Below are 57,671 nucleotides of genomic sequence, written 5' to 3' on the forward strand. Positions count from 1 at the left end.
CGGTGGCGATGGTGTAGTTTTAGCTAGATACTTAAAACAAAACGATTATTCGGTTGATCTCGTATTCCCATTTGGCGAGCCTAAGACTACTGTAGCTTTCGAACATTACCGTTTTTATCAAAGTTGTCATGGCAATTGTAAGACGTTTGATTTTCAAAAGAAACAATATGATGTAATTGTTGATTCCGTACTAGGGGTAGGTACACGGTTACCACTGCGACATGAATATCGAACATTAATTGAATGGTGCAACAGTCAATCAGCATTAAAAATTGCTATTGATATGCCTACTGGAGTGTTGGCAGATAGCGGGGAAACAAACGTTGCGTTTCAAGCCAATTATACTTTTTGTTTGCATGGTTTTAAGCCATCCGCTTTTTTATTACCGTCAGCACATTATTATGGGAACCCAATATTAGTTGATATAGGTTTACCACAACATGGAAAATGGAAAATATGGAGTCAAGCTGATCTGCAACGAACATTATTACGAAGAAATAAATTCGCCCATAAAGGGACATTTGGTACTGGTTTATTGATCGCCGGTAGTGATGAAATGCCAGGGAGTGCTGCACTTAGTAGCCTCGGAGCTTTGAAAAGTGGCATTGGTAAGTTAATGATAGGAACAACAAAATTTGTATCTAGCATCATCTCTCCACAAGTACCTGAGGCAACATTTTGGTTTAATGGGTTAGAAAAGGTTGCAAACGGAGAATTGCTAACTACTATTGATGCAGTGGCTATCGGTCCTGGTATAGTCGATAAAGATTTGGTGGAAAAAGCATTAAAATATCTTTTGAATCAACATTTTCCTTTAATTGTTGACGCAGGAGCATTGATAGAAGGTATAAAAGGGAAGGGCAATGCACCTGTCATTATCACCCCCCATCCTGGAGAGTTCAGCCGCTTAATCGGAAAAACAGTTGAAGAAATCCAAGCAAATCGATTAAAATTTGCGAGTAATTATGCGAAAGAAAATAATATTATTGTAGTTTTAAAAGGTACTTATACGGTCATTGCCTTTCCGGATGGTACTTGTTTCGTTAATCCGACTGGAAATAGCGGATTAGCAAAGGGAGGTTCTGGAGATACGTTAACGGGAATTATTTTAGCCATGGTAGCAAAAGCTGTTGATATCCCTTCAGCCATTCTTAATGCAGTATATTTGCACGGTTTATGTGCAGAACAGTTAAGTATAACACAGGGAGAACAAACCATTGTCGCCAGTGAGTTAACAACTGTTTTAGGCTCAATTATTAAAAAAACTTCGAATCATGAATGTTTGCCGTAAAGTATGTCAAATTTCCAAAATATAGTCTAAGGTTATGCAAAATTGGGACTGTTAAAGAGTAACTCTCTTGGCCACCTAGACCGTCAGTGGGGTGAAAAACCGCCACTGACAGCGATTAACTTTTTAATACTATTTTTTTTAAGGCATTCATCCTTTGTCCACTATTTTCGCAAAACAGTACTCATTTAAACAATCTTTAAAAATGGCTGTGCCACACTTTCCTATAAAAGCTGTCATACTAATGACTAAACAAATTTAAGCGGATACTTTAAACATAGGTTGCAATAACTTTGCTTGGAGTAGTTGCTTTCTTACAGCTATACCAATAATAGATGCTAAATATGCTTTTATTAAACCTACTAAAATAAATGGAGTAAATGAAGTTGCAAAAGCTACTGACCAAGATGTTTCACTTACAATCTTAAACCATGTAGTTCCAAACGTTAACGTGATAAACATCCCAACGATATTAGCGATAAAAGCCACTCTAATTGTAAAAGATGTTTTCTCTAATATGTAACCAGTAACCCAAGCAGTTGGGATAAAACCGATAATAAATCCACCAGTATTTCCTAAAATAACATGAAATCCTCCATTTAACCCAGCAAAAACTGGAGCACCTACCGCGCCTAATAAACAATACAATACTACGGAATAAGTTCCATATTTAGCCCCAAGTATAGTTGCTGCTAACCCAATTGCTAAAGTTTGCATCGTGATTGGTATAACCGGAAGCGGAATAGTGAATTGTGCTAAAATACTAATCATGCTTGCAAATAATGCAACTATTGTCATCCTTTTTAAACGATTTTCATTCCCTTTCAAAGTAAACCCCCTTCGTAACTGGTTATTTGTTAACTTAAATTTTAATAAGTTAACATATTATCGAAATAATTATATTGGTTATATGGTCTTACTGTCAAATATTAATTATCTATTTTTCTTTAAAACTGTTCACATAAAAAGAGGGGGTGTCCATTTATGAACATCCCCAACAAATAACTACCATAAATATTCTAGTATTTCTTTTTTAAATAAATTTGTGTCAATATTACATGTTTCTCCATCTAACCCATATTGCCAACCGAGTATTTTTGCATCTTTTGGTCCAAAAGCTTGATAATTTGGTGCATTTTCCTTTTTCGACACACCTTCTTGAGGAAAAGCAGTCCAAAGAAGAACTTTCTCTTTTATTTTTTCGTCTTCCTCAGCCGCCTCATTAAATGCAGCATAAATTGCTTGTTCATCAGAGAATACACCATATATCCCTGGTACATATTTTGATTTTTCCATTTCTTCCATCCAACCTAACATGAAGTCTTTGTCTACTGGGTAATCGGGTTCAATATCAGCGAAAATTGCTACACCTTCTGGAACATTTAACTCTTCAGCAAGTTTTATTGCGTGTTTGGCACGATCAATTCCATTTTCTTTTCCTGTCGCATCTGTAAAGTGATTATAAATTAATAAGATTTTAATATCGTTATCATGGAAAAGTTTAATTTCTTCCTTTGTAATCCCACTGGAGACACCTTCTTTTTCTCCTAAATAGCGACCCCAAACTTCTGGGCTGCCGTAATTATCCTTTACACAAGCAAAAAACTCCTCTGTCGTATAACTTGCTGAGTCTACGCCCCAATGATGAGCACTTGTGTCTTTATCTTCACTTCCATTTCCATCGCCATTGTTTTGCGGCGGGGTATTATTTTGAAAGATTAATAGAACACTAAGTGGAATGAATAACAACAAAAAAATTAATAAACCTTCGAAAAATTGTTTTTGTTCACCATTTGCCATTTTCTTTTAACCTCCCTTCACTTAATCGTATTCAAACAGGAAGGGAAAGGTTTTAGGGAAGACGAACAAAAAAAAGAAGCGGAGACAAATTCCGCTTCTTCCTATACGTATTGCATGAATTATTTCTTTTTCATACCCGTATTTTTTAAATTAATTTGATTGCCAGTTGTTGCTTCATAGCCAACTAAATATTGACTATTGCTATTGTTTTTTACTGCATTAGGTAATTTGTACTGTTTTTCATCTCGTTGAAATTGTTTTTGATTTTCTCCCATTTCATCACCTCAATCTTTATTTATCATTATCTACGGCGTATAGAAGTATATTAGTTAAAAAAAATTCCATGATGGGGAAAATTTTCCTGTTTATCTTTCTAAATAGGTGAGAAAATAACCTGAAACTATTAAAGGAGGGAAAATAATGGTAAATGATGATGCAAAAAAAATAGCTGGACGCCATTTTAGCCATGAATTGAGAAATAATACAGATCAATTGTCACAAGGGTTAACTTTAACCCACGAACAAGTAAGTGATAACTATATGGAAGGTACAGTAGACGGAATGATAGAAAAACGGGAAGAAAATATTCCGTTACAAGATTTAGAAAAATAAAAAAATATCCGTTTGTTTAATATCTTTTTTTAAACCTCCTTATCATAAGAATATGATAAAGGTCGATATAATTAAAAATGATAGTTCAATCGGAGTTGCTTCATTAGGCGATGGCAGAACGAATACAGAAAAGCACTACTTTAACAGCGCTCTTGGCAAACGAAGGGTATTCGTTCTGCGGACTCCGATTGAAGGTAATATCGCTGTTGCGCGGAAAAAAATGAAAATGATTAATCAATTACGACAATATACGCAATCATCGGTCCATTATGTTCTGCATCAGGATGGGTAATACAAATAAGACGATATGTACCTGTTTTGTTAAACTGTAATGGGATAGTAGTCTCTTTTCCTTTCTGAACCGTTCCTTGAATATCCGTTCCTTCAATATAAAAAGGATGTTCTTGACCGTTAACACCAAATATTTTCAGGTGAACCTTTTCATCTTTTCTTAAGACGATTGTCCCTGGATCCCATCGATATGCCTCAATTTCTTTTCCTTCTGCCGTTTTTGTTGCAAATTCTCCAGTAACCATATGAATTTCTCGATAATTTGTTTTATCCGCTTGAAAAACGGTTAGCGCTTTTGCTTGAAATGAATACCAAATAATTGCAGAAGTGATAATGAAGATTACAACTACCCATTTAAAAACATTGTTCCTTTTAATTACAATAAAGTTCATCGCTAACTCAACCTCCCATATACTTGTCCTTTAAACTATATGCGTCAGGAAAGTCGATAATGTATAAAAAAGGCTGTCCTTATCAATAAAGTGTTAAGAAGCACTCTCGAATTCTAGCTATTTAACCTACTCTCTAATTGGCAGCAAACCTCGTCAGCAGTAAGTCCATTTGCTTTGATAACTGGGCCATTAGTAATCATTTCATGAATCCCCATTGTATTCGTATCTAAGCAGGTAATAACACATGCGTCACAATTTTGTTCATCGTTATTTTCCTTTAATTCAATCACATCATACGCTTTTTCTTGTAAAACATTCTTTATATTAGCTAAAGAAGGGGTACTACCAACAAAACGCGCAAAACATACGCTAAGCAAATTTCGACATGAAAAAAGCCGATTTCTCCTACTCGAGGTAGCGTCAGGAAAATGCGGATTTACAACGCTAAGCTGTTGTAACCGTCAAGTAGAAATGGTTACATATATTATCTTTTCGCCAAGTTTGCGTTATCATCACTCTATGTTAAAAACATAAGAGGAACTGTTGAATCTAGTGTACTGCTTACCGTTTGCATCGAACTAAATAAAAATAACCCTACAATCACTTTCACGGTGATTGTAGGGTTATAATCTTAGAACTGAAACATATAGCATTTTTAAATTATTGTAAGTAAGTGCTTAATCCCAAACTATAATTAATTTCTCCGATCTGAGAATATACTTGAGTATAACCCCCACCAGACCCCTTATTAATACCTAAATATTGAAAGCTATTATACATAGTTCCTCCACTATCGCCACCAGTAGAAGTTAGGTTAGTACCTCTCAATTCCGTAAAGGCAGCCCCGGCGATTGTATAACTTACATTTTTACTTTTAAGTGTTCCGCATTGGGATTTTCCGGTTGCGTATCCAAGTTTACATACAGCTTGTCCGACGGTATCACCATTTTTAGCCTGTGAAGAGGTCATTTTTCTTACTGCTCCATTAATATTAATATTACTATTTGCATTACCTGAACTTACGGAAATAGTAAGAGCATCTATTTTTCCGCCGTATCTAATTGAGTTTACCTTTCCTAAAGTGGTGGTTCCATATTTATAGGTATCGGAAGTGTGATTTGTTACTGCACCGGTACTAGCGTTATAACTTCTACTACAGTGACCTGCAGTAATTAAATAATGATTACTTCCACTTTTCGCATAATAACCAGAAGAACAAGCACCACTTCTACTATTTACAATTTTTTCACCACCATAGGAACCTCTATGATTATTTGGAGGATCTACTTGAACCACTTCTAAAGGGAAATCTCCAAAGACTAATTTTAGCTGTCTTTCTTTTTCTATTGTATAATCTATAATTCCCACTATTACCTTTTCATTAATCACATCTACGGAGGTCGAATCAAAGTCTAGGTTCTGTTGGCCTTTCTTTTCCCATATTTGTTCAGAAATTTTATTCAAATCCGATTCACTATAGTTCCCATCTTCAATTCTGTAGCTAAACATTGGACCTACACTTTTTAATTCATTTACCATAGTATCTTTTTGTACAGTTACTTTTTCATGTTCACTAGCCTGCTTTAATTTTATTACTATCTCACCTTTGTTTTCTTGGTTAATGTACAAAGTGAAATCTTCATTTTTGTATTTTTCATCCAGAAGTTTTTTTATTTTAGGAATATATTCATTCTGTATTTTGAATCTCTCTTCCAATTCTTCCTCTTCAGCTTTCGTCAAAGGAATTTCAAAATTACTATCTTCATGTAATTTTACATTTTGATTAAGTAATTTAATTTTGTCTATATTTGTTTCTAATCCGAACTCTTTTCTAAATTCAATTTGTTCCAAGAAGTCAGGTGTTATTTCCGTAGCATTTGATGTTAAACCACCTAAAAATAGAGTAGTAATTATTATTGACAAAGCAGATAAAACTTTAAAGTATTTGTACCTTTTCAATGTTAAACCTCCTCATATATTCAATTTAAAATTTCTACTTTACTACTAATTCCATAAGCGGGATTCGAAGTGTCTAAGCTTTCAATCCAAACTTTGACTTTGTTACCGATTTTCAGATTCTTGACTTCCTGTTTCAATTCAAAATAAGCTGCACTTTGTGCTTTCTTTATCATATCTTCTTCTGCTAACCCTTTAATTTCCTCATATGTCACTCCCTCCACTACTAATATCTGATTACCCTTTATTTTGGCAACAACTCCCTCCATAGTTGTTTTGTCTTCATTATTAGTTGTATCTTTTGAACAACCAACAATAAAGGAAGCTAGGACTGTAATTAAAATCACGGAAATAACTAATTTTTTTTTCATTTGCAGTCTAGTTTTCAAAAAAACAAGCTCCCTTCAGTTTTATTATAAGAATACATGAATAGTAGAAATACTCATTAAACTAATATTCTATATTACTTTCAGAAGTCCTTCTTCCATCGATATAGAAGTAAAATATGGATCAAAGGATATTGAAATGATGAAAGCCTTAATCGAAAGTGGCACTCCGATTAAAGATGTTGCGGAAAGATGGGGTGTGTCTCGCACGACGATTTATCGCTATTTAGAAAAGAAATAAATCTTCTTACGAAGGGATGGGGTAATATGGCATCAAGAGGAAAAGAATTGCTTACAACAGATCAAAGAGCCGAGTTTGTACGAATTCCTGCTGATATGACCGAACGTGAACTAGAAATCTACTATAACTTTTCGCAGTACGACCTTGAAATAATTAAACGTCATAGAAGAGATCATAATCGTTTGGGATTTGCTGTCCAATTATGTGTTTTACGGTATCCCGGATGGCCCCTTTCGGATGTTGAACCTATACCAGATTATGTGGTCCAATACATAGCAAAACAAATAAATGCTAATCCAGACTCTTTTTCCCTATATGCCCAACGTGACCCCACTAAGCATGAACATATGGAAGAAATTCGACAAGTGTATGGATATCAGAACTTCCCTACAAGTAAATATCGTGAGGCAGCACAGTTTTTATTGCAACATGCCCTGCAAAATGGGAATGCTATGTACTTGCTTCGTACCGTTCAAGAAAAACTACGAAATCAAAAAATAATACTCCCTGCCATGACTACTATAGAACGACTTGTTTGGGAAACCCGTCGGAGGGCAGAGGAAAAGATTTTTAAAGTTTTATCTGGTAACCTCTCAGAGTGGCAAAAACAGAAATTGGATACACTTATCGATCCCTTTGTGGAAAACAGGAAAACTCCATTAGCCTGGTTAAGAGAACTTCCCGGCCAGTCATCACCGGATGCCTTTCTAAAAGTAATAAAACGTTTGGAATATATTCGTGATTTGAAGCTTCCGACAAATATACATGAAGTGCATCCTAATCGATTGCTCCAATTATCACGTATCGGAGCACGTTATGAACCCCCATTCATTTCGCAGATTTAAAGAAAATAAGAAATATGCCATTCTTGTAGCATACTTAGTGACACTCAGTCAGGACTTAATTGATCAAGCAATTGAAATTCATGATCGGCAAATGATGATTTTACAATCGAAAGGTCGTAAAACACAAGAAGAAATGCAAAGGGAAAATGGAAAAGCAGTTAATGAAAAAGTCGTTCATTTTGCAGATATTGGGGCTGCACTTATTCAGGCACGGGAAGAAGGGCTTGATCCATTTAGCGCCATTGAAAAGGTGATGTCTTGGGATAAAATCGTTACTTCTGTTGAAGAAGCGAAAAAACTAGCTCGACCAATGGATTATGACTATCTGGATTTGCTGGGGAATCGATTCTCTTATCTAAGAAAATACACCCCTGCTCTCCTTAAATCATTAGAATTTCGTTCTACAAAAGCAACAGAACCGTTATTACGTGCCCTGAAGACATTGAATGAAATGAATGAATCCGGAAAAAGAAAAGTACCAGATGGATCCCCGTTAGATTTTGTTCCAAAAAGATGGCAAAAGCATGTGTACGATGAGGAGGGAACAATTAATCGACACTATTATGAAATGGCTGCTCTAACGGAATTAAAAAATCATATTCGTTCAGGTGACGTATATGTAGTCGGTAGTAGACTTCATAAAGACTTCGAGGAGTATCTTGTTCCCAAGGATGAATGGAAAACAACCAATCTCAAAGAAACTAGATTGGCAGTTCAATTATCAGCAGAGGAATACATTGAAGATAGAAGAAAAGCCCTAGCCCAACGCTTTACATGGGTTTCAAATAACCTTGATAGTCTTGAGGCGGTAAATATCGAAAAAGCCAAACTTAGGGTTGATCGTTTGGAAAAGGATACCCCAGAAGAAGCGCGAAACTTCAGTTTATCCCTATACAATATGTTGCCAAGAATAAAGCTCACTGATCTCTTAATGGAGGTAGCCCACTGGACAGGATTTGATGAAATGTTAATACATGCTTCAACGAATCGGCCTCCAAAGGGTGAGGAAAAGGTTATTCTAATGGCTGCACTCATGGCAATGGGAACTAATATTGGATTAACTAAAATGGCAGATGCGACACCTGGAATTACTTATCACCAGATGGCAAATGCCGCGCAATGGCGCTTGTATGATGATGCTATAAATCGAGCACAAGCCACTTTGGTAAATTTTCAGCATAAGCTTGCTCTAGCTTCTTATTGGGGAGATGGTACCACATCTTCATCTGACGGAATGCGGGTACAAGTTGGCGTTTCATCGTTACATGTTAAAGCAAATCCTCATTATGGTACAGGGAAAGGGGCAACTATTTATCGGTTTACGAGCGATCAGTTTTCGTCTTTCCATACGAAAGTAATTAATACAAATGCAAGGGACGCCGTACATGTTATCGACGGGTTGCTTCACCATGAAACGGAATTAAATATTGAGGAGCATTATACTGATACGGCTGGTTATACCGACCAAGTCTTCGGTTTAAGTCATTTGTTAGGATTCCGTTTCGCACCAAGGCTTCGGGATTTAGCTGATGCCAAACTATACACAATTCAAAATCCAAGTGATTTTCCTGAATTAGAAAGTTTACTTCGAGGACGAATTAACACAAAGATTGTTCATGAAAACTTTGATGACGTGTTGCGTTTAGCCCATTCTATTCGAGAAGGAAAAGTGTCTGGATCACTTATTATGGGGAAACTAGGGTCCTATGCACGGCAAAACAAGTTGGCTACCGCTTTGCGAGAAATGGGAAGAGTTGAAAAAACCATTTTTATCTTAGACTACATATCTAATGAAGCACTACGCAGACGTATTCAGCGGGGCTTAAATAAAGGTGAAGCTATGAATGGCTTGGCGAGAACGTTATTTTTTGGAAAAAGAGGTGAGTTGCGGGAAAGGGGGTTGCAGGATCAGCTTCAAAGCGCAAGTGCTTTAAACATTATAATTAACGCAATTAGCGTATGGAATACCGTATATCTAACCGAAGCAACAAAATTGTTGAAGGAAAAAGGAAGTTTACGAGAGGACTTATTAAAACATATTTCGCCACTAGGATGGGAACATATCAATTTTCTTGGTGAATACACCTTTGATACGAAGAAAATAGCAGACTTACATTCGTTGCGCCCTCTTATTCACTAAAAATAACAGCCGAAAATTTCCTTAACGTAGGAAATATCGGCTTTCTTTATATCGAATATTGCTTAGCGTATGTTTTCCGCGTTTTGTTGGTAGTACCCCAAGAAGCTTCTATACCAATTTTCGCCATATTAACACCTCTATAATTAAAATGACCAAAGAAGAAAACGATATAACTACAAGAGATTGGTCACTGAAATATTCATAATTAGTAAAGAAAGAGCAATACTAAGTGTGTAAATTACGATTAGGAGGATTATTATGGCGAAAAGAAAAGAAAACCCGTCCAAAACTGGTTTAAGTTCCCCACAAGTTCAAGGACAAGGAACGACTGATATAGAAACCGGTGTAAAAGAAGTTTCTTCTTCAAGAAAAAAGACAAAAAGATATTAAACTTATCAAAAATATCTGTTCAGAAAGAGCATTACACAATTGTGTACATGAAGCGATTTTCTGAACAGCTTTTTTATATTTATGGAAGAAGCCAATAATTAAATTCCGGATGCTACACTATTTAAAAGCAATAAATGATGGAACAAATTAACCGAATTAATGGAGCTGATGTAGCAAAAGTTATTCTGGAATTTTTGCGGATAGTTTTTCCTTATAGTGAAATAATATCGTTATATGAAAGTGACTAATGTATGACAAAAAGGGATGTGTTATTAATGGGAAAAATTCAATTACCATTACAAACAATGAGCTTAATTGCTGGATTTATGGTTTGGGTTATTCTTTCTTCCTTAATGCCTTATATAAAAGAAGATATTGCATTGACTGCAACACAAACAGCATGGGTTACAGCTGTCCCAGTCATTTTAGGCTCTTTGTTAAGGATTCCCATTGGTTTTTGGACAAATCGGTTTGGTGCAAGATGGGTATTCTTTATTAGTTTCGTCTTGTTACTATTTCCTGTTTTTTATATAAGTATTGCCGATACATTTTTTGACTTAATTATAGGGGGATTGTTTGTTGGAATTGGGGGAGCGATTTTTTCTGTTGGTGTCACTTCACTTCCTAAATACTATCCGAAAGAAAAACATGGGTTTATAAATGGAATTTATGGGGCAGGAAATATCGGAACTGCTTTTACATCTTTTCTCGCACCCGTTATTGCCAATAATGTTGGCTGGCAAAATACGGTAAGATTTTATTTAATTTTAATGGCAGCGTTTGCCGTAATTAACTTTCTATTTGGGGACCGAAATGAACAGAAAGTTATTACTTCTTTAACAGAACAAATAAAAAAGGTTTATAATAATACAACTTTATGGTTTTTATCCTTATTTTACTTTATTACTTTTGGATCGTTCGTTGCCTTCACAGTTTTTTTACCAAATTTTTTAGTGAATCAATTTGGACTGGAAAAGGTGGATGCTGGATTCCGTACGGCCGGTTTTATAGTGTTAGCAACATTATTACGACCGATCGGTGGATGGTTAGGCGATAAGTTTAACCCATATATTGTTCTAGTATTTGTATTCTTTGGTTTAACCTTTGGTGGTTTTTTATTATCCTTTCAATTAAATATTGCTTTATTTACTGTCGGATGTTTATTAGTTGCAGCATGTGCGGGCTTAGGAAATGGCACTATTTTTAAATTAGTCCCATTTTATTTTACGAAAGAAGCAGGTATTGTTAACGGTGTTGTAGCAGCAATGGGTGGTTTAGGTGGTTTTTTCCCACCATTAATTTTAACAACTTTATATAATTGGACTGGACATTATGCAATAGGTTTTATGTCTTTATCTGAGTTTTCACTTGCTAGTTTAATTATTGTTTTGGCAATGTATTATCAAGGGAAACAAAAAGAAGCAGCCCCATAACTAAGGGGCCTTACTCTTATATTTTAAAGCTCGAGAAGTATTTGATAGTTCAAAAGGTTAGTTAATGTTCATGAAACATATGTTTTTCCTCTTCCCGATTATGGATTTGAATCATACATAATAATGCTTTAAATCTATCCAGTACATATTCATTGATAACCTTTTCTTTCTGTAATTCCGTTTTTATTTCTTCTACTAAAATCCCCATAATTTGATGATCCCGTTTTAATTTGGCTACAATCTCTAGTAAATCTGGATTTTCAGCCAATCTTTCTTTAAATAGCCCTTCTTCTTCAGAATCAGCATGAGCAAGCATTCGTTGTTCCCAGTGTTCTATTAATGCGTTCGTTATTTCTTGAATATAGTTTTCCGCTTTTTTTTCTTCGATAGACTTTAATAATAAGGTGGTTAATTCTCGCGCTTCGACATAAACACCTTCATGAATAGAATGATGGGAATGATATTTTTTTAATGATGGACCTGACAAATGAATCTCCTCCATTTTATTTATTAAAATTGTTAGCCATTATCGGCTATCGTTTTCAGAATTATACATTATAAAGTTAGTGAATTTTTTGCATAATCCCGATTTTTTCGGTAAAAATAAAACCGTTTATGTATAAAACAACATTTAATGAGAAAGGAGAGTTACGATGGACCGAAAAGTAGCTCCTTTTTTGAAAAAGCTAAAATATTTCGGTAAGGCAACTGATGTGACAAACCATGGAGTGATGAGCCCTTATGGGAGGGAAGTGGAAAAAGTATATCGGAGGAGATGGCAACATGATAAAGTAGTAAGAACTACTCATGGTGTGAACTGTACAGGCTCATGCAGCTGGCGAGTTCATGTAAAAGACGGAATTATTACTTGGGAGACACAGGCTCTAGACTACCCGACAACTGGTCCTGATATGCCAGAATTTGAACCGCGGGGGTGTCAAAGAGGGGCAACATTTTCATGGTATATTTATAGTCCTGTCCGAGTTCGGTACCCTTATGTTCGTGCGCCATTACTATCATTATGGCGAGAAGCTATTAAATTAAAAGAGGACCCGTTAGAAGCTTGGAAATCTATAGTTGAAAATCCAGATAAAAAGAAACGTTATCACCAAGCAAGAGGGAAAGGCGGTTTTATTCGTGCTAGTTGGAACGAGGTGAATACACTCATTTCAGCTTCCTTAATTTATACGATTCAAAAATATGGTCCTGATCGTATTTTTGGTTTTTCCCCAATTCCAGCAATGTCTATGGTAAGTTATGCCAGTGGTGCCCGATTTTTAAACTTAATTGGTGGAGCACTAATTAGCTTTTACGATTGGTATGCGGACTTACCCCCGTCCAGTCCACAAGTTTGGGGAGAGCAAACAGATGTTCCCGAAAGTTCCGATTGGTTTAACTCTAGTTATATTATTATGTGGGGTTCTAATATTCCCCAAACTCGCACGCCTGATGCACATTTTATGGTGGAAGCACGTTATCGTGGCACAAAAGTAGTAGCGGTTGCTCCTGACTACGCAGAAAATGTGAAGTTTGCTGATAATTGGCTACCTGTTAGTCCTGGCATGGACAGTGCGCTAGCGATGGCGATGACACATGTCGTTTTAAAAGAGTTTTATATTGACAATAAAACCGGCTATTTTTATGACTATGCAAAGAAATTTACGGACTTACCATTTCTAGTAACCTTGAAGAAACGTGGGAACAATTTTATGGCAGGGCGATTTTTGCGGGCGAATGATATTGGAAGACAAACAGAAAATGCCGAATGGAAAACGGTAATCCTCGATGAAAAGACAAACCAATATGTCGTACCGAATGGAACAATTGGGCAAAGATGGTCTCCTAATGAGGAAGGGAATTGGAACTTACATTTAAAAGATAGTGAATTAAACTTAGAAGAGATAAGTCCTGCATTAACTTTACTTGGTCATGAAGATGAAATAGTTGCAGTCGATTTTGCTCATTTTGAATTAGAAAATAAAACAGTAATTACACGAGCTGTACCAGTTAAGAAAATTACTCAAGGGAAGGAAACCATTTATGTAACTACGGTTTTTGACTTATTAGTTGCAAAAGTCGGTATCGGACGTGGATTACAAGGTGACTATCCAGACAACTATGATGATCCGAAACCATATACACCAAGTTGGCAAGAAGCAATTACTGGCATTGATAGAAATTTATGTGCGCAAATAGCTCGAGAATTTGCACAAAATGCAATAGACTCCAAAGGTCGCTCCCTTATTATTATGGGTTCGGGAATTAACCATTGGTTCCATGCAGATTCTACTTATCGAGCGATATTAAATTTAGTTCTACTCACTGGTTCACAAGGAGTAAATGGTGGGGGTTGGGCACATTATGTCGGTCAAGAAAAAGTCAGGCCGATAGAAGGTTGGCAAACTGTAGCAATGGCTAGAGATTGGGGAGGACCGCCACGATTACAAAACGGAACATCCTTTTTCTATTTTTTATCTGAACAATGGAAATATGATGAACAATCGATGGCTGATTTAATTTCTCCATTAGTGGAGAAACCGAAATATGAACATAGTGCCGACTACAATCATCTTGCAGTGCGAATGGGATGGTTACCATCGTATCCAACTTTTAATGAAAATTCGATAAACCTCGTCGAACAAATGAATGGAAACAATAATGAGGAAGTGCTACAAAAAATAGTCGACAAAGTGAAAAAAGGTGAACTTTCGTTTGCGATAGAAAACCCTAATGATCCAAAAAACACCCCACGGATTTTATTTGTTTGGCGTGGGAACTTAATTGGTAGCTCAGCAAAAGGGCATGAGTATTTTCTTAAGCATATGCTCGGTACACACCACGGAAATTTAAGCGAGCAAAATGAAACGTTAACAACAAAGGAAATTAAGTGGGATGAGGCGTCATTAGAAGGGAAACTAGATTTACTCATTAATATTGATTTCCGCATGACGGGGACAAGCCTATACTCAGACATTCTTTTGCCTGCAGCCACTTGGTATGAAAAATATGATGTTAGTAGTACAGACATGCATCCATTTATTCATCCATTTAACCCAGCAATTGCACCACCGTGGCAATCAAGATCTGACTGGGATTTCTTTAAGAAGCTAGCAAAGAGATTTTCCGAGCTAGCGAAAAATTATTTTGAAAAACCAGTAAAAGATGTGATTGCGCAAGCATTGCTCCATGATAGTAGAGATGAGTTAGCACAGCCTTATGGTATTTCTCATGATTGGAAAGATGGGAAAAATGAACCAGTTCCTGGGGTTAACTTTCCAAGACTTCATATTGTCGAGCGTGATTATCGAAAAGTTTATGATAAGTATATTTCTTTAGGACCGATGGTGAAAGAGCAAATTGGGGCAAAAGGTTTAGGTTGGAATGCAGTAGACGAATATGAAGTTTTAAAGAAAATGTTAGGTAGAGCAGAGACAACAGAGGAATATAAAGATTTTCCTAGTTTAGAAACGGATCGGAATGCAGTAGAAACAATTTTAACGTTATCAAGTGCAACGAATGGTTCGATGGCGATGAAAGCGTGGGGTGTGCTAGAAAAAAAGACTGGGCAAACATTGAAAGACCTTGCGCAAGATCGGGCAGAGGAACATATGACCGTTGATGAAATTACAGCACAGCCAAGGCAAGTTATCTCCACACCGATGTTTAGTGGTACAGAAACCGGGAATCGCAGATATTCTCCTTTTACGACTAATATTGAACGTCTTATCCCTTTTCGAACGTTAACAGGTCGGCAACACTTTTATTTAGACCATGATTTAATGATCGAATTTGGTGACGAACTACCGACATTCCGTGCACCACTGAAAAAAGCAGCATTCATTAGTCAAGATAAACGTCCAGAAGTAAAAGGTAAAGAAATCATTCTTCGCTATTTAACACCACATTACAAATGGTCCTATCATAGTACGTACTATGAAGTGTTGCAAATGTTAACTTTATTCCGTGGCGGGCCACATATTTGGCTCAGTGTGGAAGATGCGGAACAAGCAGGAATTAACGATAATGATTGGTTAGAAATATTTAACCGCAATGGTGTAGTTGTAGCAAGAGCAGTTGTCAGTCATCGCATGCCAAAAGGAGTTACTTATATGTATCACGTTCAAGATCGCTTTATAAATGTTCCAGGTTCTCCAATTACAAAATTACGTGGCGGAACATTTAATAGTCCGAACCGAGTACATATGAAGCCTACTCATATGATTGGCGGTTACGCACAGTTAAGTTATGGATTTAACTACTACGGACCGTGTGGGACGAATCGCGATGAGAAAGTGGTGATTAGAAAGCTAGAAAATCAGGAGGTGGATTGGCTTGAAAGTTAGAGCACAATTTGGAATGGTGATGAACTTAGATAAATGTATTGGCTGTCATACATGTAGTGTCACTTGTAATAATGTATGGACTAATCGTCCTGGAGCCGAGTACATGTGGTGGAACAATGTTGAAACGAAGCCAGGTGTGGGGTATCCGAAAGAATGGGAAAATCAAGAGAAGCGGAAAGGCGGCTGGACGTTAAAGAATGGAAAATTAGAACTTCGTGCAGGCGGCAGACTGAATAAACTGTTGAATATCTTTTATAACCCAGACATGACAGAAATTGATGACTATTACGAGCCGTGGACATACGACTATGAAACATTGCTGAATAGTCCGGAAAGAGAACATCAACCTGTTGCTAGGCCAAAGTCACAATTAACTGGTGATTATATGAACCTTGGTTGGGGACCGAACTGGGAAGATGATCTGGCAGGGGTTTATAAAACCGGACTTGACGATCCTGTTAGGTTCGGCATAGAAGAAAGGGTTAAGTTTGAATATGAACAAACTTTTATGATGTATTTGCCTAGAATTTGCGAACATTGTATCAATCCACCTTGTGTTTCTTCTTGTCCATCAGGTGCAATTTATAAACGGGAAGAAGACGGAATTGTGTTAGTAGATGGGGATTCATGCCGCAGTTGGCGTTTCTGTATGACAGGATGTCCATATAAAAAAGTATATTTCAACTGGAGAACTCATAAAGCGGAAAAATGCACCTTCTGCTTCCCACGAATAGAGGACGGGTTACCAACTATTTGTTCAGAAACTTGTGTTGGCAGGCTCCGCTACATCGGAATTATTTTTTATGATTTAGATAAGGTAGAAGCGGCAGCAGCGGTTACAGACGAAAAAGATTTATATAAAGCTCATTTAAATATTTTTTTAGATCCAAATGACCCGGAAGTTATTAAAGCAGCAAGAGAAGCAGGGTATGAAGAAGATTGGATTGAAGCTGCGCAACGATCACCCATTTATAAATTAGCAGTAGAACAAAAAATCGCTTTACCCCTGCATCCTGAATATCGAACTCTACCGATGGTATGGTATATTCCGCCACTTAGTCCTGTAATGGGGGCTTTTGACGGTGCGCCAGATGGCATTGACCCAAATGTTGTGTTTCCGATGATAGATCAATTGCGAATTCCAATTGAGTATTTAGCTAATCTTTTTACTGCTGGAGATACAGAAGTTATCAAAAGTGTATTGAAAAAAATGGTGGCTATGAGAAGTTATATGCGCTCCATTAATTTAGGGAAAAAACCAGATCAAAACATTTTAGCAAAAGTAGGGATGGACGAGAAAACGATGCACGAAATGTACAATCTATCTGCAATTGCTAAATACTCAGATCGCTATGTAATTCCTAAATCTCATCGTGAAAAAGCTGATAATATGCACTTAGGTCAAGGTACCGCTGGATATGATTTTATGGAAGGGTGTTCTAGCTGTTCTTTAAATGGAAATATGGAAGAAGATTATAAATTTGGCGAGGATTATTGGAGTGAGTTAAATGGACGAACACCGTCAAAATATTTTTAGTCTTGCGTCTTACCTTTTGCATTATCCTGAAGAGGAGTTGCTAGAAGGGAAGGAAATTATGGAATATATCGAACAAGTTCCAAATCGAAAAATTCGTCGGTGTTTTTACGATTTTTTTCAGGAAATTAAAAAAATGAATTACCAAGAGTTAACAACTCATTACGTTACAACTTTTGATTTTAATGAAAAGACAACCCTTTATTTAACTTATCGTATTTTTGGCGATAACCGCGAAAGAGGAGCAGCGTTAATTAAACTAAAATTTGAATATGCGAAAGCGGATTTAGTTGTACTTGATGATGAGTTACCTGACTATTTGCCGCTAATTCTAGAATTTGCTTCCATTGCAGAAGAAGCTAGTGTAAAGAAAATTTTTGCCATTCATCGAAAAGCTATGGATGAACTGCATGAAGCATTGATTGAATTGAAAAGTCCGTATCGAAAAATATTAGAAGCATGTCAAATTGCCATTACACAAATTTTAGCTAACACAAAAGCATCATAAATGGACATAGAAAGGAGGTTGTGAGAATGACAATGTGGGATCAATTTTTCTGGTTAATTTTCCCTTATTTAATGTTAACTATTTTTGTTGTAGGACATGTATGGCGTTACAATACCGATCAATTTGGGTGGTCGGCAAAGTCAAGTGAATTTTTAGAAAAGCGTTACTTAAGATGGGGTAGTACTCTGTTCCACTGGGGGATTGTGTTCGTATTTTTCGGACATGTTGCAGGGGTATTAGTACCGAGACAGTTTTTTGATATGCTTGGAATTACCGATGAAATGTACCATTTTGGTGCTGTCTGGTTTGGTGGTGCAGCAGGTGTTGCAACAATTGTTGGCTTATTTTTACTCATGTGGCGCCGTTTCTCGGTAAAACGAATTTTAAGGAATAGTACGAAAGCAGATATCCTCGTTTTAATTTTGCTCACAATTGTAACGTTAACAGGCTTTACTAATACGGTAGCTTATACAGCTACTGGTGGTCATTTTGATTATCGAAGTACGATTGGCCCTTGGTTTCGCGGAATATTAACATTTCGACCAGATATTATGTTAGTTGTTCAATCACCGTTTGGCTTTCAATTGCATATCATCAGTGCATTCCTGTTGTTTGGAATTTTTCCATTTACAAGACTTGTTCATATGTGGAGTTTGCCTTTAGCCTATTTGCGGAGAAAGTATTTAGTATATCGTGCAGTAAATCCAAAAAAAGCATTGCAACTTGCCAAGCGTTCTGATTAAATAATAACTGACACATTAAGCAAACTGGAGGATATTCACTCCAGTTTTTTTCAATTACAAAACCATTAAGGAGTTTTCCGACCAATTTTTAGATGAACGGATGCTAAAAAATTGAACATTAAAAGATATTTAGAATAGAAAAGGTGACGTGACGTGTGGAAAGAATTTAAAGAGTTTGCGATGAAAGGAAATGTAGTTGACCTTGCTATCGGGGTAATGATAGGTACCGCTTTTAATAAAATTGTAACCTCGCTAGTAAATGATATGATTACCCCATTTTTTGGGGTCTTTCTCGGTGGCATTGATTTTTCAGATTTGAAAATACCTGGTACAGAAATTAAATACGGGAGTTTTATTCAATCAATTATTGACTTTCTTATTATTGGATTTTCTTTATTTATCATTATTCGAGTAATCAATCGGTTACGAGAACTAAGAGTGAAAAAGACGGAACAATTGGACGAAAAGGGAGCAAAGGAACGTTCACCATCAAAAGAAGAAATGTTATTAACGGAGATCCGTGATTTATTAAAAGAACAAAATGATGTAAAAAAACGATAGTCCTTCATTGCAAAAGAACGGCTGGCGTACTAGTGTGCTAGTTCCTTTATATTTAGAGAGCCTGCTCTTATAATTTTCATCAAAGGCTACCTTGAAAATACAGCTATTTTCATTCACCATGTGAAAAATTGGTTTCATCGGTGTCTATGTTAAAGATTGTTGTTGATTTCCGTTTCAGGCGGACGCTTTCCGCGGGCACGGCCTCAACCGCTTCGACGCTACGCGTCTGTAGGGTCTTCGGCTCGTGCTTTTCCCGCCGGAGTCGCCGCCTTACACTACAATCAACAACTGCCTAAAAATAAGAGATAAATAGTAACATAGACACACATGATAATAAATTCTCACCATATAGAATGGAAATTAGTCTTCCTACTATCCTTAGAAACAGAGCTTCAATAATAATTATTCTTTTTGAAAATCTATTGGTAGCTGGCAACTAACTCATCGACTAATGAGCCAACATAGGCCACTGCCTCTTTTATTGGTGTTTGCTGAGACATATCAATTCCTGCCATTTTAATTAAATCGAGTGGTTTTAACGTTCCACCAGCTTGTAAAACTTTTAACCAATTGTTCGCAACAGATTTTCCCTCTAATTGTATTTTCTTTGCTACAGCAGTTGCGACAGTTAATCCAGCAGAATAAGTATAAGGATATAGCCCCATATAGTAATGAGGTTGTCGCATCCAAGTTAATGCTGCACCTTCATCAATCTCTACTTCATTTCCCCAAAACTCTTTTAAAATATCTCCTTTAAACTTCGTAAGATTTATTTCAGTGAGCGGATTTCCTGCTTCGACCCACTCATATACTCTCCGTTGAAATTCACCCTCCAGTAAATGGGTAACAAAGTTATGATAATAAGTTCCTAACAATTGTAAAATTATCGTTCGTCGCATCCGTTTATCGGTCGTTTTAGCCAATAAATGATTGGCCAGTAATAATTCGTTTAATGTAGAAGGTGCTTCAATAAAGTAAGTAGATGGTCGTGTATTAATAAACCGTTGATTTTTCCCAGCTAAAAATAAGTGTCCAGCGTGACCTAGTTCATGTGCTAAAACGAATGCAGAGCGGAGTGAATCTGCCCATGTAATTAAAATGTACGGATGCTTACCATATGGACTAGAACAAAATGCACCTGTTGATTTACCGATATTATCAGCTAAATCAACCCAACGTTCTGTTAAACCTTTTTCCATTATTTCAACATATTCATCACCCATTACAGATAAAGCCGCTAAAATCATTTCACTAGCTTCTGCAAAGGATACTTTCGGTGTATATTCTGGGTCTAATGGAGCTTTTAAATCACAAAATTTTAAGCGATCTAAGCCTAAAACTTGTTTCTTCAAACGAGCAAATTTTTGCATATGTGGTGCTAATTCATTTTTTATTACATCTAACTGGTTATGATACATCTTTTCTGTCACTTGTTGCGGTTGTAATAACATTTTTGTAACAGAAGGATAGTTTCGCAAATTAGCTAACGTTACTTGTGTTTTAACTTCGGTTGCATAAACACTTGCGAAAGTATTTTTATAATGTTTTAACGTTGTAACGAATGAGTCATAGGCTTTTCTTCTGATCGTTGTATTCGGTTCTAATTCATATCGGTCTTCATAAAGAGCAAAAGACATCGGTAATAGTTGTCCATTTTCATCTTCAATACTTTGAAATTGCATGTCTACTAATTTACTACGATTATAAATCATGTAAGGAGCATTATGTGTTTCACTTAATGCAGCTAATACTTGTTCTGTCTCTGGTGAAAAAGTAAAAGGTTTCATTGCTAAAATTTCATTAAGAAAGTTTTGAAATGGTAATAGTTCTTGTTGTTCATTAAAAAACGATGCAATTAAGTTATCATCCATTTGCAATATTTCTGATTTTACAAAGGATAGCTCTGCACTAATTTTCGCCTGGAAAGAGGCAGTTTTTGCAGCATTTGCTTGGTTTATAGGGTCGGAACTATCGGCAGACTGTTTCAAACTAGCGTATGTACTAACAATCACCAATCTAGTTAGTAGTTTTTCATAGTTTGTTAAGCAAGCTAAAAAATTTACTGAGGACTCATGCATTTTTCCTTTATAAGTTGTTACTGTTGCGATATCTTTAACAATATTGTTAAGTTCTATCTCCCATGCCTCATCGTTTGGAAATAAATCCGTTAAATCCCATGTAAGTTCTTCTGGTACTTCTGAACGTTTCCAACGAATATTAGTAGAATTTGTCATTTATAACACCCCTAAAAAATTATTTCGTGTTGCTAATTATTTTTATTATACATAAGTTATTTAGAAAGTAAAGTTAATTTTTTATACTGAAATAATCTTTTTTTAAAACTGTAAATATGAATATTCATATTAATTTATAGTTTTATGTTAAAATAATGAATAGATGAAAATGGGAAAGAAAAGGGGAGTTTTATTATGATCCATACAGCTTTTGAACAAATAGTAGATTTAAGTAATATTGGTAAACATAACGAGAAAAATCTAAATGAGATTTTAGCACTAGCAAAACGGGAACAGATCAAGCCCTCTAATTTAGATGAAAAGAAAGTGTTATTTTTAGGCATTGATATTCAAAACGACTTTTTGGAAGGAGGAGCATTAGGAGTTCCAGGTTCTATTCGCGATGTCGAAAATATTACGCAATTTATTTATAAACATCTTGATAAAATTACTACTATAGCAGTTTCAATAGATACCCATAGACCGATGCAAGTTTTTCATGCGAATTGGTGGGTCGATCAAGATGGCAACCATCCAGAGCCAATGACAGTAATTGAAGCAAAAGATGTAGAAAACGGAAAGTGGAAAGCCATTCGCTACGAAAAGCAAAGTCTTGATTATGTTAAAAATTTAGAAAGACTTGGTAAAAAGCAGTTAATCATTTGGCCTTATCATTGTATTGAAGGTACACACGGTGTTAGTTTGGAAGGTCAATTTGCTAATCTAGCTTATTTTCATTCTGTGGCGCGAAATTCTCCATTAAAAACGATTGTGAAAGGGCTTGAACCAACGACAGAAATGTATGGTATTTTCCAACCTGAATATAGTCCTACAAACTCACGGAATAATGAATTATTAGAGGAAATCGCTAATTATGATTTAATCATTTTTGCAGGAGAAGCGAAATCCCATTGCGTATTAGAATCATTAATGCAATTAATAAACTATTGCAAAGAGAAGGAAATAAATACGAACAAAATCGTTGTTTTAGAGGATTGTATGAGTTCCATTACAGGATTTGAACAACAAACCGAAACAATTTTCAAACAGTTAGCGAATGATTATGGTGTCCAACTTACCCAATCAGTTGATTTTAAATGGTAAAAGTATAGAGAGACTTCTTGTAAATTATAGGCACTCCATTTATACTCATTCATTTGGACATAAAATGATTAAATTATACATAAAATGGACAAGTAGATAGTTTCAGTGGGGATTGGATGGTGTTTTACGGTAATGAAAAGAAAACTAGTTACATATATTTTGTTAATATTCGGTGCCATTATTCAAGGAATGGCTATGTCACTTTTTTTATTTCCCCATTCGATCCCTTCTGGTGGTGCAGCAGGGATGGCAATATTATTAAATCACTGGTTTGATTTAACATTAGGTTTTGCACTTTGGTTAGCAAATGCTGTATTTTTGCTATTTGCGCTAAAATATTTCGGTTATTCTTGGACTATGAAAACAATTATAGCCGTAGCGATCACTTCTACGACAGTCAGCTTTTTAGTTCCATTAGTGGATTTACCGCATATACATATTTTCTTTGATATTTTAGCAGGAAGTATCTTTTTTGGTATAGGAGTGGGAATACTAATTCGTGTCGGGTCTTCTAGTGGGGGGATGGTAATCCCAGCTTTAATGATTGCAAATTATAAAAACTGGAGCCCTGGAAAAGTTATGTTATGTATCAACTTATCTATATTTCTTTTAAATGCTTTCGTTATTGATTATAAAATTGTAATTTATGCAATTATATGCCAGTTTTTCTCCACAAACATAATCGATTTTATCTATGGGATTAAACTACAAAAACTATCCTTCGTAACCCCACAATGGCGGAAACGATAAAAGCGGAGGCGACTGTACAGCGGCGTACGAACTGGAGCCAAGCTGGCGGAATATAGGAAACACGATGACGAGATAAAGGAATCACAATAAGGTCTGACTAAGTTATTTACTACATTAGCCAGACCTTGTTTTCATATGCAAATGGTGTTAATAATTAATCAGAACTCCATTATCGACTAAATAGCAAATGATTTTGTCTACTGATTCTTGAATAGTAAGTTGATCGGTTTCAATAACAATCTCAGGGTTTAGTGGAATTTCATACGGAGACGAAATACCAGTAAAATTATTAATTTTCCCGCTTCTAGCCATTTTATATAGTCCCTTTGGATCTCTCGTTTCACAAACTGTAATCGGGCAATGTAAATAAATTTCAATGAATTCATCTGCTTGAAACATCTTTCTAACTAGATTGCGATCTTCATGAAAGGGAGAGATAAATGCAGAAAGTATAATTTGGCCACTATCAACAAATAACTTCGCCACTTCTCCAATCCGTCTAATGTTTTCTTTTCGATCATCGTCGCTAAAAGATAAATCTTTATTTAAACCATGACGAATATTGTCTCCATCTAAAACATAGCTGCGACAAGATCGTAAAAATAATTCTTTGTCCACTGCGTTAGCCAATGTTGATTTCCCTGATCCTGATAATCCAGTAAACCAGAGAACACAACTTTTATGACCGTTTAATAGCTGTCGATCAGTTTTTTTTATTGCACTATCATGCCAGACAATATGTCTATTCGTCATTACTTACCTCCTCAAATATCGCATTATTTTCTTTTAGGCCCTTTATGAGTACTTCGACAACTTCTGGACGACTAAATTCTTTCGGTGGATACTCACCATTCTTTAACATTTGTCTCACTTTAGTTCCCGATAAAATGACATGATCATTTTTATCATGTGGACATGTTTTGGCTGAAGCCATATTTTCGCACTTTTTACAGTAAAAGCTATGTTCAAAAAATAAAGGTGTTATCCCTAACTCATTTATTGAAAAATGCTGAAAAATCTTTTGCGCATCATACGTTCCATAGTAGTTGCCAACCCCTGCATGATCACGACCAACAATAAAATGGGTACAACCGTAATTTTTTCTAACAATAGCATGAAAGATTGCCTCTCTTGGTCCAGCATAACGCATACTAGCTGGGAATACGGATAACAATGTTCTATCTTTTGGATAATAATTATTCAGTAAAATTTCGTAACTTTCCATTCGTATATCACTTGGTATATCATCTGCTTTCGTCTCGCCTACGAGCGGATGTAAAAAAAGACCATCAACCATTTCTAATGCCGTTTTTTGAATATATTCATGGGCACGGTGAATCGGATTTCTCGTTTGAAAACCAACTACCGTTTTCCAACCAAGCTTTTTAAATGTTTCTCTCGTTTCTATCGGAGTTAAATAATAGGAAGGAAATGTTGTGTATTTAGGAAGATTAATTAGTGTAATTGGACCGGAAACATAAAAATTAGGACGTTCCATTAGTTTTTTTACTCCAGGATGTTTTATATCGGTCGTTTGATAAACTAATTTCGCTTCTAATTCTTTATTTGGTAAATACAATTCTTGAATTTCCATCGTTCCGTAAATGATACCGTCTTTAGCTAAATTTACTTTTTCACCAATTTTTATCTTTGCTGCAGTTATTTCATTTATTGCTAGTGTAATAGGTAAAGACCATGGCAGCCCTGATGAAAGTCTCATGTCAAAAAGAATAGAACGATAATCTTCCTTTCCGATAAAACCTGTTAATGGACTGTAGGCACCGGTTGCTATTAATAACAGATCATTCAATTCTAGTGTATCTAACTCAATTAGTAGTCGAGAAGAATCAATGGGTTCATCGCCATTGATTCGATTAATCAAATTACCGCCATGTGGAATACTATCTATCAAGTAAATTCACTCCTAACTAACTCATCGTAAAATATTCGCTTCATAAGAAGAGTTGTCTCCTTATACATGGATACCGCACTCGGTTTTTTGATGACCAACCCAACGCCCAGCACGTGAATCTTCATTTCCCTCAACTGGGTGAGTGCACGGAGCGCAGCCAATACTTGGATAGCCGCGGTCATGTAATGGGTTATATTCCAAATGATTTAATTTAATATAGTTCAAAATATCTTCCCATTTCCAATGAATAAGCGGGCAAATTTTTATCTTTTTAAACTTATTATCCTTATTAATATACTCCACATTTCTTCTAGCTAATGATTGTTCTCGTCGTAATCCTGTTATCCATGCATCGACATCTTTTATTGCCTCTTGTAATGGTTGCACTTTTCGTAAATGGCAGCAAAGGTTTGGATTTTCCTTCCATAGTTCATCACCGTACCATTTACTTTGTTCATTTAAAGAGATGTTTGGTTTTACCGATTCGATTGTTAACTGTGGATAACGTTCTTTCGTTTTTTTAATTAACTCATATGTCTCTGGAAAATGTAATCCAGTGTCTAAAAATTTTACCGTAGCTGTTTTTTTTACTTTGTAAATTAAATCAATTAATACCATTCCTTCAGCACCAAAACTACAGGCATAGACGATTTTATCGTCATATTCTTTAAAAGCCCATTTCAATATATCAAAATAATCAACTTGATTATTTAATATTTCTTTTACTAATTGGTCATCCCAACTTTCATACGTTAGTTCAGCCAATTTTAAACCTCCATTTCCGTTTGAACCCATTTTCGTTTTGTAAAATCGAGGGTAATACAATCATTATTATTGATGCGAAACTTATTCATGTTAGTAATGGAATTGTAGTGGTAAATAGAAAGCAGCCCTCTCATCCATGAACCGTGACCAAAAACTAAAAGGGGGGACTTTGTTTTGTATTTATTTAAAAAGGAAATGATTCTGTTTTCAAAGTCAATTAAAGGTTCACCTAAAACTAATTGACGAGGATCCTCTATCCACTTTGTCCCTAACTTTTTTATTAGTAATTGTTTCGTTTTTCCTTCAAACATGCCGAAATCTAATTCATCTAATAGAGGTTCACTTATTGGTTCATAACCATAAGCCTCTGCAGTTTGTTTCGTACGTTTCAATGTACTAGTAAGAATGAACGTATTTTCTGGTAGTCTTTTCAACATTTGTTGTTTTACTTTTTCCATTTCTAATTGAACATGTTGGGTGATTGGAGCAATTTCGATATCTTTCCGACCTTGTAGGAGCCCTTTTTTATTCCAACTTGTAGGCAGATGCCTTATAATGGTAATTTGCATGAACTATCCTCCAAAAAGAATGTTTCACTTCTCAATCCTGCACGTTCTGTTTCTAATAATAAACAATCATGGATTTTTACATTGCCCAAATTTACATTTGGTCCTATTTCATTAATAAAGTACATTTGTTGTTTTGGAGAAGGGGCTTCAAAAATGATTTTTTTGTAATCAATATCCGTAATGAGTTCACGAATTAAATTTGACTTGACATTCCCATCAGTTGTATAGATTCCTGATGTGCCAGAATCGCGACCTTCCGTAATGACATAATCACAGCCTGCATCTAATAATAATTGAACTTCTTTTTTCCATTCATAAATTGGCATCTCTTTTTTTGCGTCTTTTGAACCTACTTCTGCAATGACGTGAAAGTCTTTTTTCAATTGATTTATAATATGAAGGCGCTCTTCAAGTGAAATATTTAATGTTCCGTTTGATACTTCTACCCAATGAATGTCTAACTGTTTTAAGAATTGCTTGTATTTGATTAGCTTATTCTCGTAATAACATTTTTCAAATAAAGTTCCACCGCAATATGGAATAATATTATAGCTTTTATATAGAGAAATTTTTTCATTTAAGTTCGGTGTTAAATAAGCAGTACCTATGCCTAATTTGGCAATATCAATAAAATCACTATAGTCCTTTAATATATTCTTTAATTCTCCAACGGAAGTTCCGAAATCAACAATAGAAGTTAATCCGTATGTTCGCTTTTTTTTGGTTCTTTTAGGTAAATTCAAAAACTCCATATTTGCGCCTCCTCAATATTTCTAGGATAGATTATTCAAAAGTTAGGCGAATGTGTAACATTCCTCTCACTTTTTAGGAAATTAGGCATCTGCCCTAATCATTGTTAACAAGTAGCAGTGAATAAAGTTAACAATCCTTTCACACAATAGGATAAGATATACCCACGATGTTAGGAGCGATTAAATTTGCCGAAAAAGAAAGCAAAAGGTTTAACCATTTTAGCAATTGCATCAATACCGCTCATATTAGTTTTAGGAAACTCAATGTTAATTCCAGTTTTGCCTAAAATGAAGTCGGAACTTCATATTTCCCAATTTAAAGTAAGTCTCATTATTTCAGTATTTTCTATTGCTGCTGGCATTGCTATCCCGGTTTTAGGATATTTATCGGATCGTTTTTCGCGGAAAGCAGTTATTATCCCAGCTTTAACTTTATATGGTTTAGGGGGGCTATTAGCTGGAGCAGCCTCAGCTTGGTTTGCTAATGCATACACGTGGATATTAGCAGGAAGAATTATGCAAGGAATTGGTGCAGCTGGTACTGCTCCCATTGCTATGGCATTAACAGGGGACTTATTTAAAGGTGGAGAACAAAGTAAAGTATTAGGTTTAGTTGAGGCTTCTAATGGTTTTGGAAAAGTAATTAGTCCGATTATTGGTTCCTTGCTTGCATTATTGTTTTGGTATGCTGCCTTTTTTGCATTTCCATTATTTTGTTTAGCTTCGATATTGTTAACTATCTTTTTCGTTAAGGAGAAGAAAGCAAATAAAAATCCACCTCCAGTGAAACAATACGTAAAAGGACTATTGTCTGTTTTTAAAACAGAAGGTCGTTGGTTATTTGTTGCATACTTAACAGGTGCAACTTGTTTATTTACATTATTCGGGATTCTTTTTTACATTTCGGATATATTAGAAAAGGACTATAAAATTGATGGGGTATTAAAGGGTGGTATATTGGCCATACCGTTGCTATTTATGACAACAACATCATATATAACAGGAAGCAAAATTGGCAAACGAATGAAGGTTATGAAAACTTCGATTGTTGTAGGTTTATTGCTAATGACCATTTCATTTGCGTCACTAGTTTTTTTTGAAAGGCTTGTTCCTTTCTTTTCAGTTCTAGTTATAAGTAGTATCGGAACTGGCTTAGCACTCCCATGTATTAATAGTTTTATTACTGGATCGGTACCTACTGATCGCCGAGGTTTTGTAACCTCCCTTTACGGTTCGGTCCGTTTTTTTGGAGTAGCAATTGGCCCGCCTGTATATAGCAGTTTAATGGCGTGGTCACGGAGCGGAATGTTTTTAACAACCGCTGGATTAACTTTAATCGTCTGCTTATTATCGCTTTTCTTAATTCGTGTTGGTAAAAAAGAAAAGGGGAGAGAAGCGGATGAAAATAATGACACATTGTTTAGCAAATTACAATTAACATGAAATACTTATATGATATTGAAAAAAGGAGATAGAAAATATGGAAATTTATTTTTCTCCAGAAGTAATTACACCTCATTTTCAAATATTAAATGTTGTTAATTCAGCCGAGAAGGCAGTTGGAAATTTAGCACTAATGTTCGATGAGAAAAAAATCTTTGTTTATGGTATTTTAGAAGAAGGTGGAGTAGGTCACGATTTTAAAGATTTAGTTAAGCCGTATTTAAAAGGTTTAAATAAAGCGAAACCTGATTTAGATATATATTCTTGTCTGTATGTTGGCTGTGAAAAAGTCAACTTAAATGAAGATGAAAAAGAAAAATAAGTAACATTTTATGGAAAACGGCAGGTAATTCCCTGCCGTTACTTTTTTAGTTATGTTAAAGATTGTTGTTGATTTCCGTTACAGGCGACGCTTTCCGCGGGCACGGCCTCAGCCGCTTCGATGCTATGCGTCTGTAGGGTCTTCGGCTCGTACTGTCGCCGCCGGAATCAGCGCCTTACACTACAATCAACAACTGCCTAAAATTCAACAATAAACAATAACATAGCCTTTTTAAGACTACATGTTAACAAATTCATCTTTTACGAACTCAATAAAGGAGAGTAAATCGTGCCTATTTTGAAAAATAGCTTGTGCTTTATTGTTGCTTCCGCCGCCTTTACCAGAATATGGTTGTACGTGTTCTTGAATAAATTTCCCACAATGGAATGAATTGTTGCTATTATGAGTGAAAATAACTCTTAAATCAGAGACTGATCCTAATAAGATTGGCTTATCTGTCTTATTATTAATAATACTTGCTAAGTAATTTAAATCTTTTACGGGAAATTCGTCGACAAAAATAATAATCGGTCCTTGCTGTTGCATTAATTGTTCTGTTAACAAATGGGCATATTTTTCAAATAAAACTTGATATTTCTTGTTTCGTTCTTTCTGTTCGATTATCATCTTTTCAATGTTATACTCTAACTGTTGTTCTGATGTTGTTAGTTGTTTCACTATGTTTGTAAGGATATTTTGTTTTTCCCGATAATCCTTTAAAGCCCGGATTCCACAAGTAAAATGAACACGTATTAGTCCGCGTTGTTTTTCCGTCTTCATAATTTTTAGTAATCCAATTTGTCCTGTGGATTCAACATGTGTTCCAGCACATGCATTATACTCAATGCCTTCAATTTCAACAATTCTTAATGGGTCAATATTTTCTGGATATTTTCTTAATGGATAATCAGCTGCTTCAGATTTTGATATATAAAAAACGTTAATTTTTTTATTATTATAGATCTCCTGATTAACATAAGTTTCTACTTTTTTTATATCTCCGTTAGCTACAGACTCTATATCTAAATCAATAGTTGCACTATCATTGCTTAAATGAAATGAGACTGTATTTGCTCCTAGTAATTGTAAAAAGATTGCTGAAAGTAAATGTTGTCCACTGTGGTGTTGAGTATGTTCTATACGCCGATTTTTGTCTATTTCACAATAAGCTGACAAATTGACTGGTTTAGCGCTTAAAACATGGATTACTTCGCCATTTTCTATAAATACATCTAACACATCAATTCCATTAATTTTTCCTAAATCACAAGGCTGACCACCGCCTGTAGGATAAAAAGCTGACGCTGCTAAAGTTATGTGATAGTGGTTATTCTGTTGGCTGATACTAGTTATTTCCGTCTTCCATTCATAAGTTAATGGCGAAGTGTAGTACAGTAATTCTGTCAAAGGTTTGACTCCTTTCAGAGATTAATTAAAGTTATTTTACAAAATATTTTTCTATTTTGGTACGATATTTCTTTGGAGCGAGGATATAAAGTATATCACCACTCTTTAATCTAGTTTCACCTCGAGGTGTTACTAAATCATTCTCACGGACAATGGCAGAGATAACTAAGTCCGCAGGTAAAGAAAGTTCTGCAATCCGCTGATTAATTACATTTGATTCATCACCAATCATAATCTCTGATAAATCAAGATCAGAATCTCCGGCTGCCATCAATTCTAAGCGGAATGGGATTTTCTTTGTCTTGCCAACTGTTAAATTCAATTTTTCTGCTAAAAAAGTTAATGTTGTGCCTTGAATTAGTGCAGATAATAGAACAATGAAAAAGACGATATTAAAAATGGTTGCGCTATTTTCAATTCCTGCAAGAAGAGGATAGGTGGCTAGTATAATTGGTACAGCTCCTTTTAATCCAGCCCAAGATATAAAAATCTTTTCATTTAACGAAAATTTCATGCCAATCGTACATAAAAAGACGGAAACAGGTCTAGCGATTAAAATAATGGCAAGTGATAGTAGAATGCTTTGCCAAATAACTTCTAAAAGATGGGATGGAAATACTAGTAACCCCAATAAAATAAACATACAAATTTGACTCATACTAGCCAGTCCATCATTAAAATGTAAAATGGATTGTTTATAATGAATATCCGAATTGCCAATATATATTGCCATTAAATAGACGGCAAGTAACCCACTTCCATTTATTAAAGTAACAGAACTATACGTTAATACAGCGATAGATAAAGAAAAAATGGAATAAAGTCCAGCAGATTGAAAATTAATGTAGTTAATAAATTTAACTGTTAATTTACCAAAAATTAAAGAAAATATTATACCAATTCCCATTTGCCAAAAGAAGTTACCTAACAGAGAGAATATTGTTTTATCAGGTATTTGGATAAGTTCAATTATCGATAATGTTAAAAAAACCGCCATTGGATCGTTGGAACCTGATTCAAATTCTAATGTATGGGTTAATCGCTTCTTAATATTCGTATTTCCAAAGGCGGCAAATACCGCAGCAGCGTCTGTAGAACCAACAATTGCCCCGAGAAGCATACCCTCTAATATGCTAAAATTTAAAATCCAAACGGCGAATAATCCAGTGATAACCGATGTCAGTAACACTCCTACTGTTGCCAAAACGGATGATGGGACAATAACAGACCGGATATCTTTTGCATTTGTTTTAAGTCCACCATCAAATAAAATAATTACTAACGCCGCTATAGAGATTAATTGGGTAAGATTTGCGTTGTCAAAATAAATAAAGCGGTTTAATAACATACCGACAATAATAAAAATGAGAAGGGTTGGAATTCTTAATCTCGTTGAAAATCTCGTAGATATAACACCAATTAATAATAAAATACCGAATGTTAGTATAAAAATATCAACGCTTACATCCATAAATCACACTCCTAACGTATTGAAAATGTATATTTAATTTTGTAAATGTTAAAGTGGGAAAATATATATAGAAACAATGATATTATATCATAAAATTGGTTTTGTTTTTAATTTCATACTGTGTATAATAGTCGAAAAAATTATAGAAGGATAACCTTTTGGAATTGTCACTGTTTTGTAACAACTAACTAATTGTAAAAGTAATTATCGTGTTATAATAAGGTTGTAAGATAAATAATACGAATTAACATTTCAAGAGGCTCAACCATAGTGTTCGTTCCGTAATAACGGTAACGACAATATGATTTACACCGCAAAATTGGAAACGGTTGCAATGGAGAAGCTTACTGGCAGAGGGAAAATCAAAAAAGGATTAACTTCACAGCGTAATCGACAAGAGAAATGGATGAATGAAAAAAGTTGAGTCAGTGGAGAAAGAACAAAGCTATTACCTACTGAAATATTAATAAGTACGTAAAAGTAGCGTTCTCGATCAAAAGATTCATTAAAGAAATGGAATTTCTAATGAGTTGGATTCAACAAATTCACTCCAAATTAATTGTCATATTCTGTAAGCGAAAAATGAACCATCTCGAAATTGCTCACGGTTAAACAATTGTAAGTGTAATAAAACGAGCCACCAATCGAATCTATTGTTCGGTTCAATCTTTCATTAAGAGAGAACAATAGAGCGGGAATAAGACGGAACAAACACACATCAGCTTATTCTCAAATTTACCCATCTAGTTATAAATTTCCACCAATCAAGGAAATGAAGCTGATGATGGTTGAGTCTCTTGAGATGTTAATAAAGAAGGTTGCCCTTGTAGGCAACCTTCTTTTATTGGAATAAAATTATTCAATTACATTTTATTGTTGAGACTTACTGTTTTGCCTAATTTCTTAGCAGAAACTAGTAAAATTATACTTACAAAGGTTAAAAAGACGGATCCTGTTAGAAATGCTTCCTCAGAAGTCATATTAAACATCCCAGTAACGGTTGATCCAGCAACAACACCTAATGAAAAGAATCCGTAAAACAGACCATATGCTTTACCGCGTTCATGCTTTTGAGAGTTTTGCGATATTAAAGAACTGATGGATGGAAATAATAGGGCAAAACCAATTCCGTAAGTACTCATTATTAAATATAAAATTGGAAGTAATTCTACTTTACTCAAAAAAACGAGTGAAACCGCAATTAACAACATCCCGACAACGATGATGTACTCTTTACGAAATGCATCGTATAATTTATTCGTTGGAAGAACGAAAAATAATATTGCTACAACTCCAAAAACACTCATTAACATGCCACTAATTTGACTATCCAATCCTAAGTCAGCCACTTTTAATGGTAACATATAAGCTAAGATTCCTTGTGAAAACATAAGTGTGAATGCACCAGTATAGGCAAAATTTAAACGCAAGTTTTTAAAAAGATCGAAATAGCTGCTCCAATTAAATTGGTTTGTTTTATTGGATTTATTACTTGAATTATTTTTAATCAAAAATGGAGAAATAATACCACTTATAATCATTAGGCCGCCAACGATGTAAAATACCCATTCTATACCGTAATATTTCGTAACGATACCACTAAATGCGGGCCCAAATATAGCAGCAAATCCGACAGCTGCCCCAGACAATGCCATCGTTTTTCCACTTTTATTCGTTTTGTATAACGATAAACTAGTAAAAGCAGCTGGTACTAATAAACCAGCACTTATTCCGTGTAGAAGGCGGACAATAAATAATTGAAGAGGGGTCGTTACAAATGCATATAAAAATAAAATAAGTCCTGTTGCAAGAAGACCGATTATTAATATAATCCGTGAACCGAGGCGATCAACAAAATCACCAGAAAAGACATTACTTATCATATTAGAAAAAGAGTAAATGCCAATAATAAAACCGATAAACATAGTTGTTGCACCTAAATCTAATGCATAAGTACTCATTATCGGTAACTGGGAAAACATATCAATAAAGGAAAGGCCAATTAAAAAATAAATGAAATAAATCATCCCAACTCACCCACTTCTAGTTATTATTAATTATGTTAACATGGAAAACAGCTGTTTTTTAAATGGGTATTTGAAATCTTCATGAAAAATAAGCGTTAATTTAATTATATCACTAAACAAGATAATGAAAAGGAAAGCACCGGTGAGATGCTTTCCTTTTTAACTGACATTAACAAACAACTTCACACTACTAAACACAGACAAGTATTTTATTTCCAATGTTTTTTTATAAATTCGTCTCGGCCTGATTTTTGACGGTCTTCCAAATATTCATCCGGATTTTTTTTATAATAATCTTGATGGTAATCTTCCGCAGCATAAAAAGGAACTGCTCGTAATATTGGAGTGATAATCGGCTTTGAAAATGTACCATTATTTTGCAGCTCTAATTTAGATTCTTCGGCTAATGATTTTTGTAATTCAGAGTGATAAAATATCGCTGTTTTATAGGAAGAACCTCTATCGTGAAACTGCCCACCATCATCTGTAGGATCGATTTGTTGCCAATAAATATTTAAAAGTGTTCGATAAGAAATTATATCAGGATCAAATGTTATTTGTACGGCTTCCAAATGTCCAGTTTCACCTTCTTTTACTTGTTCATATGTAGGATTTTCTACAGTTCCACCTGTATAGCCAGAAACTACTTTATGGACACCATTCCATTGATCAAAAGGTTTAACCATACACCAGAAACATCCACCAGCAAAAGTTGCTAACTCTAAATTTTCCTCCATCTATCTCACTCCCTATTTTTGTGTCTATCTTCACCAAGTCTTGCTTTAAAGAAACTGTTTTGAAGCTAAAACATATTTAAGTTTATCACTATTCTTGAAATTTGTTAAGGTGAAAAATTTTCTAATATGAAAAAACAAATCACAATTTCCAATTACTATTCGTCAAGTTGAGAGTTTAAGTTAAATTCTATTTGCTTAAACCGTTACTATTAGGAATAGTATTGCAAAAACTTGGTCAAGATAAAATCGAATAAGTGAATATGCTTATTAAACAGCCAGCAAAAAAGGAGGCAAATGATGAAACATATACGATCACTTATTTATAAATTTTTATTGTTAACACTAGTACTATTATTTATTTTAGGATTTGTATACGGAGTATCCATTGGTGATATTCTTGCGATCAGTTTCATTCTAACTATAGCAGCATATGTGTTAGGAGATTTATCCATTTTGCCCCGTTTTGGCAATTTAGCTGCAACGGTCGCAGACTTTGGTTTAGCTCTTTTTGGTGTATGGGTGCTCGGTTACACTTTTATTGAGGAGCCAATTCGGCTCGGTGTAGCAAGTTTCTTATCTGCTATATTAATTTCTGTTGGAGAAATATTCTTCCATAATTATTTAATCAATAATGTATTATTTACAACAGATAATGAACAACGTAAGATTTTCCGGGAACCAAATTATCAAACAGAAATAGCGGAGGAACAATTTCCAGACGTAGATTCTTATTTATATGAAGATGAAAATGAAGATGAATAATTAATATTAACAAATGAAAGGACTGCCCCACTTTTTGGAGCAGTCCTTAGCTTATTTGTTTAATTTGTTGAAGGGATACGTATATTTTTCATCATATTTTGCATGAAAGAATTCACTTTTTGTGAACGACCGTTACGCATCCCGACATAAGTGACTCCGCTCGCTAGTCCGACACCTAATAAAGACATCCAAATTTTTGTCCGGTTATTTCGTCTTTTACTTAAGTTTGCCGGAATCATTTTATTCCAGTTCATTCTTTTCATTTGACGCATCATTTTATTCATTTTGTTACCTCCTTGTTAGTCGATAATACTAACAGTATTAGTGTTTCTGTTTTTTATGTAACTATTCTAAGTGAATCCTTCCAATTGTCTTCATCCTCAAATTAACAAACATAAATCACCTGTTATTTTACAAAATAAAGATAAAGTTGATGGAAGGAGTAATATAATAATGCTGACAAAAAAACAAATCGAAACCTTCCGAAAGAAATTGTTGAAGGAAAAACATGAAATAACGGAAAGATTAAAGTCTAACGATCAATTTGGGATGGTTGATGGTGCAATCCATGAGGCAAGGACAGAGTTATCAAGTTATGATAATCATCCTGCTGATGAAGGAACGGAATTATTCGAACGTAGTAAAGATTTTGCCTTGAATGAGTTGGAAGAAAATCGAGTTAAAAATATTGATAAAGCACTGGAAGCAATCGATAAAGGAACTTATGGATTGTGTGAGCATTGCGGAAAGTCAATTTCAATAGAACGATTAGATGCGTTACCTGAAACGACTTATTGTAAAGAACATAGCCCAGAACAACAAATTTCTCGTGATAGACCTGTGGAAGAAGAAGTATTATCCCCACCATATGAACGTTTCGTATATGATGACGAAGAAGGGGAAAATACGTCCTTTGATGCAGAGGATGCCTGGCAAGAAGTAGGTAGTTTCGGTTCTTCAGACTCACCGCAAGACTTTTTTGACCCTTCTGGAGACTATAATGATGCTACGATGGAACACGATGAAAAAGTAGGCTATGTTGAAGATTATGAAAATTTTATCGGTACCGATATTTATGGGAAAAATATAACCATTTATCCTAATCGACAACATGAAAAATATGAGGAAGCATTAGATGAAGCTGGCTACATGACAACGTTTGGTGATTTACATCCCTTTGAATTAGATCCATATGTGGATAATGATTGATTTATCAACCACCTTTTCGGGTGGTTTTTTTCATTTATTTGCATGGAAAAGGATTTTTAAACGTAAGTATAAAACAAAAAGAGGGACGAGTATGGAGGAAGAAAATGATAACGGAAAACATCAAACTTAACGACTGGGTTGGCTTTATTGTTAATGTCATCAATGTTCCATTTTCTTATTTAGGGAATGTCGTTTTATTAAGTAACACGACTAAAGAGAGAGATGTTTTGTATCAAAAAATCCAAACCGAAGCAGAAAAGCGGCTTGATATAAACAGTTATTGGCAATTTATCGAGATTGATCAACCGTTTTTCAACACTGGTAAAGCTACTGTTCTCTTTATAAAAGTAACCAAACAACTTTTACAAACGTTTCAATTAATTCGCGAACAGTTGGAGAAAAATAAAGCTGTTTTATTTTGTGTAAAATTAACGAAAGACCCGACCGTTTGCTTATTAACGGAAGAAGGAAAAAGAATTGATGGAAATGATCATCATTTCCCGAGTTCATTAAAACAAATAATTATTAACCCACCTACAACTAAACAATTTACAAAAATAAAAGATAGTGACGATGGACTTTTATTTTTACAAATTTTTTGGCCGAAACAAAGAATTATTTTTATTGGGAATGACATACTAGGTAAGCATCTAAATAGGTTAACAACATACTTAAATTTCCAACAAATTAAAATAGACTGGGAAAATAAATTGATTGAAAATAATGAGAGCCATTTAGTGTTAAAAGGAATGAACGGTCCTTTATTAGATAATTTTTCCTTTAATGTTTTTGACATTATTATTATTTTTACATTCGATCCTTATGTAGACCGGGATATTTTACAGTTTTTCCGTGGAAAACCGTTTCAATCCATCGTATTACCATATAATAAACAGAAAACGAGAGAACTTTTAAAAAAACGTTATATTCCTGAAAATATTATTTCTTTGCCTGTTGAACATTTACGAACAAAGGAAGCAGCAATCCAAATTATAGCTAACATTATTCAATTGCAGAACGGGAGGCAAGACGAACTAAATTAAATTTTTTCCTTTTCAAAACTAATATTTTCTGCAATTCTGCAAAAAATAAGATTATAGGAACAAAAAGGAAAGTAGGATAAACAATGAGAAAAAAGTTCCATCCTAACAATATTCCATTTAGCGTCTTAATAATAATCCATCTTATTTTACTGTTTTTTACTATGAAGAAAAAAAAGGCAGAGAAGAAGGCGTTATTTATTTTACTCATCGCTAATACAGGTTTATGTTATTTGTTTGAATTTGTCGTATTGAATATATTCAAAGGATATAAATATAAGCCGAAGTTTTTTCGTAAAAAAGAAATTGACAACGTCGCGGGGGCAATTTTATCACAAGCAGTTTTCATCCCAATCATTACAATCATTAATACTGCCTTCCAGTTTAATTGGAAAGGGAAACTATTTTTAAGTGGAATTTATAGTGGAATTGAATTACTTTTTTTAAAGTTGAAAGTGTATGCACATCATTGGTGGAAAGTAATTTATACGTTTTCACTTTTGCCAGCAATATTTTATATTAGTGATTTTTTTTATCGAGCGTTGAAAAAGGGAAACAAACCAATCATGGTTGCGACATTATTATTAAGCATCATTTTCAGAGGGGCCAACCTGCTTTTTATATTTGCTCTTGTTAAAAAATTCCGTTTTGGCTTTGGAAAAAAGCATAATCTTCAAGAGCATTTTAAAGTTGGACCGCTTTATTCCTTTTTCCTAGCTGGGGTAACTACATTTTCACTAGTTTTATTTGGAAATAAAAAAGGGGGAATAATAGTAGTTGCCTTAGCAAACTTGCTTGACTATTTCTTACAAAAAACTTCGATTGTAAAAGGAAAATTCCATGATTTTATGTTAAATAACGCGATCCATATTTCCATGTTAGGGTCAACAATTGCATATAAAAAATTAATGGAAGATGCTTTCGGGAAATTCGGCTTCAGTAAGAAATGAAAATTTATTAAAAAAAGGAGATTAAAGATTATATTAAAATAATAATTAAAGGCATTTTCAATTTTGCCTTTTCTTTTTATTTTCCGATAATAAAAAGAGGGTTGTCTAATAAAAAATATCATGTTATTCTAGTTAACGTACTAAAAACCTATATATTTTCTCTACTTGTCATTGTAACTAAAATTGTTTGACTAATTCAAAAACATAATATATGCTAAAAAACATTAACATAGTTAGGTGACAATCCATACTTTTAATTATATCAATATAATATTTTTTAGTTTTAGGAGGCTATTATGAGTTCAACTACGATCCAACAACACGAACAAGAAAAAGTCGGAATATTTTCTCATCCGAAAGGGTTATATTTATTATTCCTTACTGAAATGTGGGAAAGATTTAGCTACTATGGTATGCGTGCCATTTTAGTTTTATATTTAACTACTTCGCTTGTTAGTGGCGGATTAGGAATGAGTACATCACAAGCTACCATGTTATATGGATTATTTACAGGTACTGTTTATTTTACTCCTCTAATTGGTGGATACTTGTCCGATCGCTTTTTAGGGCAACGTTTAGCAATCACTATCGGTGGGGTTACAATGGCACTTGGAAACATTGTGCTTTTTGCAATTAATTCCCAAGTAGGATTATATATCGGATTAATTTTCTTAATTATCGGTAATGGATTTTTTAAACCAAATATTTCAACCATTGTAGGTCACTTATATGAACCAAATGATCGCCGTCGCGATGCGGCTTTTACGATTTTTTACATGGGTGTCAATGTCGGGGCATTTCTTGCTCCATTAGTAATAGGGTTTTTAGCAGAAGATTATTTCAAAACAACATTTAACGGGGTTGTACAATACGGATTTAAATATGGATTTTTAGCTTCAGCTATCGGGATGATTATCGGACAATTGTTATTTAACTTACTTGGCAATCGTTATTTAGGAGAAATCGGTAAAAAACCAGAAGGTAAACCTCAAGTTAATGCTGATGGTACAAAAGTAAAAGCTCCTCCATTAACAGCACAAGAGAAAAAACGTACATTAGTTATCTTTATTTTAGCGGCATTTGTTGTATTTTTCTGGGCTGGTTTTGAACAAGCTGGTACATCATTAACAATATATACGAGAGATTTCGTAGATCGATCAGTTTTTGGTTATGAAGTTCCAACTTCTTGGTTCCAATCCATCAATCCAGTATTTATCGTATTACTTGCACCTTTAATGTCTGCTCTATGGATTAAATTGTCTTATTCAAAACGTGGTGATTTACCAGTACCAACAAAAATGGCTTTTGGGATGGTGTTCCTTGGCTTAGGATTTTTACTTCTTACCCTTGCCGTTATGAAAACTGGTAGTGACCCAGAAAATATTGCTCAAAAAGCAAATATTATGTTCATTATCGGTACTTACTTACTTCACACTTTAGGTGAGTTAATGTTATCACCAGTTGGATTATCAATGGTAAGTAGACTTGCACCAATCAAGTTTGCATCTTTATTAATGGCTGTTTGGACGGCTAGTTCCGCGGTGGCCAACTATTTAGCAGGTTATTTAGCAACATTTACTGCAACATTAGGTTATTTAGAATTATATACAGTAATTGGAATTGCTGTCATTGTTTTAGGTATCGTATTATTATTGCTTTCCAAAAAAATTACAAAAATGATGGCATAAAATATATAATAGGCATTTGATTAAAATGTTAGGGCTGTTTAAAAAGTATTTCCTATGAAGATTGCGAATTTTTCTTAGGAAAAAAACTTTTTAACAGCCCTTTTTCATTTAACACCTAGTTTTATCCCTCTTTTAATTCGGATATATCCACCACCGTTCTTTCTTCCAACGGTCCACGTAAATGCACTGTTGCAGTTGCTCCGTCTTCGTTAAGTTTGTCAATCCAAACAGATACACCATTATAAGTAACATTCACTTCTCCTGAAGAAGATAAGATTTGTTTCAATCGTAATGGATCCATTTTATCAACTCCTTATTCATAGTCGTTTGTATTTTCTGCAGACAGTCTAGAACTATTCTTTAGAACAAAATATTTATTAAACGGAACTCATACGAATGTCATGTATCATAAAAATTTGTTATGATAATGAAAGATATTTCGTAAGACTAAGAAAATATAAAATGGGGGAGGATGCATGCATTCAATTTTTACTATTTTAAATCGCTATAAATTTATCATAATATTTGCCTGGCTATTCATGTTAATCGAATTGACAGTTGAACTCATATCTCCATTAATAATGGCAAAAATTATTGACGAAGGTATTATAGGGAAGGACATGAATGAGGTAATCATATGGGGAAGTGTACTAATAGGCTTAAGTTTGTTAGCCTTTGCATCGGGGATTACTAATTCTTTTTTAGCGGCTCGTGTTAGCCAAGGATTTGGCTTTGATATCCGAAAAGCACTTTTTCATAAAGTTCAGTATTTATCCTACGATAAATTAAATTATTTCCCGACTTCTAGTTTAATTATTCGATTAACAAACGATGTAACTCAAATTCAAAATACTGTGTTCATGAGTTTAAGAATTGCCTTGCGAGCACCATTACTTGTTATATTTGGAACGGTTATGGCGATGTTTGTATCAATTAAATTATCTTTACCACTAATTATTTCGATACCTTTTTTAGTAGCTTTTTTAATTTGGATGATGAGAAAGGGATTTCACCTTTTTCAATTAGTACAAAAACAATTAGATAAAGTCAATAACGTAATGCGAGAAAATTTACTAGCCATAAGACTAATTAAAGCTTTTTCGCGAAAATCATTTGAGTCGAAACGCTTTACCAATGTTAACGAACAGTTAATGGGACAAACAATGAAAGCTTTACGTTTTATTGAGGTAGGCGCACCAACTTTATTGTTTTTTATGAACTTAACCATTATCTTTGTACTTTGGTTCGGTGGACAAGAAATCGGTAACGCAAATATTGAAGCAGGTAAAGTTGTGGCGATTGTCAACTATGGAACACGAATTACTGGGGCATTATCGATGTTAACTTGGATTATTATGGCTTTTTCTCGTGCAAAAGCATCTGCAAATCGTGTTCACGAACTATTAGAAATGGAAGAAGAAAAAACGAATGGGAAAAAAATGTCGATTACAAAGGGAACAATTGATTTTCATAATGTTTCCTTTCAATATAGTCAAAGTGAAATTTCTATTTTAAAAGATATTTCATTTTCGATACGTGGTGGGAAAACAGTCGCTATTATCGGTGCGACCGGGGCTGGAAAAACGTCATTAATTCAATTAATTTTACGTCTTTTCGAACCGACAAAGGGAGAAATTCATATTGACGGTTATAAATTACAAAATATACCACTTCCATCATTACGTCAGCAGATAGGTTATGTTCCTCAAGAAACATTTTTATTTACAGGAACTATTAAGGAAAACATTGCTTTTGGAAATCGAAATGCTTCGATGAAGGATATTGAAACAGCAGCAAAAGCGGCACAAATCCATGATGCAATTATTCAATTTCCTAACGGATATCATACAATAGTAGGGCAGAGAGGAATAAATTTATCTGGTGGACAAAAGCAACGGCTAACTATTGCAAGAGCCTTAGTTCGAAAACCGAAAATTCTTCTATTAGATGATTGTACGAGTGCACTTGACTTACAGACGGAAAAGAATTTACTACGATCGATAGAAGATTTTCAATGCACCATTTTTATGATTACCCAAAAAATTTCCACAGCAATAAATGCAGACTTCATTTTACTACTCGATGAAGGAAGATTAATTGCAAAAGGAACACATGACGAGTTGTTAGAATCTTCAATCCTCTATCGAAAAATTGTTAAATCACAAGCGAAGAAAGGGGGATTGATAGTTAATGAGACCGATGCATAGAAATATTACTAACGAAACTAGTCAACAGCTACCATCTAATCGTTGGAAAACGATAAAACGGTTATTAGAAGAATTGCACGAAAATAAAGGAATCTTGTATATCGTTCTATTAATCGTACTCATCAATGCGGCACTTGGAATTGCGGGACCTTTTTTAATTGGTGTTGCAATTGACCAATTTATTTACGAGGAAAGAACAACGAAATTTATTTATATAGTAATAGGTTTATTGATCGTTTATTTTTTATATTCTTTAACAAGTTTCTTACAAAATTATTGGATGATTGGAATTGCACAAAATACTGTTTTCTCAATGAGAACGAAATTATTCACTCATTTACAAGGATTACCAATTTCTTTTTTTGATAAAAGACAACATGGAGAATTAATGAGCAGAATAACGAATGATATGGATAATGTTAGTTCTACCTTAAACAGTGCGGTTATTCAACTATTTCTTAGTACTTTAACGTTAGTAGGCACGATTGCGATGATGCTCATTTTAAGTCCAGTTTTAACGGTAATAACATTAATCATTGTTCCCTTAATGTTTTATGGAATGAAGTGGATAACAAATCGTACTAGCCGCTTATTTAAAGAACAACAAAAATATTTAGGGGAATTAAATGGGCATATTGAAGAATCGGTTTCAGGGCAAAAAATAATCAAAGTCTTCTCACAAGAAGAAGTAATAATAGACGATTTTTTAGTAAAAAGTGAAAAGTTGAAACAAGCAGGCTATTGGGCACAAACGTACTCAGGCTTTATACCAAAGTTAATGAATATGTTAAATAATTTAAGTTTTGCACTAATCGCGTTTATTGGGGGTATTTTTGCACTAAATGGTTACATAACAGTTGGAGTGATGATAACTTTTACGGAGTATGCAAGACAGTTTACACGTCCATTAAATGATTTGGCAAATCAATTTAATACTTTATTGTCAGCAGTTGCTGGTGCAGAAAGAGTTTTTGATTTACTTGATTTGGAGCAAGAAGAAAGTGACGAAAAATATGCTAAACAGTTACTAAATATAAATGGAGCAGTTGAATTTTCTCATGTCAGTTTTTCTTATGAAAAGGCCGGCAATACGATAAATGATGTCAGTTTTCAAGTGAATCATGGTGAAGTGCTTGCAATTGTAGGACCAACTGGGGCTGGAAAGACAACGATTATTAATTTATTATCACGGTTTTATGATTGTGATCAAGGAGTGATTCGGATTGACGGAACGGATATAAAAAAAATGACGAGAAGTAGTTTGCGCTCCAATATGGCTTTTGTCCTACAAGATGTATTTTTATTTGAAGGAACTATTCGGGAAAATATTCGTTACGGACGATTAAACGCTACAGATGAAGAAGTAATTATTGCGGCTAAACGAGCGAATGCGCATCGGTTTATTACGAGACTCCCTGACGGCTATGATACAGTGTTACAACAAGATGGTTCCGGAATTAGTCAAGGCCAGAAACAATTATTGTCCATTGCAAGAGCGATATTGCGGGATCCGCAAATTTTAATTTTAGATGAAGCAACTAGCAATATCGACACGGTGACCGAAGTGCATATACAAGAAGCGCTGCAACAATTGATGAAGGGCAGGACCACTTTTGTGATTGCCCATCGACTCAATACAATTCAACACGCTGATAAAATTTTAGTATTAAATAAAGGAACAATCGTAGAAATGGGAACTCATGAACAACTTTTACAGAGAAATGGCTTTTATTGTCAATTATATAAAAATAAACATAGCGTTATATGAAATTTTAAAAAATTATCAAAAAAGTATTGACACTATTTTGTGAGAAATGGTATGATTTTTAATGGTGAAATTATTATTAAAATTAGAAGGGAGGTTATGACCATGATGACAATGCAATTCAATGACATTCAACAACATATAATATTAGGTCATAGCTTGCCTTTTATTGTCATTTTTTGACATAAACTTTTGTTTTCCAAGAGTGCAAGCTAATGATTTAGCTTGCGTCTTCTACTTGAGACACCGTACGCTCATGTAATGACGTACCGTGTCTTTTTTTGTTGCCAAAAAATGACAAAAAAATGAAAAGGAGGAGTTATTATGTATGAACTATCATTAATAATTATGAAAATTTTGGAGAAAGAAAGCGGGTAGTAAATTTTTCTTTAAACAAAGGAGTGTAATAACATGTTTTCTGTTTTAAAAAAATTGAATTGGTTTTTCAAGCAACAATGGAAACGATATACAATTGCGATACTTTTGTTGATTTTCGCAAATATATTTGAGATTATTCCACCGTTAATCATCGGTTCAGCAATCGATGCAATATTTCTTCGCTCGTTAACGATGACACTCTTGCTCCAATTTATCTTAATATTATTTATTGGAGCAATTGTTAACTACACCATTACCTATTATTGGCAATATCAATTGTTTGGTGGAGCGTTTATCGTTGAGAAATCATTACGTTCTAAAATCATGAATCATTTGCTTAAAATGACACCAACCTTTTATGAGAAAAATCGTACCGGGGATTTGATGGCTAGAGCAACAAATGATTTAAAAGCTGTATCCGTAACGGCTGGGTTCGGAATATTAACGTTAATTGATTCTACCCTCTATATGTTAACGATTTTATTAACGATGGGGTTTCTCGTTTCATGGAAACTAACATTGGCTGCTGTATTGCCATTGCCGCTTCTTGCTTTAGGAGCAAAGTATTTAGGAGATAAAATTCATAAATATTATACAGATGCACAAGATGCTTTTGGTGATATGAATGATAGAGTTTTAGAAAACGTTGGCGGAATTAGAGTTGTTCGGGCATATAACCAAGAACGTGCTGTGGAAAATCAATTTTTCCAAATGACGGAAGCAGTGTTTCATAAAAATATGAAAGTGGAAAAAATTGATGCTTACTTTTATCCACTAGTCCGTACATTAACTGGTTTAAGTTATTGTATCGGGCTTGCATACGGTACTTTTTTAGTTTTCCAGCAACAAATTACGTTAGGGCAACTCGTCTCATTTAACGTGTATTTAGGTATGTTAACTTGGCCAATGTTTGCCATTGGAGAGTTAATAAATGTAATGCAAAGGGGGAATGCTTCGCTGGACCGTGTACAAGAAACTTTAGACTATAAGGAAGATGTGAGTAATCCTCCACATCCGAAGAAAACTCAAATATTAGAAAGCATTGAGTACGCAAACGTCCAATTTCAATATCCGTCTTCCTCTGTAGTAAATTTAAAAAATATTACGATTAAAATTAAACAAGGAGACACCATTGGGATAGTCGGAAAAACTGGCAGTGGAAAAACAACCTTTATTAAACAATTATTAAAAGAATATCCAAAGGCAAAAGGGGAATTACTGTTAGCTGATACACCTATCGAACAACAAACGAACGAACATGTTCGCAGTTGGATCGGTTATGTCCCCCAAGACCAATTTCTATTCTCCCGATCGATTAAGGAAAATATTTTATTTGGGAATGAAAAAGCAACAGATAATGAGTTAGAGAATGCGATAAAGCTTGCAGCAATTGATCAAGATATCCATTTTTTACCTAACGGCTTACATACGCTAGTAGGAGAAAAAGGGGTAGCTTTATCAGGAGGTCAAAAGCAACGAATTTCTATTGCCCGTGCCTTAATAAAAGACCCGGAAGTTCTTATTCTTGATGATGCCTTGTCAGCTGTCGATGCGAAAACAGAGGCAAAAATAATCAAAAATTTAAAGAAAGCACGTTCAGGAAAAACGACAATCATTTGTACCCACCGTCTTTCTGCTATCGAACATGCAAATTGGATCCTTGTTCTTGAAGATGGTGAAATTGTCGAAGAAGGAACTCATGAACAACTACTCCAAAAAAATGGTTGGTATAAAGAACAATTTGATCGCCAACAACTATCAAAGAAAATGGAGCAGGGGGTGAATTAATGGTTAAAAAGCGACTATTCAACTACGCTAAATATTATAAAAGCATTATTTTTGCTGCATTATTTATGCTAACAATTGCCGTTGTAGCAGATATTATTGGCCCTTTCGTTGCTAAGAGTTTAATTGATGACCATATTCTAGGAATAGAAGATTATTGGGTAGAGACAGACGAATCAAATAAATCTGTGAATTTCAATGGTAAAACATATACAAGATCTACCTATTTAATAGATGATCATGCTACAATATCCGCTACAATCATACAAGCGGGGAGGAATTTTTATTTTATTGAGGATCAAGTCCCACTAGACGGTGAGTACGAATATGCTGATGGAAAAATAACGGTAAGTAATCTAGATGAAGTACAGATATATGACGCACAAAAACTATCTGTCGCGGAAACAATGTTATTTTATGGGCCAGAAATTCCGATGATGATTTTGTTAATCGCTATTTATTTTAGCTTATTTGTAATCTCAGGAATCTTTAATTATGGTCAATATTATTTTTTACAAAAAGCAGCAAATCGAATTATCCAAAAAATGCGTAATGATGCATTTCAAAAAATCCAAACATTACCAATTTCTTACTTTGATAACTTACCAGCTGGGAAAATTGTTGCTCGTATTACTAATGATACGGAAGCTATACGTGATCTTTACGTAGCTGTATTGTCAAATTTCTTTACAGGTTTCGTATATTTAACAGGTATTTATACAGCAATGTTTATATTAAATGCAAAACTTGCTTTCATTTTCTTAGGAATATTGCCACTCATAATCCTATGGATGGTATTTTATCGAAAGTTTGCATCGAAATATAACCATGTCATTCGCTCAAAAATAAGTGAAATTAACGGGATGATTAATGAATCCATTCAAGGGATGACTATCATTCAAGCATTTAATCGCCAAAAAACGACAATGAATGAATTTGAAACATTAAATGAAACACATTTTCAATATCAAAATAAGCTTTTATCCCTGAATTCCTTATCATCACACAATATTGTCGGTTTACTTAAAAATATTGTCTTTGTCGGATTTATTGTATATTTTGGATATGATGCGATTGGAGCCAATACCGCTATTACAATTGGAGTTTTATATGCATATGTTGATTACATTAATCGGCTCTTTAACCCAATTTCTAACATCATCAACCAATTATCTAACTTAGAACAAGCGATGGTCGCTGGTGAACGAGTGTTTCAATTACTTGATGAAAAAGGAAAGCCAATTAGTGACAAAAGAATTCCTCGTTTTCAAGGAAATGTGCAATTTAAAAATGTCTATTTTAGCTATGAACCGAGTAAAGAAGTATTAAAAGATATCAATTTCTCCGCACATCATGGAGAAACGGTTGCTTTTGTCGGTCATACCGGCTCAGGGAAAAGTTCTATAATGAATTTGCTATTTCGATTTTATGATTGTACAAAAGGGGAAATTACGATTGATGGGAAAAATATCCAAACAATAGATGAACAGACATTAAGGGATCATATGGCTATTGTTTTACAAGAACCTTATTTATTTACTGGAACGATTGCGACAAATGTTAGTTTGGGAGATACAAGGATAACTCGAGAAAAAATTGAAGCGTCACTAAAAGCAGTCGGAGCGGATAAAGTATTAAAAAATTTACAAAAAGGGATCGACGAACCAGTAATTGAAAAGGGAAGTACTTTATCATCAGGGCAAAGACAGTTAATATCATTTGCTAGAGCGCTAGCTTTTAATCCAGCCATTTTAATATTGGATGAAGCAACTTCGAATATCGATACCGAGACAGAAAGCATTATTCAAAATGCAATGCAAGTATTAAAAGAAGGAAGAACAACTTTTATTATTGCCCACCGTTTGTCTACTATTAAAGATGCGGATCAAATAATTGTCCTTGATCAAGGAACAATTGTTGAGAAAGGAAATCATGAACAATTAATGGAACTTAAAGGAAAATATTATCAAATGTATCAATTGCAACAAGGGGAAACGTTTAATCAAGTAAGTTAATCAGTTTTAACTTTAATAAAAGAATGATAGACTTATATTAAGACTGGACTGTCTAATTATAGTTCATAAAGATAAGTAATACATATCCATATGTACTATTAGACAGTCCTATTAATATGTCTTTCTCAAAAAAATGATCATCGTTAATAAGAAAAGAGAGTTATCAAAGGCAGTCTCAAGAATAAAGGAGGAGAGTAGGGGAAAAATGGTAATTCAAAATATTATTGACAAAGTAAAAAACCATTCTCCAAAAATGTTAGACAGTGACCAATTCCGCGCTTACGCTATCCTCATTCCGTTAATATCAATCGATAACGAAACACATATTTTATTTGAAGTTCGTTCAAAGCAATTACGCAATCAGCCAGGGGAAATTTGTTTTCCAGGAGGACGGATAGATACTGATGATTTGGATGCAAAAGCTGCAGCAATTAGAGAAACTTCAGAGGAAATAGGTATAGATTCTATCGATATACAACAAGTATTTCCACTAGATTACTTAATACAACCGATCGAAGGAAGAACTATATATCCATTTATTGGTTTAATCAAAGAAAATATACAACTTAATCCGAACCATGACGAAGTAGAGGAACTATTCACCGTACCTCTAGCACATTTCCTTCAACAAAAACCAGAAAAACATACGTTGCGATTTAATATTGTGCCAGACCAAAACTTTCCTTTCCATCTTATTCAAGGTGGAGAAAATTATCCTTGGAAAACAAGAAGTATAATAGAGTACTTTTATTTTTATAAACAATATTGTATTTGGGGACTTACTGCGAAAATATTAAATCATTTTACTACTATCATTGAAAATGATCCAAAATAAGGAAACTTATTTCCAATTTTTAATCATTTATCTTTACAAGAATACCGTATAACGTATAAGATAATAAGTGAATTATATATTAGTGAATGACGTAAATTAGATTGGACATCTAAAAATCTTAATTTCAAATAACGATAATTTGTTTACAAAACAGTGATAAAATAATTTTATAGGGAGATGCTTATGGTATATATTTCTATCTTCATCATGTCAATAGTCAGCTACATTTTATATGTTAGATATGTACCAGTAATGAATGTACTATGCAAAAAGCTTGATTCAAAATATTGTCAGGAAGTGGAATTTGTTGTTCTGGATATTCGAGACTATCAAGAAGCAGCAAAACAGAAAATTGATAAAACAATAACAATCCCCTTTGCATATTTAAAACGGTATGCCCATGAAATACCGAAAAAGCCAATACATTTAATTTGCGCGAATAGCCTTGAAAGAAACATTGGTACACGCTTTTTAAGAAGAAGAGGATTCCAAATTATCTCATGTACACTAACTGAAAAAGATTGTATGAAAGAGGTCATATCCGCGTAATTGAATTACAAATTTGGAGGCCCAGCTATGAAACGTAAATATTATTGTGTTTGGATTGGGAAAAAAACAGGTATTTTTACTAATTGGGATGAGTGTAAAAATTATGTTCAAGGTCATCCTAACGCAAAATATAAAGCCTTCCCATCCTATGCAGAAGCAAAGGCAGCTTTATTAACAGGTTGGGAAAATTACTACTCTCGTTCTAGTCCACACCAACAAGGGTTGAACAGTAGTCAATCCATGGTTAATAGTAGTGAAACAATATATATAGAAAATAGTATTTCAGTTGATGCCGCTTGTAGTGGCAATCCAGGGCCCATGGAATATCAAGGTGTTTGTACAAAAACAGGAAAAAACATTTTTCATTTCGGACCAATTACTGGAACGAATAATATCGGGGAATTTTTGGCCATTGTCCATGGCTTAGCATTATTAAAAAAACAGAACAATCCAATGCCGATTTACTCAGACTCAGTTAATGCGATAAAATGGGTTCACCAAAAACAAGCAAAAACAACATTGAAACGCACAGCTGATACCGAAAAAACTTGGCAATTAATTCAACGGGCAGAATTATGGCTACAATCTAATTCTTATTCAAATCCTATTTTAAAATGGGAAACAGACAAATGGGGAGAAATAAAAGCGGATTTTGGACGGAAATAACAGTTGAAATCTTAGGCAAGTGAAGAAAAATGGTAATTATCTTCACTTGCCTTTTCTCTTGTTGTTTTATCGACATCACTGTAGTGAGGAATGAACCACGATTCAACAATTTTCCTTTTACATAATCTATTTTTCTAGTATAATTAAATATTGTTTTTCTAGTAAAATAGTAGTCGAGGTGAATAAATGAACAAAGCAGAACGCTTTTTTTCTAATAAATATGGTGCAATTATTGCAGCACTTGTCGCAACTTTCTTATGGGGAAGTGCTTTTCCGTTCATTAAGATTAGTTACAATGATTTAAATATAGAGGCTAACGAAATTGGTGAACAAATCCTATTTGCAGGTTATCGATTTTTTATTGCTGCATTAATTATTATAATCGTTTTTCAAGTTGTAATGAAAAAAAATATGACATTAAAACAAACAACTATAAAACCATTAATCCGATTAGGCTTGTTTCAAACATTTCTACAATATATTCTTTTTTATATCGGTTTAAGTTACAGTACTGGGGTTCAAGGATCCATCATAGCAGGAACAACATCTTTCTTTCAAATTCTTTTTGCCCATTTCATGTACAAAAACGAAAAAATCAATTTGAAAAAAACAATCGGTCTTTGTATCGGTTTTACTGGGGTAATCTTTGTTAACTTGACAAAAGGTAACATGCAACTTACTTTCGGAGTAGGGGAGTGGTTGTTACTTTTCTCTACGGCAACATCAGCATTCGGTAATTTATTAGCGAGAAATACGAGTGCAAAATAGATGTCGGTTATTTAACTGCTTATCAAATGTTGTTTGGGTCTCTTGGTCTGTTAATCATTGGAGTTATTCAAGTTGGTTTCTTTCCATTTACTTTTACCATTTCATCATTTTTCGTATTGATTTATTTAGCTTTCGCTTCCGCTTTTGGATTCGTATTGTGGAATAACGTCATGAAGTACAATGAAGTTGGAAAAGTATCTATGTATTTATTCTTAATTCCAATCTTCGGTGTATTCCTTTCCGCACTATTATTAAATGAGCTCATTCATATATTTACAATGGTCGGTTTAGCATTAGTTACAATCGGTATTATTTTTGTTAACCGAGAAAAGCGATTAAAAGCAGACCATCAATAATTTTTAGTGAGGGAATGAAACAACTTTCCATTCCCTCCCATTATTCAACTGTTCCAGTACTTTTTATTTTTGGGTTAATATGAACTTTAAAGTCTATTTCAGGATATAATTCTTTCCATTTTTGTTCTGTATTATATGTATGAAGTCTTGTTGCTTTATAACGCAAACCAAAACCTAAAGGATCCGCTTTATTTTCTTGAAAATACTTAAGCAAAGAACTGACTTGTTTTTCCATTTCTTTTTTTACAATTTTGCTATATTCCTCTAATTTTTCATCCTGCAATTTTTGATTCGTTTCTTCAATGATGCCAATTACATCTACATTAACATTAATATACGGTTTTCCTTTGTTCGTTATTATTTTAAATTTACTATTAATCGTATCAATGTACATCGTGAATGTTAAATCTTCTTGAGTAACTGTTACATTTAGTTTTTTCGTTCCCTTAGAAAGAATATTATAATATTTTGTTTGTTCCTCCGATAAAGTGATAAAATTATTTTTCCCATTAATAATGATAGATTGATTAACAACTAAACCATCATCGTTTTCATCCATCTTAATAATTGGCATAATGGGGTCATAACCACTTTCTTTCATTCTTCTAACAAAATCGAATAAATGTGTTTGAACAATATAAGAACTTTCTACTGCGTTATCTGAAAAGAAATTAATTAATGACATGGAACCAGCCATTTCTGACTTCGGTTCCGTTTTAATAATTTTCTCTGCGCTCGGCTGCCCGACAGCGATATAAGAAATCATTTGAATATCTCTTCTTCTCCTAAAAAAATCAAGCACTTCCTCAATATTTCTTTTTACAACTTTTTCACTTAAAATAATTGTTCGTAAATGACCAAAGTCAAGCTCTTTATCTGAGTGGGTTTTTAAATATTGGATGGTCTCCGCTAAACTATTTCCATGTTTGGATATATATGTATAGTTTGCACCAGATTCTTTTAAAGAACCAGTGGGAACAGCTAATTTTAAGGTTACTTTATAAGGATTTTTTTCATCATCTGTTACATCAATACCAATACCCATAATAAAAATGCGTTTATCAATATCTTTAAAGCCACAACCCGCTAATACGAAAAATAACAGAAAGAATACTTTTACAATTATAAACAACCTTCTAACACGCATTGATTAGTTCACCCGCCTCGTAATAATCCAAAACACACTAAATAAAAGTATAAAAAACAGGGGAAGGGAATTTAAGAAAATATTGGTAAACTTTAATAGTTGGTACTCTGATAAATACGGAATCATATAAAAACTTGCTAACCAAAATAGCCCGATAAAAAGATGTGGAGTTAAATTTATATTTTTCCATTTAAATTTTTTTATATAAATCACATTTGTAACAACATTAATCGCAACATGCCAATGGATTAATGTACTTAAAAAAGCCATTATTAGCAAAATGGTTACAAATAGAAAAACAACACGATCCACAATTCCAAAAGTCATTTTTAACGAATCAGCCGCTGTAACGGTTGGATATATTATTTGATCGACATGTTCAAACCCATTAATTCCGATAGGCACAATATAGGTTATAATCAAGGCACTGCCAACTATGCCGCCAATACTCAATAAATGTTTCCAATTCACGGTTATTTTTTTTGTAAATACGCGGTTAAAAATAATTAAATTGGCAATTCCAAGAAAAAGATATAAGGAGGCGGTAAAAGCATCATAACTAGGAAAGACGTTCATATACATAATTGCCTCTTTGACAAAATCTATTTGATAATAGGGACTAGAAAATGCTTTATATATGATAAACAAAACAAATGGCACTGTGACAACAAGGATTATTTCAATAGCATATAAAATATTTTTCGTTCGCATAAATATCCCGTATGTAAAAAACAAAAGAAAATAAAGAATGATTAACATTAATGGCATATCTGGTGTTAAATAACGCTTAATCATAAATGAACATGTTGTAAGAGTGATGAGACCAGCAGAAAACCAAATAACGCTAATATATGCTAAAAAGAGTTTGTTAAACCATTTCGGTGTAGCCCTGTCCAACAGTTCTGGGAGAGCTTTTCCTGGATACTTATTAAAGAATTTTAAGATAATATATGTTATGAATACTCCAGCACCTATAGCTAAAAAAATAGATGGAATTGCTCCATTTAATCGTTCTAATAATAATATTCTAGGGACATTGGCTATCATATTGGTCACGGTGTTAATGAAAATTAAATAATACATATAACGATTCATGATTTTGCACCTTTCACTTCCGCTTTCTTTCTTTGAATAAATAGTTTTAAATATGGCTCACCGAAACTATTTTTATTAGCCAAATACATAACAAATCCGAGAAATGAAAGAATTAAACCTAATAATCCCGCTATTGTCGAAAATAGCAATAGAAAATAACGAACAATGCGAATACCGAAACTCATTTCATTAATCGGGATGGCAAAAGTTGCAATCGCCACAGCAGAAACGATAATAACCATAATGTTAGACGTTAAAGCTGCTTCTGTTGCTGCTGTTCCCAAAATTAACCCACCAACAGTTGTAGCTGTCCCACTAATTGCCTTCGGTAGTCTAATACTCGCCTCTGTTAAAAATTCCATAAAAATTAGTAAAAAAAGCACTTCGATAAAAGAAGGATAAGGAACACCTATTCTGCTTCCTGCAACAGACAAAGCTAATTCCGCACGTAGAAATTCTGGATTGAACGAAGTAACCGCAACATACAAACCAGGCAATAATAAACAAACAAATAGTCCGAAGAAACGGAGAACTTTTGTAAACCTAGTTACCCAGAACAATTGGAAGTTATCTTCCATCGAAGTCATAAAATCAAAGAAAACAGCAGGTGCAATTACTACTGTTGGGCTACCATTAACTAATATAATTACTTTACCGCCTGCTAAATTTGTCACAATCCGGTCTGTTCTTTCTGTCACCATCATTGTCGGCAGTAAAGAGCGTTGGTAATCATTTAAAAATCTTTGCAGTTCGGAACTGGAATGGATAACTTCTAAATCTAACTTACTTATTTTTTCTCTTATATTTTTTAATACGGCTTGATTAACGGTATCTTTATCATAAATAATCGCAAGAGCTTTATGAACTTTTTGGCCAATTTCTTTCATCTCAACAATAAGACTTGGTTGATGGTATTGTTGACGAATTAAGTTAATATTCACCTCAATGCTTTCGCTTAACCCAAGTTTTTGCCCGAGAATGGTTGGTTCAATATTTGTTTCCAACACATTATTATTTTTTAATGATTTCAGATCGATTAAAATGTTTTGTTGTTTGACAAATATTAAGACACTGCCTTTTGTTAATTCAGCTATTACTTGTTCCTTCTCTTTTATTTCTTGTTGCTGTGGCAAAGAGTTTAAATAAGACAAAAAATTATCCGAAGACTTCATTTCAAAAAATGGTTTTATAATAATTTCTTGTAATTGTGTCCCGTCTACAACTGTTTTAATATACATAATCATTGCTTCACTGTTATCAATTTGCAATTGTTTTTTCATAAAATCAAAAGACTCGTTAAATTTTTCATTAACAAGTTCTATTAGTTGTTGATTCGCATTTGTTGACGCTGTTTGCTTTACCATATAAACCCCTCTATTAAATCATGAGTAGTAATTCAAGTAATGTTAGTATGTACCATAATATGAGATTTACTCGATTTATATAAAGCGAAATAAGCAATAAACTAAACAACAGTAGTAGCAAGAGTTTCAAATAAAGGATTTTGTCACTGTTTGTCGAATCTTTTAAATATAGAAGGAAAAGGAGGAGTGAAGAATGGATCAACAAACTTATGAACAATTATTACGAACGTATCAAGTTCCTAACATATCTCTGTCACCGAAATGTGATGAAAATTTTTTCCCATTTGAAACAACAGAAGATATTACTAAATATTCTCATGAAATGATTGGCCAAAAGCGGGCAGTCGAAGCGATGGATTTTGGTCTTTCGGTAGACCAATCTGGATATAATATATTTGTCGCTGGGCCTAGTGGAACTGGTAAATCTACTTTTACTAAATCGAGTGTGACTCGTAAAGCAAAGGAGCAAAAAGTTCCGAATGATTGGTGTTATGTCTATAACTTCAACAACCCCGATCAACCGTTAGCACTTTTCTTGCCAGCAGGTTTAGGTAGTGAATTCCAACAAGATGTTCGTCAATTATTAATAGATATCGAAAGGGATATTCGACAAACATTAGCAAATGAGCAATTTAACAAAAGAAAACGGCAAATTATCGAGCAGTATGAAAAACATGGAAAAGCGATCTGGAGAGACTTAGAAAACTTTGCAAACGAGCTACAATTTAAAATAGAACGTACCTCAACTGGAATTAATACGTACCCTTTACACGACGGGAAACCAATCGCACAAAAGGATTATGAGAATCTTTCAGAAGAAATAAAAGCACAGTTAAATAAAAGCAGTTCCATCATCGAAGAAAAGGTTCGTGAAGCTATCAACTTAATAAGAAAAATAGAAGACAAAGTAAGACGAAGTATCGATACTTTTACGAAACAATCGGTCGCTAATGCAATAAAAGATTATTTTCAACCTTTACTTGAAAAATATAAGCAATTCCCTAAAGTTCATACTTATTTAAATGCTTTCTTCCAAGATGTAGTTAAAAATTATTCTGTATTTGTAGAAGAGGAGGAAGCCGAACAAAAAACTATACTCACCCCACTACTTAATAATTCCAAAGAACATATAAAAAAATATGAAGTTAATTTATTTATTAACAACAAACAACAGGTCGGTGCCCCAGTAATATATGAAACGAATCCGACTTACCAAAATTTATTCGGAAAAATTGAATACCGTGGAACTCTAGGTAGTTGGACAACTGATTTTACACAAATAAAAGCTGGGTCCCTCCACTTAGCAAATGGCGGATATTTAATCATTCAAGCTGCGGAATTATTGCAACAGCCGAATTCCTGGAACTTATTAAAAAGAATGTTACGGACAAATACAATATTTATTGAAAATCCATTTGAGGAGCGCACTGTCTTTCCAACAAGTGGACTTAAACCGGAACCAATCCCATTAAAAGTTAAAATTATTTTAATCGGGTCTTATTACTTATACGACTTATTATCGAGCTATGACGAAGACTTTTACAAGCTATTTAAAGTGAAGGTAGAATTCGATACAGAAATGGATAAATCAGAAGAAAATCGGATAAAAATGGCTGAGTTTATAAAAACGTTTGCTGAAAATGAAAAACTGTTACCTTTTCATCGCAGTGCAATCGCAAAAATTATTGATTATAGTTCTAGATTAGTGGAATCACAAAATAAATTATCAACCCGTTTCCAGCAAATCTCCAAATTACTAGTAGAATCAAATTATTGGGCTATGAATGAAGGAGTTTCTTCTATTAAAAAGCATCATATTATAAAAGCACTTGCAAAAGAAAAATTCCGCACAAACCGAATTGCTGAAAAATACCGAGAAATGATCCAAGATGAAACAATCATGTTAGAAGTAACTGGAGAAAAAATCGGACAAATTAACGGGTTAGCAGTTATTGGAACGAGGGATTACAGTTTTGGTATCCCAAGTAAAATTACTGCCCAAACATATGTCGGTAACAAAGCAGGAATAATGAATATTGAACGGGAAACATCATTAAGCGGTCAAATTCATGATAAAGGTGTATTAATTTTAACTGGATTTTTATCCGGGACTTTTGCAAAAAAACGTCCACTTCC

General features: G+C 34.2%; 49 protein-coding genes and 3 pseudogenes (2 of these 52 cut by a window edge). 29 read left to right on the forward strand and 23 right to left on the reverse strand.

Annotated features, from left to right (window positions below):
* Positions 1-1,291, forward strand: the 3' portion of a protein-coding gene (locus tag BN1242_RS12615) for a bifunctional ADP-dependent NAD(P)H-hydrate dehydratase/NAD(P)H-hydrate epimerase (protein WP_062357091.1). It extends 170 nt beyond the left edge of the window; only the last 1,291 of its 1,461 coding nucleotides appear in the window; the start codon falls outside the window, past its left edge; the stop codon is at positions 1,289-1,291.
* Between the two features lie 255 nt (positions 1,292-1,546).
* Here the strand turns inward: BN1242_RS12615 and BN1242_RS12620 are convergent, their stop codons facing one another.
* From BN1242_RS12620 to BN1242_RS13735, 3 genes are all read right to left on the reverse strand, one after another.
* Positions 1,547-2,116 (reverse strand): biotin transporter BioY, encoded by a 570-nt coding sequence (locus BN1242_RS12620; protein WP_238985141.1) that lies wholly within the window; start codon positions 2,114-2,116, stop codon positions 1,547-1,549.
* A 177-nt stretch (positions 2,117-2,293) separates the two neighbouring features.
* The gene (locus BN1242_RS12625) at positions 2,294-3,088 is read right to left on the reverse strand and encodes a glycoside hydrolase domain-containing protein (protein ID WP_062356735.1); all 795 of its coding nucleotides are present in this window, start codon (positions 3,086-3,088) and stop codon (positions 2,294-2,296) included.
* A 119-nt stretch (positions 3,089-3,207) separates the two neighbouring features.
* Entirely contained in the window at positions 3,208-3,363 is a 156-nt protein-coding gene (locus BN1242_RS13735) for a hypothetical protein (protein ID WP_203226061.1), read from the reverse strand.
* Between the two features lie 145 nt (positions 3,364-3,508).
* Between BN1242_RS13735 and BN1242_RS12630 the strand changes: the two genes are divergently transcribed.
* Complete coding sequence (locus BN1242_RS12630; RefSeq protein ID WP_062356739.1) at positions 3,509-3,700, forward strand: YozQ family protein; 192 nt, start codon at positions 3,509-3,511, stop codon at positions 3,698-3,700.
* Positions 3,701-3,930: 230 nt separating this feature from the next.
* On the opposite strand, the gene BN1242_RS12635 is transcribed toward BN1242_RS12630, so the two are convergent.
* The 4 genes from BN1242_RS12635 to BN1242_RS12650 all read right to left on the reverse strand — a co-directional run bounded on the left by BN1242_RS12635 (position 3,931) and on the right by BN1242_RS12650 (position 6,728).
* The gene (locus BN1242_RS12635; protein WP_062356744.1) at positions 3,931-4,383 is read right to left on the reverse strand and encodes a cupredoxin domain-containing protein; all 453 of its coding nucleotides are present in this window, start codon (positions 4,381-4,383) and stop codon (positions 3,931-3,933) included.
* 113 nt (positions 4,384-4,496) lie between these two features.
* Positions 4,497-4,760 (reverse strand): YkuS family protein, encoded by a 264-nt coding sequence (locus tag BN1242_RS12640; RefSeq protein ID WP_062356747.1) that lies wholly within the window; start codon positions 4,758-4,760, stop codon positions 4,497-4,499.
* A 283-nt stretch (positions 4,761-5,043) separates the two neighbouring features.
* Complete coding sequence (locus tag BN1242_RS12645) at positions 5,044-6,342, reverse strand: S1 family peptidase (protein ID WP_062356752.1); 1,299 nt, start codon at positions 6,340-6,342, stop codon at positions 5,044-5,046.
* Between the two features lie 20 nt (positions 6,343-6,362).
* Positions 6,363-6,728, reverse strand: coding sequence for a DUF3221 domain-containing protein (locus tag BN1242_RS12650; RefSeq protein ID WP_062356756.1), 366 nt, complete (start codon positions 6,726-6,728; stop codon positions 6,363-6,365).
* A 112-nt stretch (positions 6,729-6,840) separates the two neighbouring features.
* On the opposite strand from BN1242_RS12650, the pseudogene BN1242_RS13275 reads away from it, so the two are divergent.
* The 4 genes and pseudogenes from BN1242_RS13275 to BN1242_RS12660 all read left to right on the forward strand — a co-directional run.
* A pseudogene (locus BN1242_RS13275) lies at positions 6,841-6,966 on the forward strand (helix-turn-helix domain-containing protein); the annotation flags it as partial.
* Positions 6,967-6,992: 26 nt separating this feature from the next.
* A pseudogene (locus BN1242_RS12655) lies at positions 6,993-9,951 on the forward strand (Tn3 family transposase).
* 258 nt (positions 9,952-10,209) lie between these two features.
* On the forward strand, positions 10,210-10,341 hold the full coding sequence (locus tag BN1242_RS13280) for a YuzL family protein (protein WP_072136200.1): 132 nt from the start codon (positions 10,210-10,212) through the stop codon (positions 10,339-10,341).
* Positions 10,342-10,616: 275 nt separating this feature from the next.
* On the forward strand, positions 10,617-11,774 hold the full coding sequence (locus BN1242_RS12660; protein WP_062357098.1) for a nitrate/nitrite transporter: 1,158 nt from the start codon (positions 10,617-10,619) through the stop codon (positions 11,772-11,774).
* A gap of 61 nt (positions 11,775-11,835) precedes the next feature.
* Here BN1242_RS12660 and BN1242_RS12665 read toward each other — a convergent pair whose 3' ends face one another.
* Positions 11,836-12,261, reverse strand: coding sequence for a hypothetical protein (locus tag BN1242_RS12665; RefSeq protein WP_062356760.1), 426 nt, complete (start codon positions 12,259-12,261; stop codon positions 11,836-11,838).
* Positions 12,262-12,427: 166 nt separating this feature from the next.
* On the opposite strand from BN1242_RS12665, the gene BN1242_RS12670 reads away from it, so the two are divergent.
* The 5 genes from BN1242_RS12670 to mscL all read left to right on the forward strand — a co-directional run bounded on the left by BN1242_RS12670 (position 12,428) and on the right by mscL (position 19,463).
* Positions 12,428-16,117 carry a nitrate reductase subunit alpha gene (locus BN1242_RS12670; protein ID WP_062356763.1) on the forward strand — a complete coding sequence of 1,230 codons (3,690 nt, stop codon included), beginning with the start codon at positions 12,428-12,430 and terminating at the stop codon, positions 16,115-16,117.
* On the forward strand, positions 16,107-17,654 hold the full coding sequence (gene narH, locus BN1242_RS12675; RefSeq protein WP_062356767.1) for a nitrate reductase subunit beta: 1,548 nt from the start codon (positions 16,107-16,109) through the stop codon (positions 17,652-17,654). The genes BN1242_RS12670 and narH overlap by 11 nt, the downstream gene beginning before the upstream one ends.
* Complete coding sequence (narJ, locus tag BN1242_RS12680) at positions 17,626-18,159, forward strand: nitrate reductase molybdenum cofactor assembly chaperone (protein ID WP_062356770.1); 534 nt, start codon at positions 17,626-17,628, stop codon at positions 18,157-18,159. Before narH ends, narJ begins: the two co-directional genes overlap by 29 nt.
* Positions 18,160-18,185: 26 nt before the next feature.
* On the forward strand, positions 18,186-18,902 hold the full coding sequence (gene narI, locus BN1242_RS12685; protein ID WP_077216206.1) for a respiratory nitrate reductase subunit gamma: 717 nt from the start codon (positions 18,186-18,188) through the stop codon (positions 18,900-18,902).
* 153 nt (positions 18,903-19,055) lie between these two features.
* Positions 19,056-19,463, forward strand: a complete 408-nt coding sequence (gene mscL / locus BN1242_RS12690) for a large conductance mechanosensitive channel protein MscL (RefSeq protein ID WP_062356774.1) — start codon at positions 19,056-19,058, stop codon at positions 19,461-19,463.
* Positions 19,464-19,882: 419 nt separating this feature from the next.
* Here mscL and pepF read toward each other — a convergent pair whose 3' ends face one another.
* Complete coding sequence (pepF, locus tag BN1242_RS12695; RefSeq protein ID WP_062356777.1) at positions 19,883-21,697, reverse strand: oligoendopeptidase F; 1,815 nt, start codon at positions 21,695-21,697, stop codon at positions 19,883-19,885.
* Positions 21,698-21,892: 195 nt separating this feature from the next.
* On the opposite strand from pepF, the gene BN1242_RS12700 reads away from it, so the two are divergent.
* Entirely contained in the window at positions 21,893-22,801 is a 909-nt protein-coding gene (locus BN1242_RS12700) for a cysteine hydrolase family protein (RefSeq protein WP_062356780.1), read from the forward strand.
* A 132-nt stretch (positions 22,802-22,933) separates the two neighbouring features.
* Positions 22,934-23,551 carry a YitT family protein gene (locus BN1242_RS12705; protein ID WP_062356784.1) on the forward strand — a complete coding sequence of 206 codons (618 nt, stop codon included), beginning with the start codon at positions 22,934-22,936 and terminating at the stop codon, positions 23,549-23,551.
* 147 nt (positions 23,552-23,698) lie between these two features.
* On the opposite strand, the gene cysC is transcribed toward BN1242_RS12705, so the two are convergent.
* From cysC to BN1242_RS12730, 5 genes are all read right to left on the reverse strand, one after another.
* On the reverse strand, positions 23,699-24,304 hold the full coding sequence (gene cysC / locus BN1242_RS12710; RefSeq protein ID WP_062356787.1) for an adenylyl-sulfate kinase: 606 nt from the start codon (positions 24,302-24,304) through the stop codon (positions 23,699-23,701).
* Complete coding sequence (gene sat / locus BN1242_RS12715; RefSeq protein WP_420806034.1) at positions 24,294-25,451, reverse strand: sulfate adenylyltransferase; 1,158 nt, start codon at positions 25,449-25,451, stop codon at positions 24,294-24,296. The genes cysC and sat overlap by 11 nt, the downstream gene beginning before the upstream one ends.
* Before the next feature lie 72 nt (positions 25,452-25,523).
* On the reverse strand, positions 25,524-26,258 hold the full coding sequence (locus BN1242_RS12720) for a phosphoadenylyl-sulfate reductase (protein ID WP_062356789.1): 735 nt from the start codon (positions 26,256-26,258) through the stop codon (positions 25,524-25,526).
* A complete protein-coding gene (locus BN1242_RS12725) occupies positions 26,231-26,797 on the reverse strand; it encodes a histidine phosphatase family protein (protein WP_062356792.1) in 567 nt (188 codons plus the stop codon). Before BN1242_RS12725 ends, BN1242_RS12720 begins: the two co-directional genes overlap by 28 nt.
* Positions 26,779-27,549, reverse strand: a complete 771-nt coding sequence (locus BN1242_RS12730) for a phosphosulfolactate synthase (protein ID WP_062356795.1) — start codon at positions 27,547-27,549, stop codon at positions 26,779-26,781. The genes BN1242_RS12725 and BN1242_RS12730 overlap by 19 nt, the downstream gene beginning before the upstream one ends.
* 186 nt (positions 27,550-27,735) lie before the next feature.
* On the opposite strand from BN1242_RS12730, the gene BN1242_RS12735 reads away from it, so the two are divergent.
* Both BN1242_RS12735 and BN1242_RS12740 read left to right on the forward strand, forming a co-directional pair.
* Positions 27,736-28,992, forward strand: coding sequence for an MFS transporter (locus BN1242_RS12735; RefSeq protein ID WP_062356798.1), 1,257 nt, complete (start codon positions 27,736-27,738; stop codon positions 28,990-28,992).
* 37 nt (positions 28,993-29,029) lie between these two features.
* Positions 29,030-29,314, forward strand: coding sequence for a hypothetical protein (locus BN1242_RS12740; protein ID WP_062356800.1), 285 nt, complete (start codon positions 29,030-29,032; stop codon positions 29,312-29,314).
* A gap of 237 nt (positions 29,315-29,551) precedes the next feature.
* Here the strand turns inward: BN1242_RS12740 and BN1242_RS12745 are convergent, their stop codons facing one another.
* From BN1242_RS12745 to msrA, 4 genes are all read right to left on the reverse strand, one after another.
* Positions 29,552-30,721, reverse strand: coding sequence for an alanyl-tRNA editing protein (locus BN1242_RS12745; RefSeq protein WP_062356803.1), 1,170 nt, complete (start codon positions 30,719-30,721; stop codon positions 29,552-29,554).
* A gap of 31 nt (positions 30,722-30,752) precedes the next feature.
* Positions 30,753-32,192 (reverse strand): potassium/proton antiporter, encoded by a 1,440-nt coding sequence (locus BN1242_RS12750; RefSeq protein ID WP_062356806.1) that lies wholly within the window; start codon positions 32,190-32,192, stop codon positions 30,753-30,755.
* An 863-nt stretch (positions 32,193-33,055) separates the two neighbouring features.
* Entirely contained in the window at positions 33,056-34,219 is a 1,164-nt protein-coding gene (locus tag BN1242_RS12755) for an MFS transporter (protein WP_062356811.1), read from the reverse strand.
* Positions 34,220-34,428: 209 nt separating this feature from the next.
* The gene (gene msrA / locus BN1242_RS12760; protein ID WP_062356815.1) at positions 34,429-34,956 is read right to left on the reverse strand and encodes a peptide-methionine (S)-S-oxide reductase MsrA; all 528 of its coding nucleotides are present in this window, start codon (positions 34,954-34,956) and stop codon (positions 34,429-34,431) included.
* Between the two features lie 297 nt (positions 34,957-35,253).
* On the opposite strand from msrA, the gene BN1242_RS12765 reads away from it, so the two are divergent.
* Entirely contained in the window at positions 35,254-35,718 is a 465-nt protein-coding gene (locus BN1242_RS12765) for a YndM family protein (RefSeq protein WP_062356818.1), read from the forward strand.
* 59 nt (positions 35,719-35,777) lie between these two features.
* Here the strand turns inward: BN1242_RS12765 and BN1242_RS12770 are convergent, their stop codons facing one another.
* On the reverse strand, positions 35,778-36,002 hold the full coding sequence (locus tag BN1242_RS12770; RefSeq protein ID WP_062356821.1) for a hypothetical protein: 225 nt from the start codon (positions 36,000-36,002) through the stop codon (positions 35,778-35,780).
* Positions 36,003-36,171: 169 nt separating this feature from the next.
* Between BN1242_RS12770 and BN1242_RS12775 the strand changes: the two genes are divergently transcribed.
* The 4 genes from BN1242_RS12775 (at position 36,172) to BN1242_RS12790 (ending at position 40,605) form a co-directional block, all read left to right on the forward strand.
* Positions 36,172-36,927, forward strand: a complete 756-nt coding sequence (locus tag BN1242_RS12775) for a TraR/DksA C4-type zinc finger protein (RefSeq protein WP_062356824.1) — start codon at positions 36,172-36,174, stop codon at positions 36,925-36,927.
* A 104-nt stretch (positions 36,928-37,031) separates the two neighbouring features.
* A complete protein-coding gene (locus BN1242_RS12780) occupies positions 37,032-37,970 on the forward strand; it encodes a hypothetical protein (RefSeq protein ID WP_062356828.1) in 939 nt (312 codons plus the stop codon).
* An 83-nt stretch (positions 37,971-38,053) separates the two neighbouring features.
* Positions 38,054-38,917: a hypothetical protein gene (locus BN1242_RS12785; RefSeq protein ID WP_062356832.1), complete on the forward strand. Its 864-nt coding sequence runs from the start codon at positions 38,054-38,056 to the stop codon at positions 38,915-38,917.
* Between the two features lie 296 nt (positions 38,918-39,213).
* Complete coding sequence (locus BN1242_RS12790; RefSeq protein WP_062356834.1) at positions 39,214-40,605, forward strand: peptide MFS transporter; 1,392 nt, start codon at positions 39,214-39,216, stop codon at positions 40,603-40,605.
* 121 nt (positions 40,606-40,726) lie between these two features.
* Here the strand turns inward: BN1242_RS12790 and BN1242_RS12795 are convergent, their stop codons facing one another.
* Positions 40,727-40,906: an H-type small acid-soluble spore protein gene (locus BN1242_RS12795; protein ID WP_062356839.1), complete on the reverse strand. Its 180-nt coding sequence runs from the start codon at positions 40,904-40,906 to the stop codon at positions 40,727-40,729.
* A 175-nt stretch (positions 40,907-41,081) separates the two neighbouring features.
* Here BN1242_RS12795 and BN1242_RS12800 point away from each other — a divergent pair, with 175 nt between their 5' ends.
* From BN1242_RS12800 to BN1242_RS12835, 8 genes and pseudogenes are all read left to right on the forward strand, one after another.
* A complete protein-coding gene (locus BN1242_RS12800; protein WP_062356843.1) occupies positions 41,082-42,812 on the forward strand; it encodes an ABC transporter ATP-binding protein in 1,731 nt (576 codons plus the stop codon).
* A complete protein-coding gene (locus BN1242_RS12805; RefSeq protein ID WP_062357111.1) occupies positions 42,805-44,580 on the forward strand; it encodes an ABC transporter ATP-binding protein in 1,776 nt (591 codons plus the stop codon). Before BN1242_RS12800 ends, BN1242_RS12805 begins: the two co-directional genes overlap by 8 nt.
* A 408-nt stretch (positions 44,581-44,988) precedes the next feature.
* Positions 44,989-46,743 carry an ABC transporter ATP-binding protein gene (locus tag BN1242_RS12810; RefSeq protein WP_062356846.1) on the forward strand — a complete coding sequence of 585 codons (1,755 nt, stop codon included), beginning with the start codon at positions 44,989-44,991 and terminating at the stop codon, positions 46,741-46,743.
* Complete coding sequence (locus BN1242_RS12815) at positions 46,743-48,755, forward strand: ABC transporter ATP-binding protein (protein ID WP_062356851.1); 2,013 nt, start codon at positions 46,743-46,745, stop codon at positions 48,753-48,755. The genes BN1242_RS12810 and BN1242_RS12815 overlap by 1 nt, the downstream gene beginning before the upstream one ends.
* 205 nt (positions 48,756-48,960) lie before the next feature.
* Entirely contained in the window at positions 48,961-49,590 is a 630-nt protein-coding gene (locus BN1242_RS12820) for an NUDIX hydrolase (RefSeq protein WP_062356855.1), read from the forward strand.
* Positions 49,591-49,773: 183 nt separating this feature from the next.
* The gene (locus BN1242_RS12825; protein ID WP_062356858.1) at positions 49,774-50,139 is read left to right on the forward strand and encodes a rhodanese-like domain-containing protein; all 366 of its coding nucleotides are present in this window, start codon (positions 49,774-49,776) and stop codon (positions 50,137-50,139) included.
* 27 nt (positions 50,140-50,166) lie between these two features.
* Positions 50,167-50,805: a ribonuclease H1 domain-containing protein gene (locus BN1242_RS12830; protein WP_062356861.1), complete on the forward strand. Its 639-nt coding sequence runs from the start codon at positions 50,167-50,169 to the stop codon at positions 50,803-50,805.
* 186 nt (positions 50,806-50,991) lie between these two features.
* A pseudogene (locus BN1242_RS12835) lies at positions 50,992-51,929 on the forward strand (DMT family transporter).
* A 40-nt stretch (positions 51,930-51,969) separates the two neighbouring features.
* Here the strand turns inward: BN1242_RS12835 and BN1242_RS12840 are convergent.
* From BN1242_RS12840 to BN1242_RS12850, 3 genes are read right to left on the reverse strand one after another with little or no spacing between them, the layout of a single operon-like run.
* The gene (locus BN1242_RS12840) at positions 51,970-53,076 is read right to left on the reverse strand and encodes a Ger(x)C family spore germination protein (RefSeq protein ID WP_062356864.1); all 1,107 of its coding nucleotides are present in this window, start codon (positions 53,074-53,076) and stop codon (positions 51,970-51,972) included.
* Between the two features lie 3 nt (positions 53,077-53,079).
* Positions 53,080-54,171 carry a GerAB/ArcD/ProY family transporter gene (locus BN1242_RS12845; RefSeq protein WP_062356868.1) on the reverse strand — a complete coding sequence of 364 codons (1,092 nt, stop codon included), beginning with the start codon at positions 54,169-54,171 and terminating at the stop codon, positions 53,080-53,082.
* Complete coding sequence (locus BN1242_RS12850; protein WP_062356871.1) at positions 54,168-55,535, reverse strand: spore germination protein; 1,368 nt, start codon at positions 55,533-55,535, stop codon at positions 54,168-54,170. The genes BN1242_RS12845 and BN1242_RS12850 overlap by 4 nt, the downstream gene beginning before the upstream one ends.
* 193 nt (positions 55,536-55,728) lie before the next feature.
* Between BN1242_RS12850 and BN1242_RS12855 the strand changes: the two genes are divergently transcribed.
* Positions 55,729-57,671, forward strand: the 5' portion of a protein-coding gene (locus BN1242_RS12855) for an ATP-binding protein (protein WP_062356874.1). Its footprint extends 493 nt past the window's final position; only the first 1,943 of its 2,436 coding nucleotides appear in the window; its start codon is at positions 55,729-55,731; the stop codon falls past the right edge of the window.

The organism is Bacillus kwashiorkori (genome assembly GCF_001375515.1).
Lineage (GTDB): Bacteria > Bacillota > Bacilli > Bacillales > Caldibacillaceae > Bacillus_BK > Bacillus_BK kwashiorkori.

Coding starts and splice junctions, on each gene's coding strand:
- BN1242_RS12625 (WP_062356735.1), bottom strand. CDS start 3,088: ATGGCAAATGGTGAACAAAAACAATTTTTCGAAGGTTTATTAATTTTT.
- BN1242_RS13735 (WP_203226061.1), bottom strand. CDS start 3,363: ATGGGAGAAAATCAAAAACAATTTCAACGAGATGAAAAACAGTACAAA.
- BN1242_RS12630 (WP_062356739.1), top strand. CDS start 3,509: ATGGTAAATGATGATGCAAAAAAAATAGCTGGACGCCATTTTAGCCAT.
- BN1242_RS12635 (WP_062356744.1), bottom strand. CDS start 4,383: ATGAACTTTATTGTAATTAAAAGGAACAATGTTTTTAAATGGGTAGTT.
- BN1242_RS13280 (WP_072136200.1), top strand. CDS start 10,210: ATGGCGAAAAGAAAAGAAAACCCGTCCAAAACTGGTTTAAGTTCCCCA.
- BN1242_RS12660 (WP_062357098.1), top strand. CDS start 10,617: ATGGGAAAAATTCAATTACCATTACAAACAATGAGCTTAATTGCTGGA.
- BN1242_RS12670 (WP_062356763.1), top strand. CDS start 12,428: ATGGACCGAAAAGTAGCTCCTTTTTTGAAAAAGCTAAAATATTTCGGT.
- narJ (WP_062356770.1), top strand. CDS start 17,626: ATGGACGAACACCGTCAAAATATTTTTAGTCTTGCGTCTTACCTTTTG.
- narI (WP_077216206.1), top strand. CDS start 18,186: ATGACAATGTGGGATCAATTTTTCTGGTTAATTTTCCCTTATTTAATG.
- pepF (WP_062356777.1), bottom strand. CDS start 21,697: ATGACAAATTCTACTAATATTCGTTGGAAACGTTCAGAAGTACCAGAA.
- BN1242_RS12700 (WP_062356780.1), top strand. CDS start 21,893: ATGATCCATACAGCTTTTGAACAAATAGTAGATTTAAGTAATATTGGT.
- BN1242_RS12705 (WP_062356784.1), top strand. CDS start 22,934: ATGAAAAGAAAACTAGTTACATATATTTTGTTAATATTCGGTGCCATT.
- cysC (WP_062356787.1), bottom strand. CDS start 24,304: ATGACGAATAGACATATTGTCTGGCATGATAGTGCAATAAAAAAAACT.
- BN1242_RS12720 (WP_062356789.1), bottom strand. CDS start 26,258: ATGGGTTCAAACGGAAATGGAGGTTTAAAATTGGCTGAACTAACGTAT.
- BN1242_RS12725 (WP_062356792.1), bottom strand. CDS start 26,797: ATGCAAATTACCATTATAAGGCATCTGCCTACAAGTTGGAATAAAAAA.
- BN1242_RS12730 (WP_062356795.1), bottom strand. CDS start 27,549: ATGGAGTTTTTGAATTTACCTAAAAGAACCAAAAAAAAGCGAACATAC.
- BN1242_RS12740 (WP_062356800.1), top strand. CDS start 29,030: ATGGAAATTTATTTTTCTCCAGAAGTAATTACACCTCATTTTCAAATA.
- BN1242_RS12750 (WP_062356806.1), bottom strand. CDS start 32,192: ATGGATGTAAGCGTTGATATTTTTATACTAACATTCGGTATTTTATTA.
- BN1242_RS12755 (WP_062356811.1), bottom strand. CDS start 34,219: ATGATTTATTTCATTTATTTTTTAATTGGCCTTTCCTTTATTGATATG.
- msrA (WP_062356815.1), bottom strand. CDS start 34,956: ATGGAGGAAAATTTAGAGTTAGCAACTTTTGCTGGTGGATGTTTCTGG.
- BN1242_RS12765 (WP_062356818.1), top strand. CDS start 35,254: ATGAAACATATACGATCACTTATTTATAAATTTTTATTGTTAACACTA.
- BN1242_RS12770 (WP_062356821.1), bottom strand. CDS start 36,002: ATGAATAAAATGATGCGTCAAATGAAAAGAATGAACTGGAATAAAATG.
- BN1242_RS12775 (WP_062356824.1), top strand. CDS start 36,172: ATGCTGACAAAAAAACAAATCGAAACCTTCCGAAAGAAATTGTTGAAG.
- BN1242_RS12780 (WP_062356828.1), top strand. CDS start 37,032: ATGATAACGGAAAACATCAAACTTAACGACTGGGTTGGCTTTATTGTT.
- BN1242_RS12785 (WP_062356832.1), top strand. CDS start 38,054: ATGAGAAAAAAGTTCCATCCTAACAATATTCCATTTAGCGTCTTAATA.
- BN1242_RS12790 (WP_062356834.1), top strand. CDS start 39,214: ATGAGTTCAACTACGATCCAACAACACGAACAAGAAAAAGTCGGAATA.
- BN1242_RS12795 (WP_062356839.1), bottom strand. CDS start 40,906: ATGGATCCATTACGATTGAAACAAATCTTATCTTCTTCAGGAGAAGTG.
- BN1242_RS12800 (WP_062356843.1), top strand. CDS start 41,082: ATGCATTCAATTTTTACTATTTTAAATCGCTATAAATTTATCATAATA.
- BN1242_RS12805 (WP_062357111.1), top strand. CDS start 42,805: ATGCATAGAAATATTACTAACGAAACTAGTCAACAGCTACCATCTAAT.
- BN1242_RS12810 (WP_062356846.1), top strand. CDS start 44,989: ATGTTTTCTGTTTTAAAAAAATTGAATTGGTTTTTCAAGCAACAATGG.
- BN1242_RS12815 (WP_062356851.1), top strand. CDS start 46,743: ATGGTTAAAAAGCGACTATTCAACTACGCTAAATATTATAAAAGCATT.
- BN1242_RS12820 (WP_062356855.1), top strand. CDS start 48,961: ATGGTAATTCAAAATATTATTGACAAAGTAAAAAACCATTCTCCAAAA.
- BN1242_RS12825 (WP_062356858.1), top strand. CDS start 49,774: ATGGTATATATTTCTATCTTCATCATGTCAATAGTCAGCTACATTTTA.
- BN1242_RS12830 (WP_062356861.1), top strand. CDS start 50,167: ATGAAACGTAAATATTATTGTGTTTGGATTGGGAAAAAAACAGGTATT.
- BN1242_RS12840 (WP_062356864.1), bottom strand. CDS start 53,076: ATGCGTGTTAGAAGGTTGTTTATAATTGTAAAAGTATTCTTTCTGTTA.
- BN1242_RS12845 (WP_062356868.1), bottom strand. CDS start 54,171: ATGAATCGTTATATGTATTATTTAATTTTCATTAACACCGTGACCAAT.
- BN1242_RS12850 (WP_062356871.1), bottom strand. CDS start 55,535: ATGGTAAAGCAAACAGCGTCAACAAATGCGAATCAACAACTAATAGAA.